This is a genomic window from Pseudomonas sp. C 49-2 (assembly GCF_003970195.1).
GTDB classification, from domain to species: Bacteria; Pseudomonadota; Gammaproteobacteria; order Pseudomonadales; family Pseudomonadaceae; genus Aquipseudomonas; species Aquipseudomonas canadensis.
The window spans coordinates 1-54,559 of the sequence record NZ_RXYG01000025.1; the positions used below are offsets into that span (position 1 = coordinate 1).

60 protein-coding genes, 3 tRNA genes and 1 pseudogene (1 of these 64 cut by a window edge) are annotated in these 54,559 nt (G+C 60.7%); 46 read left to right on the top strand and 18 right to left on the bottom strand.

Features of this window, described 5'->3' with window-relative positions:
* Position 1 precedes the first annotated feature (1 nt).
* Positions 2-78 (top strand) — tRNA-Asp (locus EJ576_RS28405).
* Between the two features lie 200 nt (positions 79-278).
* Here the strand turns inward: EJ576_RS28405 and EJ576_RS28410 are convergent.
* Positions 279-1,562, bottom strand: a complete 1,284-nt coding sequence (locus EJ576_RS28410; protein WP_122726013.1) for an FAD-binding oxidoreductase — start codon at positions 1,560-1,562, stop codon at positions 279-281.
* A gap of 184 nt (positions 1,563-1,746) precedes the next feature.
* Between EJ576_RS28410 and EJ576_RS28415 the strand changes: the two genes are divergently transcribed.
* A tRNA-Val gene (locus EJ576_RS28415) sits at positions 1,747-1,823 on the top strand.
* An 86-nt stretch (positions 1,824-1,909) separates the two neighbouring features.
* Here EJ576_RS28415 and EJ576_RS28420 read toward each other — a convergent pair.
* Together EJ576_RS28420 and EJ576_RS28425 are read right to left on the bottom strand one after the other, a co-directional pair.
* Positions 1,910-2,095: a hypothetical protein gene (locus EJ576_RS28420; RefSeq protein WP_068934138.1), complete on the bottom strand. Its 186-nt coding sequence runs from the start codon at positions 2,093-2,095 to the stop codon at positions 1,910-1,912.
* Between the two features lie 9 nt (positions 2,096-2,104).
* Positions 2,105-2,650, bottom strand: a complete 546-nt coding sequence (locus EJ576_RS28425) for a DUF4410 domain-containing protein (RefSeq protein WP_028617108.1) — start codon at positions 2,648-2,650, stop codon at positions 2,105-2,107.
* A 324-nt stretch (positions 2,651-2,974) separates the two neighbouring features.
* On the opposite strand from EJ576_RS28425, the gene EJ576_RS28430 reads away from it, so the two are divergent.
* The 3 genes from EJ576_RS28430 to pcp are packed head-to-tail and all read left to right on the top strand — an operon-like array spanning position 2,975 to position 5,287.
* Positions 2,975-3,691, top strand: coding sequence for a DUF969 domain-containing protein (locus tag EJ576_RS28430; protein ID WP_068934140.1), 717 nt, complete (start codon positions 2,975-2,977; stop codon positions 3,689-3,691).
* On the top strand, positions 3,688-4,638 hold the full coding sequence (locus tag EJ576_RS28435; protein ID WP_122726018.1) for a DUF979 domain-containing protein: 951 nt from the start codon (positions 3,688-3,690) through the stop codon (positions 4,636-4,638). Before EJ576_RS28430 ends, EJ576_RS28435 begins: the two co-directional genes overlap by 4 nt.
* Positions 4,639-4,645: 7 nt before the next feature.
* Positions 4,646-5,287 carry a pyroglutamyl-peptidase I gene (pcp, locus tag EJ576_RS28440; RefSeq protein WP_122726020.1) on the top strand — a complete coding sequence of 214 codons (642 nt, stop codon included), beginning with the start codon at positions 4,646-4,648 and terminating at the stop codon, positions 5,285-5,287.
* Positions 5,288-5,302: 15 nt separating this feature from the next.
* On the opposite strand, the gene EJ576_RS28445 is transcribed toward pcp, so the two are convergent.
* The 5 genes from EJ576_RS28445 to EJ576_RS28465 all read right to left on the bottom strand — a co-directional run bounded on the left by EJ576_RS28445 (position 5,303) and on the right by EJ576_RS28465 (position 8,892).
* On the bottom strand, positions 5,303-5,527 hold the full coding sequence (locus EJ576_RS28445) for a hypothetical protein (protein ID WP_028617104.1): 225 nt from the start codon (positions 5,525-5,527) through the stop codon (positions 5,303-5,305).
* 126 nt (positions 5,528-5,653) lie between these two features.
* The gene (locus EJ576_RS28450) at positions 5,654-7,054 is read right to left on the bottom strand and encodes a heavy metal sensor histidine kinase (RefSeq protein ID WP_126571664.1); all 1,401 of its coding nucleotides are present in this window, start codon (positions 7,052-7,054) and stop codon (positions 5,654-5,656) included.
* Positions 7,051-7,722, bottom strand: coding sequence for a heavy metal response regulator transcription factor (locus tag EJ576_RS28455; RefSeq protein ID WP_033901736.1), 672 nt, complete (start codon positions 7,720-7,722; stop codon positions 7,051-7,053). Before EJ576_RS28455 ends, EJ576_RS28450 begins: the two co-directional genes overlap by 4 nt.
* Before the next feature lie 42 nt (positions 7,723-7,764).
* On the bottom strand, positions 7,765-8,010 hold the full coding sequence (locus EJ576_RS28460) for a DUF2790 domain-containing protein (protein ID WP_028617101.1): 246 nt from the start codon (positions 8,008-8,010) through the stop codon (positions 7,765-7,767).
* Between the two features lie 111 nt (positions 8,011-8,121).
* On the bottom strand, positions 8,122-8,892 hold the full coding sequence (locus tag EJ576_RS28465; protein WP_126571665.1) for an alpha/beta fold hydrolase: 771 nt from the start codon (positions 8,890-8,892) through the stop codon (positions 8,122-8,124).
* A 206-nt stretch (positions 8,893-9,098) separates the two neighbouring features.
* Between EJ576_RS28465 and EJ576_RS28470 the strand changes: the two genes are divergently transcribed.
* A complete protein-coding gene (locus tag EJ576_RS28470) occupies positions 9,099-9,776 on the top strand; it encodes an HAD family hydrolase (RefSeq protein WP_123474319.1) in 678 nt (225 codons plus the stop codon).
* A gap of 280 nt (positions 9,777-10,056) precedes the next feature.
* Here EJ576_RS28470 and csrA read toward each other — a convergent pair whose 3' ends face one another.
* Positions 10,057-10,251 (bottom strand): carbon storage regulator CsrA, encoded by a 195-nt coding sequence (gene csrA, locus EJ576_RS28475; RefSeq protein ID WP_003192511.1) that lies wholly within the window; start codon positions 10,249-10,251, stop codon positions 10,057-10,059.
* 262 nt (positions 10,252-10,513) lie between these two features.
* Here csrA and EJ576_RS28480 point away from each other — a divergent pair, with 262 nt between their 5' ends.
* A complete protein-coding gene (locus tag EJ576_RS28480; RefSeq protein WP_032864195.1) occupies positions 10,514-10,879 on the top strand; it encodes an SPOR domain-containing protein in 366 nt (121 codons plus the stop codon).
* A gap of 31 nt (positions 10,880-10,910) precedes the next feature.
* On the opposite strand, the gene EJ576_RS28485 is transcribed toward EJ576_RS28480, so the two are convergent.
* The 3 genes from EJ576_RS28485 to EJ576_RS28495 all read right to left on the bottom strand — a co-directional run bounded on the left by EJ576_RS28485 (position 10,911) and on the right by EJ576_RS28495 (position 13,187).
* On the bottom strand, positions 10,911-11,600 hold the full coding sequence (locus EJ576_RS28485) for an endonuclease (protein WP_122726030.1): 690 nt from the start codon (positions 11,598-11,600) through the stop codon (positions 10,911-10,913).
* Positions 11,601-11,604: 4 nt separating this feature from the next.
* On the bottom strand, positions 11,605-11,856 hold the full coding sequence (locus tag EJ576_RS28490; protein ID WP_178083572.1) for a DUF1654 domain-containing protein: 252 nt from the start codon (positions 11,854-11,856) through the stop codon (positions 11,605-11,607).
* 242 nt (positions 11,857-12,098) lie between these two features.
* The gene (locus EJ576_RS28495) at positions 12,099-13,187 is read right to left on the bottom strand and encodes an asparaginase (protein WP_010209102.1); all 1,089 of its coding nucleotides are present in this window, start codon (positions 13,185-13,187) and stop codon (positions 12,099-12,101) included.
* Positions 13,188-13,740: 553 nt separating this feature from the next.
* Between EJ576_RS28495 and EJ576_RS28500 the strand changes: the two genes are divergently transcribed.
* Genes EJ576_RS28500 through EJ576_RS28530 form a run of 7 tightly spaced genes read left to right on the top strand, consistent with a single transcriptional unit; the run spans position 13,741 to position 20,704 of the window.
* Positions 13,741-14,697, top strand: coding sequence for a sugar ABC transporter substrate-binding protein (locus EJ576_RS28500; RefSeq protein WP_126571667.1), 957 nt, complete (start codon positions 13,741-13,743; stop codon positions 14,695-14,697).
* Between the two features lie 57 nt (positions 14,698-14,754).
* Positions 14,755-16,308 (top strand): sugar ABC transporter ATP-binding protein, encoded by a 1,554-nt coding sequence (locus EJ576_RS28505; protein ID WP_016978156.1) that lies wholly within the window; start codon positions 14,755-14,757, stop codon positions 16,306-16,308.
* Positions 16,305-17,282 carry an ABC transporter permease gene (locus EJ576_RS28510; RefSeq protein ID WP_010209107.1) on the top strand — a complete coding sequence of 326 codons (978 nt, stop codon included), beginning with the start codon at positions 16,305-16,307 and terminating at the stop codon, positions 17,280-17,282. The genes EJ576_RS28505 and EJ576_RS28510 overlap by 4 nt, the downstream gene beginning before the upstream one ends.
* 3 nt (positions 17,283-17,285) lie before the next feature.
* Entirely contained in the window at positions 17,286-18,308 is a 1,023-nt protein-coding gene (locus EJ576_RS28515; RefSeq protein ID WP_016978154.1) for a LacI family DNA-binding transcriptional regulator, read from the top strand.
* A gap of 23 nt (positions 18,309-18,331) precedes the next feature.
* Entirely contained in the window at positions 18,332-19,249 is a 918-nt protein-coding gene (rbsK, locus tag EJ576_RS28520) for a ribokinase (RefSeq protein ID WP_122726035.1), read from the top strand.
* Positions 19,246-19,650 carry a D-ribose pyranase gene (gene rbsD / locus EJ576_RS28525; RefSeq protein WP_068934151.1) on the top strand — a complete coding sequence of 135 codons (405 nt, stop codon included), beginning with the start codon at positions 19,246-19,248 and terminating at the stop codon, positions 19,648-19,650. The genes rbsK and rbsD overlap by 4 nt, the downstream gene beginning before the upstream one ends.
* A 25-nt stretch (positions 19,651-19,675) precedes the next feature.
* Positions 19,676-20,704, top strand: coding sequence for a nucleoside hydrolase (locus tag EJ576_RS28530; protein ID WP_126571668.1), 1,029 nt, complete (start codon positions 19,676-19,678; stop codon positions 20,702-20,704).
* Between the two features lie 33 nt (positions 20,705-20,737).
* Here EJ576_RS28530 and EJ576_RS28535 read toward each other — a convergent pair whose 3' ends face one another.
* Positions 20,738-20,950, bottom strand: a complete 213-nt coding sequence (locus EJ576_RS28535) for a hypothetical protein (RefSeq protein WP_010209115.1) — start codon at positions 20,948-20,950, stop codon at positions 20,738-20,740.
* Positions 20,951-21,120: 170 nt separating this feature from the next.
* On the opposite strand from EJ576_RS28535, the gene EJ576_RS28540 reads away from it, so the two are divergent.
* Both EJ576_RS28540 and EJ576_RS28545 read left to right on the top strand, forming a co-directional pair.
* Positions 21,121-21,429, top strand: a complete 309-nt coding sequence (locus EJ576_RS28540; protein WP_123474656.1) for a hypothetical protein — start codon at positions 21,121-21,123, stop codon at positions 21,427-21,429.
* 144 nt (positions 21,430-21,573) lie between these two features.
* Positions 21,574-21,894 (top strand): I78 family peptidase inhibitor, encoded by a 321-nt coding sequence (locus tag EJ576_RS28545; protein WP_025857833.1) that lies wholly within the window; start codon positions 21,574-21,576, stop codon positions 21,892-21,894.
* A gap of 73 nt (positions 21,895-21,967) precedes the next feature.
* On the opposite strand, the gene EJ576_RS28550 is transcribed toward EJ576_RS28545, so the two are convergent.
* Both EJ576_RS28550 and EJ576_RS28555 read right to left on the bottom strand, forming a co-directional pair.
* Positions 21,968-22,180 carry a cold-shock protein gene (locus EJ576_RS28550; protein ID WP_003234260.1) on the bottom strand — a complete coding sequence of 71 codons (213 nt, stop codon included), beginning with the start codon at positions 22,178-22,180 and terminating at the stop codon, positions 21,968-21,970.
* A 289-nt stretch (positions 22,181-22,469) separates the two neighbouring features.
* Positions 22,470-22,784 carry a hypothetical protein gene (locus EJ576_RS28555; RefSeq protein WP_016978147.1) on the bottom strand — a complete coding sequence of 105 codons (315 nt, stop codon included), beginning with the start codon at positions 22,782-22,784 and terminating at the stop codon, positions 22,470-22,472.
* Between the two features lie 367 nt (positions 22,785-23,151).
* Here EJ576_RS28555 and thrS point away from each other — a divergent pair, with 367 nt between their 5' ends.
* From thrS to fecE, 18 genes and pseudogenes are all read left to right on the top strand, one after another.
* Positions 23,152-25,074, top strand: a complete 1,923-nt coding sequence (gene thrS, locus EJ576_RS28560; protein ID WP_122726039.1) for a threonine--tRNA ligase — start codon at positions 23,152-23,154, stop codon at positions 25,072-25,074.
* Positions 25,074-25,625: a translation initiation factor IF-3 gene (infC, locus tag EJ576_RS28565; protein WP_169850653.1), complete on the top strand. Its 552-nt coding sequence runs from the start codon at positions 25,074-25,076 to the stop codon at positions 25,623-25,625. The genes thrS and infC overlap by 1 nt, the downstream gene beginning before the upstream one ends.
* A gap of 60 nt (positions 25,626-25,685) precedes the next feature.
* Positions 25,686-25,880, top strand: coding sequence for a 50S ribosomal protein L35 (gene rpmI, locus EJ576_RS28570; RefSeq protein ID WP_002553160.1), 195 nt, complete (start codon positions 25,686-25,688; stop codon positions 25,878-25,880).
* Positions 25,881-25,910: 30 nt separating this feature from the next.
* Positions 25,911-26,267, top strand: a complete 357-nt coding sequence (gene rplT, locus EJ576_RS28575) for a 50S ribosomal protein L20 (RefSeq protein WP_003174975.1) — start codon at positions 25,911-25,913, stop codon at positions 26,265-26,267.
* A gap of 109 nt (positions 26,268-26,376) precedes the next feature.
* Positions 26,377-27,393 carry a phenylalanine--tRNA ligase subunit alpha gene (gene pheS, locus EJ576_RS28580; protein WP_010209123.1) on the top strand — a complete coding sequence of 339 codons (1,017 nt, stop codon included), beginning with the start codon at positions 26,377-26,379 and terminating at the stop codon, positions 27,391-27,393.
* Between the two features lie 26 nt (positions 27,394-27,419).
* The gene (pheT, locus tag EJ576_RS28585) at positions 27,420-29,798 is read left to right on the top strand and encodes a phenylalanine--tRNA ligase subunit beta (RefSeq protein ID WP_126571669.1); all 2,379 of its coding nucleotides are present in this window, start codon (positions 27,420-27,422) and stop codon (positions 29,796-29,798) included.
* A 3-nt stretch (positions 29,799-29,801) separates the two neighbouring features.
* On the top strand, positions 29,802-30,104 hold the full coding sequence (gene ihfA / locus EJ576_RS28590) for an integration host factor subunit alpha (protein WP_002553164.1): 303 nt from the start codon (positions 29,802-29,804) through the stop codon (positions 30,102-30,104).
* Positions 30,085-30,441 (top strand): MerR family transcriptional regulator, encoded by a 357-nt coding sequence (locus EJ576_RS28595; protein ID WP_010209127.1) that lies wholly within the window; start codon positions 30,085-30,087, stop codon positions 30,439-30,441. The genes ihfA and EJ576_RS28595 overlap by 20 nt, the downstream gene beginning before the upstream one ends.
* A gap of 90 nt (positions 30,442-30,531) precedes the next feature.
* A tRNA-Pro gene (locus EJ576_RS28600) sits at positions 30,532-30,608 on the top strand.
* A 330-nt stretch (positions 30,609-30,938) separates the two neighbouring features.
* Entirely contained in the window at positions 30,939-31,370 is a 432-nt protein-coding gene (locus EJ576_RS30105) for a hypothetical protein (protein WP_126571670.1), read from the top strand.
* A 231-nt stretch (positions 31,371-31,601) separates the two neighbouring features.
* Positions 31,602-31,922 (top strand): annotated as a pseudogene (locus EJ576_RS28610) (amino acid ABC transporter permease); the annotation flags it as partial.
* 2 nt (positions 31,923-31,924) lie between these two features.
* Complete coding sequence (locus EJ576_RS28615; protein WP_126571671.1) at positions 31,925-32,704, top strand: amino acid ABC transporter ATP-binding protein; 780 nt, start codon at positions 31,925-31,927, stop codon at positions 32,702-32,704.
* 21 nt (positions 32,705-32,725) lie between these two features.
* Complete coding sequence (locus tag EJ576_RS28620) at positions 32,726-34,336, top strand: gamma-glutamyltransferase family protein (RefSeq protein ID WP_126571672.1); 1,611 nt, start codon at positions 32,726-32,728, stop codon at positions 34,334-34,336.
* An 83-nt stretch (positions 34,337-34,419) separates the two neighbouring features.
* Entirely contained in the window at positions 34,420-36,810 is a 2,391-nt protein-coding gene (locus EJ576_RS28625; RefSeq protein ID WP_126571673.1) for a TonB-dependent receptor, read from the top strand.
* A 170-nt stretch (positions 36,811-36,980) separates the two neighbouring features.
* The gene (locus EJ576_RS28630) at positions 36,981-37,895 is read left to right on the top strand and encodes a Fe(3+) dicitrate ABC transporter substrate-binding protein (RefSeq protein ID WP_371923961.1); all 915 of its coding nucleotides are present in this window, start codon (positions 36,981-36,983) and stop codon (positions 37,893-37,895) included.
* A 2-nt stretch (positions 37,896-37,897) separates the two neighbouring features.
* Positions 37,898-38,887, top strand: coding sequence for an iron-dicitrate ABC transporter permease FecC (fecC, locus tag EJ576_RS28635; protein ID WP_122726053.1), 990 nt, complete (start codon positions 37,898-37,900; stop codon positions 38,885-38,887).
* Entirely contained in the window at positions 38,884-39,852 is a 969-nt protein-coding gene (locus EJ576_RS28640; RefSeq protein ID WP_068937163.1) for an iron chelate uptake ABC transporter family permease subunit, read from the top strand. The genes fecC and EJ576_RS28640 overlap by 4 nt, the downstream gene beginning before the upstream one ends.
* A 4-nt stretch (positions 39,853-39,856) precedes the next feature.
* A complete protein-coding gene (gene fecE / locus EJ576_RS28645) occupies positions 39,857-40,648 on the top strand; it encodes a Fe(3+) dicitrate ABC transporter ATP-binding protein FecE (protein WP_126571674.1) in 792 nt (263 codons plus the stop codon).
* 48 nt (positions 40,649-40,696) lie between these two features.
* On the opposite strand, the gene EJ576_RS28650 is transcribed toward fecE, so the two are convergent.
* From EJ576_RS28650 to EJ576_RS28660, 3 genes are read right to left on the bottom strand one after another with little or no spacing between them, the layout of a single operon-like run.
* Positions 40,697-41,629: a sulfonate ABC transporter substrate-binding protein gene (locus EJ576_RS28650; RefSeq protein ID WP_126571675.1), complete on the bottom strand. Its 933-nt coding sequence runs from the start codon at positions 41,627-41,629 to the stop codon at positions 40,697-40,699.
* The gene (locus EJ576_RS28655) at positions 41,626-42,957 is read right to left on the bottom strand and encodes an LLM class flavin-dependent oxidoreductase (protein WP_123474308.1); all 1,332 of its coding nucleotides are present in this window, start codon (positions 42,955-42,957) and stop codon (positions 41,626-41,628) included. The genes EJ576_RS28650 and EJ576_RS28655 overlap by 4 nt, the downstream gene beginning before the upstream one ends.
* Positions 42,958-42,959: 2 nt before the next feature.
* Complete coding sequence (locus EJ576_RS28660; RefSeq protein WP_126571676.1) at positions 42,960-45,149, bottom strand: TonB-dependent receptor; 2,190 nt, start codon at positions 45,147-45,149, stop codon at positions 42,960-42,962.
* Positions 45,150-45,357: 208 nt separating this feature from the next.
* Between EJ576_RS28660 and EJ576_RS28665 the strand changes: the two genes are divergently transcribed.
* From EJ576_RS28665 to gspD, 12 genes are all read left to right on the top strand, one after another.
* Positions 45,358-46,398 carry a LacI family DNA-binding transcriptional regulator gene (locus EJ576_RS28665; RefSeq protein ID WP_126571677.1) on the top strand — a complete coding sequence of 347 codons (1,041 nt, stop codon included), beginning with the start codon at positions 45,358-45,360 and terminating at the stop codon, positions 46,396-46,398.
* Between the two features lie 251 nt (positions 46,399-46,649).
* Positions 46,650-48,311: a type II secretion system ATPase GspE gene (gene gspE / locus EJ576_RS28670; RefSeq protein WP_371923962.1), complete on the top strand. Its 1,662-nt coding sequence runs from the start codon at positions 46,650-46,652 to the stop codon at positions 48,309-48,311.
* Entirely contained in the window at positions 48,308-49,504 is a 1,197-nt protein-coding gene (gene gspF, locus EJ576_RS28675; protein WP_126571679.1) for a type II secretion system inner membrane protein GspF, read from the top strand. The genes gspE and gspF overlap by 4 nt, the downstream gene beginning before the upstream one ends.
* 13 nt (positions 49,505-49,517) lie before the next feature.
* Positions 49,518-49,907, top strand: a complete 390-nt coding sequence (locus EJ576_RS28680) for a type II secretion system protein GspG (protein ID WP_016978124.1) — start codon at positions 49,518-49,520, stop codon at positions 49,905-49,907.
* Between the two features lie 7 nt (positions 49,908-49,914).
* Entirely contained in the window at positions 49,915-50,340 is a 426-nt protein-coding gene (locus tag EJ576_RS28685; RefSeq protein ID WP_126571680.1) for a prepilin-type N-terminal cleavage/methylation domain-containing protein, read from the top strand.
* Complete coding sequence (locus tag EJ576_RS28690; RefSeq protein ID WP_122726069.1) at positions 50,337-50,669, top strand: type II secretion system protein; 333 nt, start codon at positions 50,337-50,339, stop codon at positions 50,667-50,669. The genes EJ576_RS28685 and EJ576_RS28690 overlap by 4 nt, the downstream gene beginning before the upstream one ends.
* Positions 50,666-51,235 (top strand): prepilin-type N-terminal cleavage/methylation domain-containing protein, encoded by a 570-nt coding sequence (locus EJ576_RS28695; RefSeq protein ID WP_126571681.1) that lies wholly within the window; start codon positions 50,666-50,668, stop codon positions 51,233-51,235. The genes EJ576_RS28690 and EJ576_RS28695 overlap by 4 nt, the downstream gene beginning before the upstream one ends.
* Positions 51,232-51,933 carry a general secretion pathway protein GspK gene (locus EJ576_RS28700; protein ID WP_126571682.1) on the top strand — a complete coding sequence of 234 codons (702 nt, stop codon included), beginning with the start codon at positions 51,232-51,234 and terminating at the stop codon, positions 51,931-51,933. Before EJ576_RS28695 ends, EJ576_RS28700 begins: the two co-directional genes overlap by 4 nt.
* Entirely contained in the window at positions 51,930-52,922 is a 993-nt protein-coding gene (locus EJ576_RS28705) for a PilN domain-containing protein (protein ID WP_126571683.1), read from the top strand. The genes EJ576_RS28700 and EJ576_RS28705 overlap by 4 nt, the downstream gene beginning before the upstream one ends.
* On the top strand, positions 52,897-53,499 hold the full coding sequence (gene gspM / locus EJ576_RS28710; RefSeq protein WP_122726077.1) for a type II secretion system protein GspM: 603 nt from the start codon (positions 52,897-52,899) through the stop codon (positions 53,497-53,499). The genes EJ576_RS28705 and gspM overlap by 26 nt, the downstream gene beginning before the upstream one ends.
* A complete protein-coding gene (locus tag EJ576_RS28715; protein ID WP_123474299.1) occupies positions 53,496-54,014 on the top strand; it encodes a general secretion pathway protein GspN in 519 nt (172 codons plus the stop codon). The genes gspM and EJ576_RS28715 overlap by 4 nt, the downstream gene beginning before the upstream one ends.
* 5 nt (positions 54,015-54,019) lie before the next feature.
* A protein-coding gene (gspD, locus tag EJ576_RS28720; RefSeq protein WP_126571684.1) for a type II secretion system secretin GspD crosses the window boundary here: on the top strand, positions 54,020-54,559 show its start. 1,572 nt of this gene lie beyond the right edge of the window; the window shows 540 of its 2,112 coding nt (coding positions 1-540); its start codon is at positions 54,020-54,022; its stop codon lies off the right edge, out of view.

The window sequence follows — 54,559 nt, forward strand, 5'->3', positions numbered from 1 at the left end:
CGCAGCGGTAGTTCAGTCGGTTAGAATACCGGCCTGTCACGCCGGGGGTCGCGGGTTCGAGTCCCGTCCGCTGCGCCATATCTGCCTCAAGGCCCACTGAACGCCTTGAAGCACAAAGCAAGCCTCTGGCTACTTTGATCCGATAGCAAAGACCCTGGTCGAAAGACCGGGGTTTTTTGTTTCTGCGATTTGATGCGCGCGACCTGTAGGAGCCCGCTTGCGGGCGATTGCGACTTCAGGACGCCATCGCCCGCAAGCGGGCTCCTACAGGTTTCGCGTCAGAATCCTAATTTGTCGCGTAGGCCGTAATACCAGGCGCCCAGCGCTGCAAACGGCGTACGCAACAGTTGCCCGCCCGGGAAAGGGTAGTGCGGCAGGTCGGCAAACGCGTCAAAACGCTCTGCCTGGCCTCTGAGCGCCTCCGCCAGTACCTTGCCGGCCAGGTGCGTGTACGTCACGCCATGGCCACTGCAGCCCTGCGAATAGTAAATGTTATCGCCCAGGCGTCCCACCTGCGGCAATCGCGACAGGGTCAGCAGGAAATTGCCGGTCCAGGCGTAATCGATCTTCACGTCCTTGAGTTGCGGGAAGGCCTTGAGCATCTTTGGACGGATGATCGCCTCGATATTTGCCGGGTCGCGCGCGCCATACACCACGCCACCGCCGAAGATCAGGCGCTTGTCGCGGGTGAGGCGGTAGTAGTCGAGCAAATAGTTGCAGTCTTCGACGCAATAATCCTGCGGCAGCAGCGTTTTTGCCAGTTCGTCACCGAGGGGCGCGGTAGTGATCACTTGCGTGCCGCACGGCATCGACTTGGCCGCCAACTCCGGCACCAGGTTGCCCAGGTAGGCATTGCCCGCGACGATAATGAACTTGGCCCTGACCTTGCCCTGCGCGGTATGCACCACCGGATTGGCGCCGCGCTCGATTCGTACGGCTGCCGATTGTTCGTAGATCGTGCCGCCCAGAGATTCCACGGCCGCCGCTTCGCCGAGTGCCAGGTTGAGCGGATGGATGTGGCCTCCGCTCATGTCTAGCAAGCCACCCACATAGTTGTCACAGGCCACCACTTCACGGATGCGGCGCTCGTCCAGCAGCTCCAGCTGTGTGTGGCCGTAGCGCTCCCACAGGCGCTTCTGCGACTCCAGGTGGCCCATGTGTTTGCTGTTGAGTGCGGCGAATACGCCGCCATCCTTCAGGTCGCACTGGATTTGGTACTTGGCCACGCGTTCGCGGATGATCTTGCCGCCTTCGAATGCCATCTGCCCCAGCAGTTGCGCCTGTTTGGGCCCAACGCTGCGCTCGATCACGTCGATATCGCGGCTGTAGCTATTGACGATCTGCCCGCCGTTGCGGCCCGAGGCGCCGAACCCCACCTTGGCGGCTTCGAGCACCGTCACGCGAAAACCGTTCTCCAGCAGAAACAGCGCACTGGAGAGGCCGGTGTAGCCGGCGCCAATCACGCACACATCGGTTTCGACCTCACCTTGCAGTGCCGGGCGAGGCGGAACGGCATTCGCGGATGCGGCGTAATACGACTGGGGGTAGGGGGTGTTCGCCATCCTGGAACCTCTGTTTTATATTTTTTACGAGTGCGTCGATCCTACCTGAGTTGAAAATTGCCTGCCAGCCACCCGAAATTCACGGGTGTGCTCCGCGCAAATAAAAAATTCGCATATTCATAGGGTTAGCTGCAAAAAAGATGTTGACACCCCTCCGGAATTCCGTAGAATGCCGCCTCACAGCAGGCACGTAGCTCAGTTGGTTAGAGCACCACCTTGACATGGTGGGGGTCGTTGGTTCGAGTCCAATCGCGCCTACCAAACAAAATCCGCTCTGCTGGGCGGTCTAGAAGGGCTCACCGAAAGGTGGGCCCTTTTTTGTTGTCTGCGATTTCTAAAACCCCGCCTCAGCCGGTCTCGCCAAGAAACATCTGCAACAACACCAGTTCAACCAGCGCCACCAACAGCAAAAACATCACGAACCCGAATGAGAACACGCGTTTTCGCCGTGGTGGTGTGTAATCGCTCGCGAACTCGAGCAGATTGAACAGCGTGCCGATGAGCCTCCAGATAAATTCTAGAAATTCGCTCACGGTGGCGATTTACTTGGCCTTGGCGCTTTTGATATCGCTGATCATCTGCTTGGCGATCGCCTGTACTTGCTTCTGCGTCATGGCCGAGGCAATGCCTTCCCAGGCGGACGACGAAGTGTCGTAGGTGCGCGAGCCAATCGGTGCGCCGGATTTCAGGTCGGAGTAATCGGCGCGAGAGAACACCCAGGCATTACCTACCAGCGCACCCGCGACGTAGCGCGAGCCCGGCTCGATGTACCGGAACTTGCTCACATTGATGTTGATGCCGACTCCGTCTTCGCCGCTGGGAGCCACTGCGGAGCTTTCAGTGACATTGAAGCCGGCTTGGCGGGCTTCGACCTGGAGCGCATTGTTCCAGTCGCGCTTGAGCAGGTTCCAGTCCGGGTTTTGCTCGACCTGGCCTTCGCCTTTGATGCTCACCACCAAGTTATGTTTGGCGGCGTCCGGGATCGCCAGGGCGGCGCTGCCACCACTTTTCACCTTGGCGGCGCAACCACCCAGCATGGACAGCGCAACGGCGCAGGAGATAGCGATCAGGATTTTTTGGGTTTTCATTGAATTTCCATATCCACAACGTTAACGGGAGGGCCGCAAAGGCCTGAGAAGCGGGCGGCGCTAAGATGCGCGAATCCCGTCAGGTCTGTCCACATCTTGTTACGTGTACCGCGTCCAATCACCCACAAAAATTATTGGTTCGCAGCAACAATTTTTCTTGTTGGACACCTCCCGTCCCCAGGCAGCAAAGTTGCCGCCACTGACGCTCGACCTTTCGGGTCAACAATAAAAAACCGAGCCGACTGCACGCCACTTCTTGCTGTGAACCCTTTGTTCACATCCTGCTGTAATGGCGCCGCAGCGCGCACTTAAGGACCTCACGCCATGCAAACTGTTGTGAACTTATGGCCGTTGATCGGCGTACTTGTGATCGTGGTTGGCTTTATCTTGCGCTTCAACCCGCTGTTGGTGGTCACCGCCGCCGCCATCGCCACCGGGCTTGCCGCCCATTTCCCACTGGAAAAAATCCTCGCGACCATGGGCGATGGCTTCCTTCAGACCCGTGCCCTGCAATTGATCCTGTTGTTGCCCCTTGCCGTTATCGGCCTGCTGGAGCGTCACGGGCTGCGCCTGCATGCGCAGAACTGGATCGCACGCTTCGAGCGCGCCACGGTGGGGCGCCTGCTGATCATCTATCTGTTTGTGCGTGAATCCACTGCTGCCATGGGCTTGACCAGCTTGGGCGGGCACCCGCAGATGGTGCGCCCGCTGCTGGCGCCGATGGCCGAAGGTGCAGCAGAAAAACGCTACGGCAAGTTGCCGGACAAGCTGCGTCACAAGGTGTTGGCCATGTGCGCCGCGACTGACAACGTCGGCCTGTTTTTTGGTGAAGATATTTTTGTCGCATTTGGCGCCATCGCATTGATGCACACCTTCCTGCTCGGCTCAGGGATTGATGTTGAGCCTCTGCACATTGCGGTGTGGGGTATCCCTACTGCGATCTGTGCCTTCATCATTCATGCGATCCGTCTGCATCGGTTTGATCGAAGGCTCACCCGTGAGATGACATCTGCCACTACGCCAGTGGAGGCCGCGCAATGATCATTTCCATTCAATACCTGTACTGGCTCGCTGGGGTTCTGCTGCTGATCACTGCGGGGATGATCTTGATGGACCGGAGCCATCCCAAGCGTTGGTCCAGTGCGTTGTTCTGGCTGTTGTTCGCTATTCCGTTCCTGATCGGCGAGCGCCTACCGTCGGTCGCCATCGGTGCTGGCGTCGTGGTGATGGCATTGATCGCCGGCATGGGCGGCGTCGGCCGTGGCAAGCATGCCGAGTTGCATGACAAGGCATCCCGCGCCAGTGCCGGTCGCCTGGGTCACAAACTCTTCATTCCTGCGTTGGCTATTCCGCTGACCACGGTGATCGGCTCGGTATTGCTCAAGCACACCGAGATCGGCGGCGTGCCGCTGCTGGATCCGAAAAACACCACCTTCGTTTCCCTTGGCATCGGCTGCTTGATCGCACTTGGCCTGGCCTGCTGGCTCACTCGTGATACGCCGGTGCAAGCCTTGCGCGAATCCCGCCGTCTCACCGAAGCCCTCGGCTGGGCGATGGTGCTTCCGCAAATGCTCGCGATGCTCGGCTTGCTGTTTAACGAAGCCGGGGTCGGTACGGCCGTTGCGCACGTCACCACGACCTACATCAACATGGATTTCAAGTTGGTGGCGGTGATGGTCTATGTGCTGGGCATGGCCTTGTTTACGGTGATCATGGGTAATGGATTCGCGGCTTTCCCTGTGATGACGGGCGGTGTTGGCGTGCCGGTATTGGTGGGTATCTACGGCGGTAACCCGGCCGTAATGGCAGCGATTGGCATGTTCTCCGGCTACTGCGGCACACTGATGACGCCGATGGCCGCCAACTTCAATATCGTGCCTGCTGCGTTGCTCGAACTGCCGGACAAGAACGCCGTGATCAAGGCTCAACTGCCCACGGCGCTGATGATGTTGGTGGTCAATATTGTGCTGCTTTACCTATTGATGTGAGGCGAAGATGCAAACCGTATTGCTGACGGGCTTTGAGCCCTTTGATAAAGACTTGGTTAATCCGTCCTGGGAGGCTGTGCGCCAACTGGACGGTGTGCAACTGGCGCCCGATGTGCAGATAGTTGCGCGTCGATTGCCTTGCGCATTTGCCACTGCGGGTGAGTGCCTGACCCGGTTGATCGATGAGTTGCGTCCGGCGATGGTGATCGCTACTGGTCTGGGACCGGGCCGTAGCACTCTCTCTATCGAGCGGGTGGCGATCAATGTCAACGATGCTCGTATTCCGGATAACCTGGGCGAGCAGCCTGTCGATACGGCGGTCATCGCTGATGGCCCGGCGGCCTACTTCACGACGCTGCCGATCAAGGCGATGGTCAAGGCCGTGCGTGAAGCGGGGATCGCTGCCTCGGTATCACAGACGGCGGGGACATTTGTGTGTAATCAGGTGTTTTATCTCTTGCAGCATGCGCTTGCAGGGTCGGGAGTGCGCAGTGGGTTTATCCACGTACCGTTTCTGCCAGAGCAGGTGGCGGGTTCGCAGCAGCCTTCAATGGCGCTGGGTATGATGGTTGCGGGACTGCAGGTAGCTTTACTGGCGGCGTGGCAAACGCTTGTGGATGTAAAGGAGGCGGGCGGGCAGGTCGGTTGACCGGCCCAGCGCCTCTCACATCGCAAATAATCGGGTAAGTCCGAAGGTGATGGCGCAAGCCAGGCCTGTCATTGCGAATGCAGTTGCCACGTACCACTTGATAAGGTTCAGCTCAGTGGTTGCCAGGTCTGCCTTGGAAGCGAAATGTTTATCCATGGCGTCTGCCTTGCTCGAAACGGTGATCAGCTTCTCGTTCATTTCAGCCAGCCCCTTTTCCAGTAGACCTAATCGTATTTCCATTCCCGAATCTCCATTGTTTTTACTGTTGCCGGCTCTGCCTTGAGCCCCTTGGGAAGCCAGAATAGTGTGGCTTTCGTCCAGCGATAAGGGACAAACCTTTGCAAAATAACACCGGGGGTCTGCCGCTCAGTGTTCCCGCTTCGGAAAGAACAAATCAAAACACGTCACCCCGGCCTCACTACTCACGCTGTATTGCCCGTTATGCAACTGCATGATGGTCGCCACAATCGACAAGCCCAACCCGTTGGATTGCGTTGACCGTTCCCGTGATTCATCCACACGGTAAAAACGTTCGAACAGTCGCGGCAGATGCTCGGCAGCGATGGTCTCACCGCGGTTGCTGACCTTCAGGTGAATGCCCTCGGCATCGGGAATCGCCCGTATCACCAACTCGGTGCTCGGCGCACCATATTTAATGGCGTTGGCACACAGGTTCGCCAGGGCCCTGCGCAGTAGCATCGGCTCCGCCCAGATCACCCCGTTACCTTCAGCGCGAATGCTGATATCCCTATCCGCCGCCAAGCCTTCGAAGTACTCGGCGATGCGTTCCACTTCATCTGCGGCATTGAGTTCCTGACGCTGGCGCAGGGCGCTGGCCGGGTCGGTGCGCGCCAGGAACAGCATGTTGTCGAGCATCCGCGCCAGGCGTTCAAGCTCTTCGACATTGGACGCCAGCAGTTGCTGATAGCTCTCGATGCTGCGGTTTTGTTGCAGGGCAACCTGGGTTTCGCCCAACAGGTTGTTGATGGGCGTGCGCAGTTCGTGGGCCATGTCGGTGGACACCTGGCCCAGTTGGACAAAACCCCTGGCTAGCCGCTCCAGCATGGTGTTAAACGAATCAATCATCGGCAACAATTCTTTCGGCGCGCCGTGGCTGTCGAGGCGTTCGGCGAGATTGCCGACGCCGATGCCTTGGGCGTGCCGGGCCAGGCGGCGCAACGGTACAAGTCCACGATGCACCAGTAGATAACCGGCCACCGCCAAAATGATTGCGGCGATGCTCGCCAGGATATAAACGCTCAAGCGATAGCTGGCGAGCATGGCGGTGCGCTCTGTCATCAGGCGCCCCGTGGTGACCTGCAGGCTGCCCAGGTCGCCGGAGTCGATGGACGCGGCCACGGTCGCGAACGGCACACCGTTAACGCTGGGGAAGTGGTGCACGTCAGCAAACGTCAACTCGTGGTTCTTGGGCACCGGGGGAACGGAAGGCAGGTCGATATTACCGGGATTGACCGTCAGCAAGGGTTTTTGCCCAGGCGCGGCGATGCTCAGTATCGATTCACGGTTGCCCAGCATGTTCTGGAACAGCTCCGGCTTGGTCTTGATCAGGTCCAGGGTATTGCTGTCGTTGAGCAGGTTGCGCAGTTGGTCGACGCGGGAAATCAATGCGGCATCGTCCCGCTTGATCAACTCTCGCTCCAGCTCGCGGTACAGCGCCACACCCAGGGTTGCCAGCAAGACGAAGGCGAGCAGGGCGAAGATAAGTGCCAGACGCAGCGTCAAGGAGTAATGGCGACGTTTGTTCATGGCTGGGTATCGAAGCGGTAGCCGATGCCGCGCACGCTGTGGATCAGCTTGAGCTGGAACGGGTCGTCGATTTTCAAGCGCAGGCGCCGCACGGCGACGTCTACCACGTTGGTGTCGCTGTCGAAGTTCATGTCCCACACCCGCGATGCGATCATCGAACGGGACAGCACCTGGTCCTGGTGAGTTGCGAACAGGTGCAGCAGGGCGAACTCTTTATTGGTTAGGGTAATGCGCGTGCCGGCGCGGGTAACGCGGCGCTTCAGTACGTCGATCTGCAGGTCAGCGATCTGCAGCTGTTCCTCGTCCCGGCTCGGGCCACGGCGGGTCAGTGTACGCAAGCGTGCTACCAGTTCGGCGAAGGAAAACGGTTTGATCAGGTAATCGTCGGCGCCCAGTTCCAGGCCCTTGATGCGGTCGGCAATGTCATCGCGGGCCGTCAGAAAAAGTACCGGTGTGTCGGCTTCCTTGCGCAGGCGGCGCAGCACTTCCCAGCCGTCCATTTTCGGCATCATCACATCCAGTACGATCACGTCGAACGGGGTTTCCAGGGCCTGGTGCAAACCGTCCACGCCGTCGCGGGCGAGACTGACGGAATAGCCCAGCTCCTGCAGGCCATTGAGCAAGTAGTTGCCGGCCTTGGGTTCGTCTTCGACTACGAGGATGTTCATGGGTAATGCCCTGTTTCAATGCGTGGCGCAAGTGTAGCCCGATCAATTGTCACTGGCGCAACCGATGCCCTGCACCTGGTAGTCCAACACGTGTTCGCGGCCTTGGCTGTCGAGGTAGTTGAGGCGGGCGGGGACGATGCCGCATTGGCCATAAGTGTCGGTGCTCGACAGCACTTTGGCCACGTCCAGGTGGACGAAGAAGCCGGTTTTGTCGTGGATGACAGGTTCGGCGGCAAGCACGGAACCGGTAGCGAGCAAAGCGGTAAAGCCGAGGATAAACAGTTTCATGGTGGTATTTCTCTTAAAGGGTTGGCTGCCAGGTCATGGCAGTGACTTCACAGTAACCAGGCGCCCCGAACAGCCAACCAACAGGATGATGACAAGTTTGTAATGCAAGGCTTAAGGCTGGCGGCCCGAGGCTTCGAGGATCAGGTCGGTGATTTCCTTCGCGTGGGACACCAGTGACAAATGGCTCGATGGCAGCTCGATGGTGGTGGCGTTCATACGCTTGGCGAGGAAGCGCTCAAGGTCAGGGTTGATGGTCTGGTCATTCGCCGACACCGCGTACCACGACGGCTTGGTGTGCCAGGCCGCATTGACAGTGCGGCCGCTGAACAGGGTCTTGGTAATGGGTTGCTGCACGGCATACAGCTCCATGGCCTTGGCGTGTGGCACATCGGCGGCGAAGTACTTGAGGAAGGCGTCCTGGCTCAGGGTGAGGTAGCCGTCGTGGTCTTCGACGCCAGCGCGAACAGGCATGGTCGGGTACTTGGCTGAGAGCGCGACGAAGTCTTCGTTGGCGTCTGGAGCCCGGGCGGCCACGTAGACCAGGGCGCTGACTTTCGGGTTGACCCCGGCGTCGCTGACCACGGTGCCTGCATAGGAATGGCCGACCAGCACGGTCGGGCCGTCTTGTTGATCCAGCACACGGTGGGTGGCGGCAACATCGTCGGCCACCGAGGTCAGCGGGTTTTGCACGGCAGTGACGTGCAGCCCCGCGGCCTGGAGGCGGGTAATCACCTCGGACCAGCTCGAACCGTCAGCCCAGGAGCCGTGCACCAGCACCACATTATTGGCTTTGACCGGTGCGACGGCGCCCGCCATGGCGCTGCCAGTGCCCAGCATCAGCAGGCTGGCGGCGATCAAGCAGAGTTTGCTTGCAGGTTTCATAGGTGGACCCTTTTCATCAGTAGGAAGTGGCGTCATCCGACGTGGGTGACTGACGACTTAACTGTATGAAGTGAGGGTGGTGGCAAGACTTACCGCTTGATTACAAAGCTGTAATGCAATCGCGTCGGTGGCGTTTACAACCGCCCAGGTGATCCGTAGATTGCAGTGGGCCCATTATTTGTCTCCGCCCATGAGGAAACTGCGCAGTGTCCATCCGAGGTTCAGCCGTATACAACCGCCGTTACCGTGCCTTTCTGTTCGATATGGACGGAACGTTGCTCAACTCCATTGCCGCCGCCGAGCGGGTGTGGAGCATCTGGGCCAAGAACCATGGTCTGGAAGTGGCGGCGTTTCTGGCCACCATTCACGGTGCCCGTGCGATCGATACCATCACCCGTCAGGCATTGCCGGGCGTCGATCCCGAGGTGGAGGCACAGTGGATTACCCAGGCTGAAATCAATGATGTCGAAGGTGTCGTGGCGATTCCCGGCGCCGTCACGTTTTTAAACAGTCTGCCGGATGATCAATGGGCGCTGGTTACCTCGGCGCCCAGGGAGCTGGCGCTACGTCGACTGCAAGCGGCGGGCATTGCGCCGCCGGCAATAATGGTCACCGCCGAAGATGTCGCGATCGGCAAACCGAACCCCGACTGTTACGTGCTGGGGGCGCAACGATTGGGCGTACCGGTGCAGGATTGCCTGGTGTTTGAAGATGCGACAGTAGGCATCCGGGCGGGAGAGGCTGCGGGGGCGGACGTGATGGTTGTGACGTCGACGCATCATGCGCCCATGCTCACCGAGCATTCTTCGATAGACGGGTACGAACAGCTAAGCGTGCTGCGTGACGCGGACGGTTTGCTGTACTTGCAGGACGGGGCCGCCTGACATGAAAAGGTCGAGTCCTAATGGGGCTTGGCTTTCGTTGGGCGTTGGCTGGATCCGTTCACATCCTCGTGGATGTGTTCCTGAATACACACGGATGGCAGGAGGGCAGGCAAGCGATTCGGCAGTGAGTGAAACGACCAGTTCCAGGCGTGAACACAGCTTCATCTTTCCATGAAGATGAACGCAGGGGGGACGTGATTCACGCAACAAAGACAGAGCCGTTCAAAGAAGTTTTCGCCAGCCGTTACAGTGAACGAAAGGGCTGGCTACTGGGAGGGCTTCAAGGCGTCTGGTTTTTGTCCGGAGCAGTCAGGCCAGCCTGAATGCGCTGGTAGATTTCCTCGCGATGTACGGCAACATCCTTGGGTGCGTTAATGCCGATTCGTACTTGCTGGCCGCTTACGCCCAGGATGGTGATCGTGATGTCATCACCGATGTTTATGCTTTCACCAACTTTGCGGGTGAGTATAAGCATGGACTTCTCCTTGATTACTTTTAAGGACACATGTTTCAGACAGGGCAGGTGTCGGATGTGTGTAGCTTACTGCTAAGCGCTTCCCTGTGACTGCCTCTTTTAGGACGCATAGAGGCGACATTAATTCCCATGGCGGCATCATACAGGTCTGCGGTACATGATTCGCATTGTTTAAGCCAACGTTTATGACGGCCAGAATAGACAGTGAATGATAAAGTCGCCTCTTTATCTTTGAAGGAGCAGGGCAGTGCGTAAAGTAGCGATGGCAATTGCGGTGTTGGCATTGGCCGGTTGCGGTGAAGGCAAAAGCGTCGATGCGCCCAAGGCCAAGCCTGCCGTGACTGAAAGCCAGCCTCAAACCGGCGCAATTGCCGCTCAGGAATGGGATATTCGGGTAGGCCCGCCCGACCACAAGCTGCAGGCAATCACCGACCTCACGGCCTGGTTGCTGGAACATGGTTTCAATTTTTATATCGTGAAGATGGACGGCAAGGATGAAGTCCTGCTGGGGCCGTTCGCATCCAAGGCGGAGGCTGAGGCCAAGCAGACGCTGCTTAACGAGAAGATGGCCCGCGCCAAGAAAACTGACACGGTGTCAGAGATCATTGAGCACAAGGCCGCCCAGTAATAGCCTGGCGGGGCGCAAGCCCCGCACACATTCAACCGCAAGCTTTAAGGTTCACCGGGCCGACAAACTCATTGCCGCGCCCCATCACACACGCCACGGTCTGGTTGCGCTGGCGTTCCCAGGCTTGCACTGGGTAGGTCTTGTTCCAGGCTTCGTACAACTGGCGATCCTGTTTTGACAGGCGCAAGCCGTACTGCTTGCTCATGTAGAAATACGTGCGGGCGATCATTCCCCGGATGGATGGGCGTGGCATCACCTTCTTGGCTTTGAAGTCCACCTGGGTCAGGCATGAGCCGTACTGCCCGCTTTGCACTGGCAGCCAACCAAAACTGAAGTTGTTACGGTCTCCATTGACCTCGCCGATGCTCGGTACCAGGTTGTGCAGGTCGGCCTCGGCGCGCTTGAACACGTCGTCGTGTCGCGTGCAGTTTTTGCGCCCGCCGTCCTGCCAGCACTGGCGCTGATGCCCGATTTGCCAAGCCGGAACGATATGCTCCCACTCAATGCGTGCGGCGCGGTTGGCGTTTTTGCGTGGGATGTAGCCGCAGGCTTTCAAATCCACCCGGTTGCCAGTGTACTTGCAGCCGCAATAGAACTCGGTGGATTGGGGGGCGTAGAGTTTCCAGGCGACCTTCTTGGCTTCGCTGAAGGTACGGGGCGCCTGGGCGTGGGCGGTGATGGCAAAAAAAAGGCAGCACACAGCGATAAAACGGACACTCATTGAATCAATCTTCCTTCGGCACAACCCAGAAAATCTGCACACCGCCGTCGTCGCGATAAGCGAGGGTGACGTTGTCGTTTTCCGCGATTTCCTCCAGCAAACGCGCCCACTCATCTTCAGGTTCGTCCGGCAAACGGAAGATCAAGGCCGCCTTGGCTTTCTGCGCGTTGGTCGAATTGATGATCTTTTGCACACGAATGGCCAGGCGTTCGTAGGCACCATGTGGGGTTGGCACTGCGGGAGAGGACTTTGCCACGGAGTATTCCTTAATAAGCTGTACGCACATACAGTATTTAACTGTAGGTGATTTCGCAACTACTTAAACTTCAAGAAGTCCGTCTGACAGCAATTCAGGCAATTTCGTGTAGGGCGGTAGAAGGGGTTTGTAGGAGCAAGCTTGCTTGCGAGAAGCTTGAGGGCGATGGGTTAATCCAGACAGACAGCGTCAGTGTTAACGACCTTCGCGAGCAAGCTCGCTCCTACAGAGGACGGCAGGAATCAGTATTCCCAGAACATCCGTTGCAACTCTTTGCTGTCCTGGGTCTTGGTCAGGGCGACCATCGCCAGGATGCGGGCTTTCTGTGGGTTGAGGTCGAGGGCCGCGACCCAATCGTATTTGTCGTCAGGCTGTTCGGCGTTACGCAGCACCATGCCGCCGGCATTCACATGGGAAGAACGAATGATCTGCACACCTTGCTTGCGCAGTTCTACCAGAGCCGGCACGACCTTGGAGGACACTGAGCCATTGCCGGTGCCAGCGTGGATGATCGCTTTGGCGCCAGCTTGAGCCAGAGCCTTGTAAGCGGTATCGCTCACGTTGCCATAGCCATAGGCAATCTCGACATCGGGCAGGCTCTTGATGTTTTTGATATCGAATTCAGAGTCCATGGTGTGGCGCTTGGCTGGCAAGCGGAACCAGTAGGATTTGCCTTCAACCACCATGCCCAGCGGGCCCCATGGGCTCTTGAATGCTTCGGTCTTGATATTGATCATCTTGCTGACGTCGCGACCCGACTGGATCTCGTCGTTCATGGTGACCAGCACGCCCTTGCCGCGTGCATCTTTGCTACCGGCCACGGCCACGGCGTTGTACAGGTTGAGCATGCCGTCTGCCGACATGGCGGTGCCTGGGCGCATGGAACCGACCACCACGATTGGCTTGTCGGTTTTTTCCACCAGGTTCAGGAAGTAGGCGGTTTCTTCCAGGGTGTCGGTACCGTGGGTGATCACGATGCCGTCCACGTCCTTGCTGTCAGCCAGTTCGGCGACGCGACGCCCCAGTTGCAGCAGGTTTTCATTGTTGATGCTTTCGGACGCAATTTGCATAACTTGTTCGCCGCGTACATTGGCGATCTGGCTAAGCTCAGGAACACCGGCGATCAATTGCTCGATGCCGACCTTGGCCGCCTGGTAGGTGGCACTGTTGGCCGCGCTGGCGCCGGCGCCGGCAATGGTGCCGCCGGTGGCAAGGATCACCACATTGGACAGTTTGGTCTTGGATTCAACTTCCTTTGCCTGGGCGGCAACGGGGAACAGCAGCAGGAGGGCTAAAGCGCCCGGAACAAAGTTTTTCAGTGCAGATTTCATTATTTTTCTCTCTGGTTTTTGATGAGTGCTGTAGCAGGTTCATCTAGAACACCCGGGCGGTTCTGAATGCCACGAGGCGATGGAGTAGAGCAGGATCTGTACCAGGCTGATTGTGTTTGTGGTTATAAAATAAGTATTTGATCTATAACGGTTTGTACTATTTTTCTGGTGACTGGGATGAAGTAGGTGTCCGGCTTTCCGAACATCGGACTGTATTGCGTTCGGTTGTCCGAAAATGTTGACCGCTTGGCTTTTGAGTTTGCATGAATGATGTCGCGTAGCCTGTCGTTTTAGAGAACGACCGGAAGCGTGCAATGTTTAACTTCACCCAGGGTCAGGCGTAAGGGAGGGCGTGGATGAAAGGCCGTTTTCAACCGTTGACAAATCTCGACAAGGTTCTCATAGTTTGAACAACGCAAACGTTTGCGGGATGTTTCACGGATTACTCCTGGAGTATCGTGACAGCTCGTATCAGCCACCCGGGTGGGAAGGCTGCCGAAGCGATCTTCGGTGCAAGCGTTGCTCACAATAATCATAAGATCGGAGTGAACCCATGAAGCTGCCATTCGCTGGACGTCTTCTTGCTGTCGCTGTGCTTGCTGCCGCATCCGCTGCCTTGCCTCTCTCCTCTGCATTTGCCGGTGACGCCGCCAAACCCAAGGTCGGCCTGGTCATGAAATCCCTCGCCAATGAATTCTTTGTCACCATGCAAGACGGTGCCAAGACGTATCAGAAAGAACACGCCGCCGATTTCGACATGATCACCAACGGGATCAAGAACGAAACCGACACCAGTGCGCAGATCGATATCGTCAACCAGATGATCCTCGCCAAGGTCAATGCCATCGTCATCGCGCCGGCTGACTCCAAGGCGCTGGTCACCGTGCTGAAGAAGGCTTCGGATGCCGGTATCAAGGTCGTCAACATCGACAACCGCCTGGACCCGGATGTGCTCAAAAGCAAAAAACTCGATATTCCGTTCGTAGGCCCGGACAACCGCAAAGGCTCCAAGCTGGTGGGCGACTACCTGGCCAAGCAACTGGCCTCGGGTGACAAGGTCGGCATCATCGAAGGCGTGCCGACGACCACCAACGCCCAGCAGCGTACTGCAGGCTACAAGGATGCGATGGATGCTGCCGGCATGAAGATCGTCTCCACCCAATCCGGCAACTGGGAAATCGACCAGGGCCAGAAAGTCGCGTCCGCCATGCTGAGTGAGTACCCGGACCTCAAGGCCCTGCTGGCCGGTAACGACAACATGGCGTTGGGCGCTGTCTCCGCCGTACGTGCGGCAGGCAAGGCCGGCAAAGTGCTGGTCGTGGGCTACGACAACATCGAAGCCATCAAGCCGATGTTGCAAGACGGTCGCGTACTCGCCACCGCTGACCAGGCCGCTGCCCAGCAAGCCGTGTTCGGTATCCAGAACGCGCTCAAGCTGGTCAAGGGTGAGAAAGTCGATTCCAAAGATGGCGTGATCGAAACCCCGGTCGAGCTCGTCCTCAAGAAGTAATCCTGGCAGTACCCAACAGCGCCCGCTCGCCCTGAGCGGGCGCCTGGAGATTTTCCTATGTCATCTTCCGCCCCGAACGCTGTCCTCTCGGTCAGCGGTATCGGCAAGACCTATGCCCAGCCGGTTCTGTCCGACATCACCCTGACGCTCAATCGCGGGGAAGTGCTGGCGTTGACCGGTGAGAACGGCGCAGGCAAAAGCACGTTGTCGAAGATCATCGGCGGGCTGGTCACGCCGACCACCGGGCACATGCAGTTCAATGGACAGGACTATCGCCCCGGCAGTCGCACCCAGGCCGAAGAACTGGGCGTGCGCATGGTCATGCAGGAACTCAACCTGCTGCCGACACTGACCGTCGCCGAAAACCTGTTCCTGGATAACCTGCCCAGCCACTGTGGTTGGATCAGCCGCAAACAACTGCGCAAGGCTGCGATCGAGGCCATGGCCCAAGTCGGCCTGGATGCTATCGACCCGGACACACTGGTCGGCAGCCTGGGTATTGGCCATCAGCAGATGGTCGAGATCGCCCGTAACCTGATTGGCGACTGCCACGTACTGATCCTCGACGAACCCACGGCGATGCTCACTGCCCGTGAAGTCGAGATGCTGTTTGAACAAATCACCCGCCTGCAGGCCCGGGGCGTGGCGATCATCTACATTTCACACCGGCTGGAAGAGCTGGCCCGTGTGGCCCAACGCATTGCGGTATTGCGCGACGGCAAGCTGGTCTGTGTCGAGCCGATGGCCAACTACAACAGCGAACAGCTGGTCACTTTGATGGTCGGTCGCGAGCTGGGCGAGCACATCGACCTGGGCCCGCGCACCATTGGTGGCCCGGCCCTGACGGTGAAAGGCCTGACCCGCTCGGACAAAGTCCGCGACGTGTCCTTCGAAGTGCGTGCGGGCGAGATTTACGGCATCTCCGGCCTGATCGGTGCCGGTCGTACTGAACTGTTGCGCCTGATCTTCGGCGCCGACCTGGCCGACAGCGGCACCGTGGCGCTCGGCTCGCCGGCCCAAGTGGTGAGCATCCGCTCGCCAGTGGACGCGGTGGGTCATGGCATTGCCCTGATCACCGAGGACCGCAAAGGCGAAGGCCTGCTGCTGACTCAATCCATCAGCGCCAACATTGCCCTGGGCAACATGCCGGAAATTTCCGGCGGTGGCGTCGTCAACAGTCGCAATGAAACCGCGCTGGCCAAGCGTCAGATCGATGCCATGCGCATCCGCAGTTCCAGTCCGGCGCAGTTGGTCTCCGAGCTGTCCGGTGGTAACCAGCAGAAAGTGGTGATTGGCCGCTGGCTGGAGCGTGATTGCTCGGTAATGCTGTTCGATGAGCCGACCCGTGGTATCGACGTCGGTGCCAAGTTCGATATTTATGCCTTGCTGGGCGAGTTGACCCGCCAGGGCAAAGCGCTGGTGGTGGTGTCCAGTGACCTGCGCGAACTCATGCTGATCTGCGACCGCATCGGTGTGTTGTCCGCCGGGCGCTTGATCGAGACCTTCGAGCGCGATAGCTGGACCCAGGACGAATTGCTCGCCGCCGCTTTCGCCGGCTATCAGAAACGTGATGCGCTGCTCAATGACGCAGTGCTTAGGGATACCCCATGAAAACCACAACTTCCCCCGGCAAGACTGGCGGCAATTTCTATGGCCTGGGTACTTACCTGGGCCTGGCGGGCGCCTTGCTGGCGATGATTGCGCTGTTCTCGGTACTGAGCGACCACTTCCTGTCCTATGACACCTTCAGCACCCTGGCCAACCAGATTCCAGACCTGATGGTGCTGGCGGTGGGCATGACCTTCATCCTGATCATCGGCGGCATCGACCTGTCGGTAGGTTCTGTACTGGCCCTGGCGGCGTCGGCCGTCAGCGTGGCGATTCTCGGCTGGGGTTGGAGCGTGTTGCCGGCTGCCGTGCTGGGCATGGGCTGTGCGGCATTGGCGGGCACCATTACCGGCTCGATCACCGTGGCCTGGCGCATTCCGTCGTTCATCGTGTCCCTCGGTGTGCTGGAAATGGCCCGTGGCGTGGCGTACCAAATGACCGGCTCGCGTACCGCTTACATCGGTGATTCGTTTGCCTGGCTGTCCAACCCGATTGCCTTTGGTATCTCGCCGTCATTCATCATCGCCTTGCTGGTGATCATCGCTGCGCAGCTTGTACTGACGCGTACCGTGTTTGGTCGTTACCTGATCGGTATCGGCACCAACGAAGAGGCCGTGCGTCTGGCGGGGATCAATCCCAAGCCCTACAAGATCCTGGTGTTCAGCCTCATGGGCCTGCTGGCCGGTGTGGCCGCGCTGTTCCAGATCTCGCGCCTGGAAGCGGCGGACCCGAATGCCGGCTCCGGCCTTGAGCTGCAAGTGATTGCGGCGGTGGTGATCGGCGGTACCAGCCTGATGGGCGGGCGCGGCTCAGTGATCAGTACCTTTTTTGGTGTGTTGATTATTTCGGTATTGGCCGCCGGCCTGGCGCAGATCGGTGCCACGGAGCCCACGAAGCGCATCATTACCGGCGCCGTGATCGTGATTGCCGTGGTCCTCGATACCTACCGCAGCCAGCGCGCCAGTCGGCGGGGCTGAACCATGGCAACGATCAAGGATGTGGCAGCGCTTGCGGGTATCTCCTACACCACGGTGTCCCATGTGGTGAACAAGACGCGCCCGGTCAGCGAGCCGGTACGTATCAAGGTCGAAGCGGCGATCAAGCAGCTCGACTACGTGCCCAGTGCCGTAGCGCGTTCACTCAAGGCCAAGACCACGGCCACCATCGGTTTGCTGGTGCCCAACAGCCTCAACCCGTATTTCGCGGAGTTGGCCCGGGGCATTGAGGATTACTGCGAGCGTAACGGCTACTGCGTGATCCTGTGCAACTCCGACGACAACGCTGAAAAGCAGCGCAACTATTTGCGCGTGTTACTGGAAAAACGCATCGACGGCTTGATCGTGACCTCGGTGGGCGGCGACGACAGCGGTCTTGCCGCCGGCTTGAGCGCGGTGCGTACGCCCATGGTGATCGTCGACCGGGCGCTGGATGGCATTGACGTGGACCTGGTGCGTATCGACCACGAGGAGGGCGCCTACCTGGCGACCCGACACTTGCTCGAACTGGGCCACCGAGATATCGCCTGCATCGGCGGTCCGGCCCATACCCGTGTCGCGCAGATGCGTCTGGCGGGGTATCACCGCGCGCTGCGAGAGGCGGGAGTCGACGTGGCAGCCAATCGCACCCAGGAGAGCGACTTCACCAGCACGGGCGGTTATGCCGCCGCCGTGCAGTTGTTGGCGCACAATCCGCCCAGCGCGATTTTTGCCAGTAACGACATGATCGGTTTCGGCGTGTTGCGCGCAGCAGCCGAGCGCAATATCCGCGTGCCGGGCGAGCTGTCAGTGATCGGTTTTGATGATATTCAAATGGGCCGTTACGTCTACCCGGCGTTGACGACGGTCGGGCAGTCGATCGTGCAACTGGGCGAGACGGCGGCCGAGTTGTTACTGCGAAGAATTGCGACACCCCACATGCCGATCGATCAACGCATCGTGACGCCGAGCATCGTATTGCGTGAGTCGACGGCGCCCGTCGCCGGAACATTCGCTCAATACCGCTGAACCGAATTGATGAGTACTGATGTATGCCAGCAAAAGTAGTGGTAGTAGGCAGCTTGAACATGGACCTGGTGACCCGCGCCAGCCGGCTGCCGCGTGCCGGTGAAACACTCATCGGGCAGACATTTTCCACCGTGCCTGGCGGAAAGGGCGCGAACCAGGCCGTCGCTTCGGCGCGACTGGGCGCCGATGTGTCGATGATCGGCTGCGTCGGCACCGATGCCTACGGCACTCAATTGCGTGACGCATTGCTGGTTGAGGGGATTGATTGCCAGGCCGTCAGTACCGTGGATGGCTCCAGTGGCGTGGCCTTGATCGTGGTGGATGACAGCAGCCAGAACGCGATTGTGATCGTGGCGGGCAGCAACGGCGAACTGACGCCGGCCTCGTTGCAGGCGTTCGACGCGGTACTGCAGGCGGCTGACGTGATCGTCTGCCAGCTGGAAGTGCCGATGAATACGGTGGGCTACACCCTCAAGCGCGGCCGTGAGCTGGGCAAGACGGTGATCCTCAACCCAGCCCCGGCCAGCGGCCCATTGCCGGCTGAGTGGTACGCGTCGATCGACTACCTCATTCCCAATGAAAGCGAAGCCGCCGCATTGAGCGGCGTGACGGTCGACTCGATTGACAGCGCCAAGGTGGCGGCGACCCAACTGATCCAGGCCGGAGCCGGTAAAGTGATCATCACCCTGGGGTCTCAGGGCGCGCTGTTTACCGACGGCCAGCGCTTTGAGCATCTGCAAGCGCCAAAGGTCAAGGCGGTCGACACCACGGCCGCGGGCGACACCTTCGTCGGCGGCTTTGCGGCGGCACTGGCCAACGGCAAGAGCGAGGCAGAGGCCATCCGTTTTGGCCAGGTCGCGGCGGCGTTGTCGGTCACCCGTGCCGGCGCACAACCCTCTATTCCAACGCTGCACGACGTACAAGGTTTTGTGCCCTCATGAAAAAGACACCTCTGCTCAATATTGCCCTGTCGCGTGTGATCGCCTCACTTGGGCACGGCGACATCCTGGTGATCGGTGATGCCGGCCTGCCGGTGCCACCTGGCGTCGAGCTGATTGACCTGGCGTTGACCCAGGGCATTCCGGATTTCATCAGCACCTTGCGTATCGTGCTCAGTGAAATGCAGGTGGAGTGCCATGTGTTGGCCGAAGAAATCCTGCTCAAACAACCGCCGGCGCTGGCTGAACTCAACACGCTCACAGAACAGGCTGCCCTCGGTGAACGACGCCTGGTCAGCCATGAAGAATTCAAGCAGCTCAGCCGCAAGGCGCGCGCCGTGGTGCGCACTGGCGAATGTCAGCCTTACTGCAATATCGCGCTGGTATCCGGCGTAACGTTCTAGCGTTCCCAACGACAAGGAGTGTTTTATGCAACGTGGTCTCCCAACCCTGAAAAACCTGTTCCGGAGTGTTTTGCTTTTGTCCGCACTCACTGCTGCAAGCGCCCAGGCGGCGGAAAAGATCGATCTGATCATCGATACCGACCCCGGTGCTGATGATGTAGTGGCCTTGCTGTTCGCCATGGCCTCCCCGGATGAGCTGAGTATCCGTGCGCTGACCACCGTCGCCGGCAACGTGCGCCTGGACAAGACCTCTCGCAACGCGCGCCTGGCCCGCGAGTGGGCAGGGCGCGAGGAAATCCCGGTGTACGCCGGTGCGCCAGCGCCGCTGCTGCGCAAGCCGATCTACGCCGAGAACATCCATGGCAAGGAGGGTATTTCCGGTGTCACCGTGCATGAACCCAAGAAGGGCCTGGCGGACGGCAATGCCGTTGACTACCTGATCAAGACCCTGAGCACCGCCAAGCCGCACAGCATCACCATCGCCATGCTCGGCCCGCAGACCAACCTGGCGCTGGCACTGACCCAGGCGCCGGAAATCACCCAAGGCATCAAGGAAGTGGTGGTGATGGGTGGTGCGCACTTCAATGGCGGCAATATCACTCCGGTGGCGGAATTCAACCTGTTCGCCGACCCGGTGGCGGCCGAGATTGTGCTCAAGAGCGGCGTCAAGCTGACCTACCTGCCGTTGGACGTGACCCACAAGGTGCTGACCAGCGAAGCACGCCTGAAAAAGATCGCCGACATCAAGAACAACGCAAGCAAGGTGGTGGGCGATATTCTTAACGAATACGTCAAGGGCGACATGGAGCACTACGGTATTCCAGGTGGCCCGGTGCATGACGCTACCGTCATTGCTTACCTGCTCAAGCCTTCGCTGTTCAGTGGTCGTCAGGCCAATATGGTGGTGGATAGCCGTGAGGGGCCGACCTTTGGCCAGACCATCGTCGATTGGTACGACGGCCTGAAGCAGGAAAAGAATGTGTTCTGGGTTGAGAACGGCGACGCCCAGGGCTTTTTCGATCTGCTGACCGAGCGCCTGGCGCGTCTGAAGTAATGGTTCTACCGGTCGGCGCTCGCCGGCCGGTTCTTATTCGCGCTCGGGGTCGTGTGCCCCCATGTGATCGGCCGGGTATTTCTCGAATATCTGGCCGATGAACGCTTGCGCCGCCTGCGTGCCCAGTTCCTTGACCAGCAGGTCGATACCGATGATTGCCAATTCCTCTGGGCTGCCGGGGCTGTATGAGCTTTGCCCTTGGGGCCACTTGGCTTTGATGTCGGCTTGGAGCGTTACGGTGGTCATGACTGTCTCGCGGGGCTGAAAGTACTGGGTAGTGCGCTGGAACGCGGTGCTTACCGGGCCAGTTAACCATTTTGTATCGCGTTTGGCACTGATACTTAGGCATGAGGCGATTCGGAATGACGGCAGCGCTGTGCGACACTGTCTGCCTGTTTAATTGCCGGGGACACCACGTGCAGATCGATTTGAACAACCCCGAGAACCTGACATTGGCGAATGTGCGCCAACTGCTCGCCAGTGCCAACGACGACGAACATACCCAGTTACGGGTGACCAAAGCCGGAATCGCCTACATCTCCTCTGGGAAGGTTGTAGGCGGTGTAGACATCGACGGGCTGCTGTTTCGCCTGGAGACCTGGGCAAAAGGCTCAGGATACGTCGGCAATGTGGCTGCCAGTGATGAAGTCTGGGTGACCCAGATTTTCAATGCGTTGAAGCAGAACTGGCCGACGCCGGAATTTGATTACATCGATATCTACTGATTTCGTTCATATCTGGTCACGATTGACCGGGCGAATGCCTGTCGAGAGTCAGGCAGACTTGCCCTGCGGCGGTTTACGTCTTGAAACCAATCCGCACAATCGCTGTCGCACGATCTCTGTCCATTTTTTATCATAGGAGGCTTCATGCCTTGGAAGCTCGCATCATTCGGTACTTTGTTGGCAGCACTCGCGTTGGCGGGTTGCAGCACCCCGGGTGCCTCTGAGCCAGCCAAAGACGCCGCCGTGGCCGATGCCGGTCATAGCCGCTGTGAGTCGAAGGCCGCCGAATTCACCATCGGCCAGAAAGCTTCGCCCCAGTTGCTGGAGCAGGCGCGTACCCGTGCCGGTGCGCAGAATGCGCGCATCCTCAAGCCGAACGACATGATCACCCTGGAGTACCGCTCCGATCGCTTGAACCTGAACACCGACGACAATCTGGTGATCACACGGGTCAATTGCGGATAAGTCGCTCCAGGCTTTTGCAGCGCCCATAAAAAACCCCGTCACATGGACGGGGTTTTTTTAGCTCAGCGGAGAATTACTCGCCGCGAACCTGTGCAGCTTGCATACCCTTTTGGCCTTTCTCAGCCACGAAGGAAACGGTTTGGCCTTCTTTCAGGCTTTTGAAACCGTCGCTTTCGATAGCTTTGAAGTGTACGAACAGGTCGTCACCGCCACCTTGAGGAGTGATGAAGCCGAAGCCTTTTTCATCGTTGAACCATTTAACGGTGCCGGTTTGGCGATTAGACATGGTGTATCTCCAAGAAACATATATTTTCAGTAGTGCTGTGCTGCTCAGGCCAACTGGGCACACCGGGCTATCATAGTCGAAATGTTCGGCTTGGGAGCCCCCCCAAGGCATTGTTTGCTAATCAATAGCGTTGCGTTTAGTGCCCTGATCGGCTGAAAGCCGCGATTTACGGGGCTTAAGCTCGAAATATCAGCTGGTAAAAAAAGCCGTAAAACCTGTGTAATTTGTGAGAAATGGCAGTTTTCGGGCCATTTTTCCGGCAAAACAGCTGTGTGATCAGTCGCAAATCTTACTTTTTCTTCACGACTTTGCAGGACGAGATAGCCGCGACAGCTTTGTTTTTAAGCTCCGGGCTAGCGTTCTGATTGGTCATCAGTTCTTTGATTTCGGCAGTGCTCAGTTCGGCGTTGATCTTGTCAGCGCCACATTCGCAATGGGCTTTGGCGGTTTTGACGTCTACGTTCTGGCTGGCGGCGGCGCTGCAGTCGCTGACGAAGCTGTCGCGGGCACCGGCTGGCCAGTTCGACGGGGCTGCCGCCTGTGCGCCGAGGGAAAGGAGGGTCAGGGAAGCGGCGAGAGCGAGGGTAGAGGTAAAACGCATCATGAGGATGCTCCTTTGGGTCGAGGACGAACGGCGATTCTCGGAGGGTTTGAGGGCTCGCGTACAGCCCAAGTTCACTTTTGCAGCTATAAAGGGTGGAATTTGTATTTACGCAAGATAGCAGCGCCGCGATGACCGTTCATCTGTGCTAGCATCTTGCGCTTGGCTATTTCCAGGCGTGCCAATTGCCGCCTTGCCAGGTTCTTTTTAGCTCACTCCAGTCACTCTGGTTCGATTATCGGTTGGCCGAAAGGCTCCTGCCGCTGTAAGGCAGGCGTTCATCATTGAACGGCCTGGTGTTGGATCTTGTACTGGCTCATCCCAACCCACGTGACCTTTGGTAGGGGTCACCACTAGGAGAGGAGGCGCCATGCCAACTATTACTCTTCCCGACGGCAGTCAACGTTCATTCGATCATTCGGTTTCCGTAGCCGAGGTCGCCGCATCCATTGGTGCTGGCCTGGCCAAGGCCACCGTGGCCGGCAAGGTCGACGGCAAGCTCGTCGATGCCAGCGACTTGATCACCGGCGATGCCAGCCTGCAAATCATCACGCCCAAGGATCAAGAGGGGCTGGAGATCATTCGCCACTCTTGCGCGCACTTGATTGGCCACGCGGTCAAGCAACTGTATCCAACCGCGAAAATGGTGATCGGCCCGGTCATCGACGAAGGCTTCTATTACGACATCGCCTATGAGCGTCCTTTTACTCCGGACGACCTGGCTGCGATCGAACAGCGCATGCACCAGCTGATCGAAAAAGATTACGACGTGATCAAGAAGGTCACGCCGCGCGCCGAAGTGATCGACGTGTTCACCGCCCGTGGCGAGGACTACAAGCTGCGCCTGGTGGAAGACATGCCGGAAGAGCAGGCCATGGGCCTGTACTACCACGAAGAATACGTCGACATGTGCCGTGGCCCACACGTGCCGAACACACGTTTCCTCAAGTCGTTCAAGCTGACCAAGCTGTCCGGCGCCTACTGGCGTGGCGACGCGAAGAACGAGCAACTGCAGCGGATCTACGGCACCGCCTGGGCTGACAAGAAGCAGCTGGCGGCCTACATCCAGCGCATCGAAGAAGCCGAGAAACGCGACCACCGCAAGATCGGTAAGCGCCTGAACCTGTTCCACCTCCAGGAAGAAGCGCCGGGCATGGTGTTCTGGCACCCGAACGGCTGGACCCTGTACCAGGTGCTTGAGCAGTACATGCGCAAAGTACAGCGCGACAACGGCTATCTGGAGATCAAGACGCCCCAGGTTGTTGACCGTAGCCTCTGGGAAAAATCCGGGCACTGGGCCAACTACGCCGACAACATGTTCACGACTCAGTCGGAAAACCGCGACTACGCTATCAAGCCAATGAACTGCCCGTGCCACGTGCAGGTGTTCAACCAAGGCCTGAAAAGCTACCGCGAGTTGCCGATGCGCCTGGCCGAGTTCGGTGCCTGCCACCGTAACGAGCCATCGGGTGCACTGCACGGCATCATGCGCGTGCGTGGTTTCACCCAGGACGACGCCCACATCTTCTGCACCGAAGAGCAGATGCAGGCCGAATCTGCCGCGTTTATCAAGCTGACCATGGACGTTTATCGCGATTTCGGCTTTACCGAAGTCGAGATGAAGCTGTCCACTCGTCCGGAAAAACGCGTTGGTTCCGATGAACTGTGGGATCGCGCCGAAGCTGCACTGGCCGCTGCGCTCGACAGCGCGGGCCTTGCGTATGATCTGCAGCCGGGCGAAGGCGCGTTCTACGGTCCGAAGATCGAGTTCTCGCTGAAAGATTGCCTTGGCCGCGTCTGGCAGTGTGGTACCCTGCAGCTCGATTTTAACCTGCCGATCCGTCTGGGCGCCGAATACGTGTCCGAAGACAACAGCCGTAAACACCCGGTTATGCTGCACCGGGCGATCCTCGGTTCGTTCGAACGGTTCGTCGGGATCCTGATCGAGCACTACGAGGGTGCATTCCCTGCGTGGCTGGCTCCGACCCAGGCAGTGATCATGAATATCACTGACAAACAGGCAGATTTTGCCGCCGAAGTTGAAAAAACTCTCAACGAAAGCGGGTTTCGTGCCAAGTCCGACTTGAGAAATGAAAAGATCGGCTTTAAAATCCGCGAGCATACTTTGCTCAAGGTTCCCTATCTTTTGGTTATCGGAGATCGGGAAGTCGAGATGCAGACTGTCGCTGTGCGTACTCGTGAAGGTGCTGACCTGGGCTCGATGCCCGTCGCCCAGTTCGCTGAGTTCCTCGCGCAAGCGGTTTCCCGGCGTGGTCGCCCAGATTCGGAGTAATTATTATTAAGCGTGAAATGAGACAAGATAAACGAGCTGCACCGAAAGCCCCGATCAACGAGAATATCTCGGCACGCGAGGTTCGGTTAATTGGCGCTGACGGCGAGCAGATTGGCATCGTCTCGATTGATGAAGCGCTTCGTATCGCTGAAGAGTCCAAATTGGACCTGGTGGAAATCTCCGCCGACGCAGTCCCGCCTGTTTGCCGGGTGATGGACTACGGCAAGTCGATCTTCGAAAAGAAGAAGCAGATTGCTGCGGCGAAGAAGAACCAGAAGCAGATTCAAGTAAAAGAAATCAAGTTTCGTCCAGGGACGGAGGAAGGGGATTACCAGGTAAAACTGCGCAACCTGGTACGTTTCCTGAGTGATGGGGACAGGGCCAAGGTATCCTTGCGATTCCGCGGCCGTGAGATGGCCCACCAGGAGCTGGGCATGGAACTCCTCAAGCGGGTTGAAGCTGACCTGTTGGAGTACGGTTCCGTTGAACAGCATCCTAAGATGGAAGGACGCCAGCTGATCATGGTCATCGCCCCGAAAAAGAAGAAGTAATCAACAGGGCACGGCAGGCCTTCTGATTATGTTTATCAACTGAATGCGGAGTATCCGAACATGCCAAAGATGAAGACTAAAAGTGGTGCTGCTAAGCGGTTTCTGAAAACTGCTAACGGTATCAAGCACAAGCACGCTTTCAAGAGCCACATCCTGACCAAAATGTCGACCAAGCGTAAGCGTCAACTGCGCGGTAGCAGCTTGCTGCATCCGTCTGACGTGGCAAAAGTCGAGCGCATGCTGCGCCTTCGTTAATTTTTGGATCAAGAATAGAGGAAGTAACTCATGGCTCGTGTAAAGCGTGGCGTCATTGCCCGTAAACGTCACAAAAAAATTCTGAAACTTGCTAAAGGCTACTACGGCGCGCGTTCACGCGTATTCCGTGTTGCCAAGCAAGCGGTAATCAAGGCAGGCCAATACGCCTACCGCGACCGTCGTCAGAAAAAACGTCAGTTCCGCGCTCTGTGGATCGCTCGTATCAACGCTGGTGCACGTGTTAACGGTCTGTCCTACAGCCGTTTCATCGCTGGCCTGAAAAAAGCTTCCATCGAGATCGACCGTAAGGTTCTGGCCGAACTGGCAGTGAACGAAAAAGCGGTGTTTGCTGCGATTGTCGAGAAAGCTAAAGCCACTCTGGCTTAAGTACCCCCGACAATCACCCTGGGTTACGTCTGTAGCCCAAGGTGGTAAACGTCTTAAATAGGGGAAGAGCCTTCAAGCTCTTCCCCTATTTTGTATCTGGAGTCTGTACATGGAAAACCTGGACGCGCTCGTCGCCCAAGCCCTTGAGGCTGTGCAAAGCGCTGAAGATGTAAATGCCCTGGAGCAAATCCGGGTTCACTACCTTGGCAAGAAAGGTGAATTGACTCAGGTGATGAAGACCCTGGGGAATTTGCCGGCTGAAGAGCGTCCGCAAGTCGGTGCGCTGATCAACGTCGCCAAGGAGCGTGTCACAGAGGTACTCAATGCGCGCAAGGCGACCATGGAGGAGGCCGATCTCGCGGCCAAACTCGCCGCCGAGTCCATTGATGTAACCTTGCCTGGTCGCGGCCAGGCCTCGGGCGGTCTGCACCCGATCACCCGGACTCTGGAACGTATCGAGCAGTTCTTCACCCACATTGGCTACGGCATTGCCGAAGGCCCCGAGGTCGAAGACGATTATCACAACTTCGAGGCGCTCAACATCCCAGGCCATCACCCGGCCCGGTCGATGCACGACACCTTCTATTTCAACGCGAACATGCTGTTGCGCACCCATACCTCTCCGGTACAGGTCCGCACCATGGAAGCGAACAAGCCGCCGATCCGCATTGTCTGCCCAGGCCGTGTGTACCGTAGCGACTCCGATATCACCCACTCGCCGATGTTCCACCAGGTCGAAGGCCTGCTGGTTGATCGCGACATCAACTTCGCCGACCTCAAAGGCACCATCGAAGAATTCCTGCGGGTATTCTTCGAGAAGGAGTTGGCGGTGCGGTTCCGCCCATCGTTCTTCCCGTTCACCGAGCCATCCGCTGAAGTCGACATGGAATGCGTGATGTGCAGCGGCAAAGGCTGTCGCGTCTGCAAGCAGACCGGCTGGCTGGAAGTGATGGGCTGCGGCATGGTTCACCCTAACGTGCTGCGTATGTCCGGCATCGATCCGGAAGAGTTCTCGGGCTTTGCCTTCGGCATGGGCGTTGAACGTCTGGCCATGCTGCGTTACGGCGTGAACGACTTGCGTCTGTTCTTCGACAACGACTTGCGGTTCCTCGCGCAATTTCGCTAGTCGTAACGAATCTTTAGGAGAGCAGGATGAAATTCAGTGAACAATGGCTGCGTGGCTGGGTAAGCCCGCAGGTAGATCGCGACGCGTTGGTTGCGCGTCTGTCGATGGCCGGTCTTGAGGTCGATAGCGTTACGCCGGCCGCCGGTGTTTTCAGCGGTGTGGTCGTGGGCGAGGTGCTAAGCACCGAACAACACCCCGATGCCGACAAATTGCGTGTGTGCCAGGTCAGCAATGGCGCGGAAACCTTCCAGGTCGTGTGCGGAGCGCCAAACGTGCGCCCGGGCCTGAAGATCCCGTTTGCCATGATCGGTGCCGAGTTGCCGGGCGACTTCAAGATCAAGAAGGCCAAGCTGCGTGGCGTTGAGTCCAACGGCATGCTGTGCTCCCAGGCCGAGCTGCAAGTCGGTGAGGGCAACGATGGCTTGATGGAGCTGCCGGCCGACGCGCCTGTGGGCCAGGACATCCGCGTTTACCTGGAACTGGAAGATGCCAGCATCGAGGTCGATCTCACCCCGAACCGTGGCGACTGCCTGTCGTTGGCTGGTTTGGCTCGTGAAGTCGGCGCGTTGTACAACGCTCCGGTCACCCGTCCTGTGGTTGCTGCCGTGCCTGCGGTACACGACGAAGTGCGCCCGATCGACGTGTTGGCGCCAAACGCCTGCCCGCGTTATCTGGGTCGTGTGATCCGCAACGTCGACCTGTCCAAGCCAACCCCGCTGTGGATGGTTGAGCGTCTGCGTCGCGCCGACGTGCGCAGCATCGACGCTGCCGTTGACATCACCAACTACGTGATGCTGGAGCTGGGTCAACCGCTGCACGCGTTCGACCTCGCCGAAATCAACGGCGGCATTCGTGTACGTATGGCCGAAGAAGGCGAGAAGCTGGTACTGCTCGACGGTCAGGAAGTCAGCCTGCGTGACGACACCCTGGTCATCGCCGACCACTCCCGCGCCCTGGCGATTGCCGGCGTGATGGGTGGCGAGCACAGCGGTGTGTCCGCTACTACCCGTGACGTGTTCCTTGAGAGTGCGTTCTTCGACCAGATCGCCATCGCCGGCAAGGCCCGTTCCTACGGCCTGCACACCGATGCTTCGCACCGCTACGAGCGTGGCGTGGACTGGAACCTCGCCCGTGAAGCCATGGAGCGCGCGACTGGCCTGCTGCTGGAAATCACCGGTGGCGAAGCCGGCCCGATCACCGAAACCGTCAACGAACAGTTCCTGCCGTCCGTTGCACCGATCACTCTGCGCGCCAAGAGTGTCGAGCAGATGCTTGGCCTGGTCATCGAGCCGGCTGAAATCGAGCAACTGTTGTCGGCCCTCGGTCTGGCTATTTCCTCGAGTGGGCAAGGGCAGTGGCACGTTGAAGTACCAAGCCATCGCTTCGATATCAGCCTGGAAGTCGACCTCATCGAAGAGCTGGCCCGCCTCTACGGCTACAACCGCCTGCCGGTCCGTTATCCGCAAGCGCGCCTGGCGCCACAACCAAAGGCCGAGGCGCGTGCGCACCTGCCTGAGCTGCGTCGCCTGCTGGTTGCCCGTGGTTATCAGGAAGCGGTGACCTACAGCTTCATCGATCCTAAGCAGTTCGAGCTGTTCAACCCAGGCGTCGAGCCACTGTTGCTGGCCAACCCGATCTCCAACGACATGGCAGCCATGCGTTCGTCGCTGTGGCCAGGCTTGGTGAAAGCCCTTTCCCATAACCTGAACCGTCAGCAAGATCGGGTGCGCATGTTCGAAAGTGGCCTGCGTTTCGTAGGACAGTTGGACGGCCTGAAACAAGAACCGATGTTGGCTGGCGTGGTCTGCGGTAGCCGTCTGCCGGAAGGCTGGGCGCAAGGCCGCGATGCCGTGGACTTCTTCGACGTCAAGGCTGACGTGGAAGCGGTGCTGGGTTTTGCCGGTGCGCTGGATGCATTCACCTTCCTGCCGGGCAGCCATCCAGCGTTGCACCCGGGCCAGACTGCGCGCGTCGAGCGTGAAGGCCGCCTGGTGGGCTTCGTCGGCGCCATTCACCCTGAACTGTCGAAAACCCTCGGTCTCGACCGTCCGGTCTTCGTATTTGAACTGGTTTTGGCTGAAGTGGCTTCGGGCAAAATGCCTAAATTCAGCGAGCTGTCGCGCTTCCCTGAAGTGCGCCGTGACCTGGCCTTGATTGCCGACCGTGAAGTGGCCGCCACTGCCGTTCTGGATGTAATCCGTGAAAATGCAGGGGAATGGCTGACAGACCTCAGGCTATTTGACGTCTATCAGGGTAAAGGTATTGATCCGCATAGAAAAAGCCTTGCAGTTGGCTTGACCTGGCAGCATCCATCGCGCACTCTTAATGACGATGAGGTGAATACCACGACACAAAATATCCTCACCTCGCTCGAACAAAGGTTGAACGCCACGTTAAGGAAGTGACGTATGGGGGCTTTGACGAAAGCTGAGATGGCGGAACGTCTGTACGAAGAGTTGGGTCTGAACAAGCGCGAGGCCAAGGAATTGGTCGAGCTGTTTTTTGAAGAGATCAGACACGCTCTGGAAGACAACGAACAGGTCAAATTGTCCGGTTTCGGCAATTTTGACCTGCGGGACAAACGCCAGCGGCCTGGCCGCAATCCAAAAACGGGAGAAGAAATCCCGATCACGGCTCGCCGTGTGGTCACCTTTCGTCCAGGGCAGAAGTTGAAGGCCCGAGTTGAGGCTTATGCTGGAACCAAGTCATAACGACGAGCTGCCCGTCATCCCAGGCAAACGCTACTTCACCATTGGTGAAGTCAGCGAGCTCTGTGCGGTAAAACCGCACGTGCTGCGCTATTGGGAACAGGAGTTTCCTCAACTCAACCCCGTCAAACGCACTGGGAACCGTCGGTATTATCAGCGCCAGGATGTGCTGATGATCCGACAGATCCGCGCGTTGCTGTACGACCAAGGGTTCACCATCAGCGGCGCGCGCCAGCGTATGTCCGGTGATGAAGCCAAAGACGACACCACCCAATACAAACAAATGATCCGCCAGATGATCGCAGAACTTGAAGATGTGCTGGTGGTGCTGAAGAAGTGATTCAAGCTTTTAAAATACTTCCACATTTCAAAAGCTTGCGGTATATTCCGGATCGCTTCGTCAAGAAGCAAACCCAGTAACACGCCTAGTCGGGGCGTAGCGCAGTCCGGTAGCGCACTAGCATGGGGTGCTAGGGGTCGAGTGTTCGAATCACTCCGTCCCGACCATATATTTCAATGACTTAGCCCAACCCGAAAAGGTTGGGCTTTTTCATGCCCGAAAAAAAACCACATTTACCCCTGCAGAGTTTTCGACCATTTCGTGATGCCGCCTCGTTGTAAGCGCGCGGGATATTTAGCACTGACAAGAATGCTTCTTGATAGCGAGTTTGGCAGGGCCTTTGGTGTTAAGCGTCTCCCTCGCACTATCACGGAATACCTTGTTACAACCATTCGCCCCTGGGCATAGTCGGTATAGAACTTCGGCCTTTTGTTCTCCTCCAAATTCCAGGCGTGTTTTAAACCGTGAGCGCCTGACAACCCACAGAGGTTCACACAATGAAAATGACACTACCCGCCCTGGTTTTGGGCGCCTTCATTTCGCAAGGAGCGATGGCCGCCGGAGATGGCACAGCCGCTCTTGGAGGCGGCGTTGGTGGTGCACTTGGCAACATCGTAGGGCAACAGCTCGGTGGCTCAACGGGCGCAGCGGTAGGCGCAGGCGTTGGTGGTGCCGCCGGCAGTGCTGTCGGCGCTCAACGAGGCAACAGAGCGGAAGCTGCGCTAGGTGGCGGTATTGGCTCAGCCGGCGGCTCGCTCATTGGTAATCGCCTCGGAGGCACAACTGGGTCGACTATCGGCGCCGGTGTAGGGGGTGCAGCAGGCGGAGCGCTGGGGAATAACCTGGCAGATGATGAGAGCAATCATCGATCAGATGGTAAGAAGCACAAAAGCAACAACAAGCATAAACACAAGAACAAGCATCGTTAGCCCCTGACGTTGTTACATTGAAGCCCGGCCCAGCGCCGGGCTTCTTTGTATCTGCCATTTGTAGAGCTATCAACATGGGGCCCCACTACGTCAATAGTGGGTGCTGTTTCTGGCTTTCGCAGCCTTATGCGAGCATGCCCTCAACATCGCCAGGGTGGCATGAGGAACAATACTGTCCAGAGTTCTCGAGGTGTCAGACAGGTTGTAAACCCTGTTGTCATCACCCATAACCTTATCGGACAGGCGTTTCGCGTGATCGTGCCGCCGCTGGGCAACGAGTTCAACGTGATGCTCAAGAACACCACCCTGGTCAGCGTAATCGGCGTGCAGGAATTACTGCTCAGCACGCAGATGGTCACCTCGGCCACGTTCCGCGTGTTCGAGCTGTACCTGGTGGTGGCGATCTACTTCCTGATGCTCACCATGCTCTGGGGCTTCTTCCAGCGCTGGCTGGAGGCGCGTTTCGGCCAGTCCGACCGGCCTTCCGCGCCGCCACCGGCGTCCAGCCGCATGTTCGGGCGTAGCACCTTGAAACTGCTGAGGGGACGATAACCATGGCGCACCACAGTGAAGAACTGATCATCGAAGCGCTGGATATCTACAAGTCGTTCGGTACGCTGCAGATCCTCAAGGGGATTTCCCTGCAAGTACGGCGCGGTGAAGTGGTGGTGCTGATCGGCGCCTCGGGTTCGGGCAAGACCACCTTTATCCGCTGCATCAACCTGCTGGAAGACATCCAGGGCGGGCGCATCCGCGTCAACGGCCGCGCCATGGGCTATCGCGAGCGCGGCGACGGCAGCCTGGTGCGCGACTCGGAGCGCAACATTGCCCGCCAGCGCCGCGACATCGGCATGGTGTTCCAGCGCTTCAACCTGTTCCCGCATATGACCGCGCTGGAAAACATCATCGAAGCGCCGATCCAGGTACTCGGCACGCCACGCGCCGGAGCCTTGGAACAGGCCCGTGGATTACTGGCGCGGGTCGGTCTGGCGGACAAAGCCAACCACTACCCATCGATGCTCTCTGGCGGCCAGCAGCAGCGGGTGGCCATCGCCCGTGCCCTGGCGATGAAACCCCAGGCCATGCTGTTCGACGAACCCACCAGTGCCCTCGACCCGGAAACCGTCGGCGAAGTGCTGCAGGTGATGAAGGAGCTGGCCGAGGAGGGCATGACCATGGTGGTGGTCACCCACGAAATGGGCTTCGCCCGTGAAGTGGCCGGCCGCGTGGTGGTGCTCGACCAGGGCGAACTCATCGAACAAGGGCCGCCGGAGCAGATTTTCAGCCGCCCCAGCCATCCCCGTACCCGAGCTTTTCTCAGCCGCGTGTTATGACCTTTTGGAAGAGCCTCTGCCATGTTTGAATTTTCTGCTCATGAGTACCCTTATCCCTCGCAGCGCCAGAGCGTGTTTGCCCAGCGTGGCATGGTCGCGGCGTCACAGCCCCTGGCCGCCCAGGCCGGTATCGAGGTCATGCAGAAGGGCGGTAACGCCATCGACGCTGCCATTGCCACAGCGGCCGCTTTGACGGTGGTGGAACCCACCGGCTGCGGCCTCGGCGGCGATGCGTTTGCCCTGGTCTGGTGCAAGGGCCAGTTGCACGGTTTGAATGGTAACGGCCATGCGCCGGCTGCCTTGAGTGTCGAGGCGGTCAAGGCCGCCGGGCATGACCAAATGCCGCTGTATGGCTGGACGCCGGTCACGGTGCCGGGTTGCCCGTCGGCTTGGGCCGAGCTGTCCCAGCGTTTCGGCAAATTGCCGTTTGCCCAGTTGCTGCAACCGGCCATCCGCCTGGCGCGCGACGGTTTCCCGCTGTCGCCAGTGGTTGCCCATCAATGGCAGCTCACCCTGGAAGAGTTCACGCCCCATCGCGACGTTGCGCTGGATGCTTGGTTCGACACCTTCCTGATCGACGGCCGCGCGCCACGGGCCGGGGAGATGTTTCGCAACCCGGCCCAGGCCCGTACCCTCGAAGAACTGGCGAACACCCGTTGCGAAAGCCTGTATCGCGGTGCCCTGGCCGAACGTTTGGACGCGCATTCCAAGGCCAGCGGCGGCTATCTGCGCGCCAGTGATCTCAAGGATTACCGCGCCGAGTGGGTGGAGCCGATCCACGTCAGCTACCGGGGCGTGGACGTGTGGGAAATCCCACCCAGCGGCCAGGGTTTGGTGGCGTTGATGGCGCTGAAAATCCTCGAAGGCTTCAGCTTCGATCACCGCGACAGCCAGCAGACCTGGCACCGCCAATTGGAGGCGATGAAACTCGCCTACAGCGACGGCCTGCACTACATCACCGACCCGCTGCACATGCGCGTAGCCGTCGCTGACCTGCTCAGCGATGACTACAGCCGCCGTCGCCGTGGACAAATCGGCGAGCAGGCCCAGGCGCCCAAACCCGGCGACCCTCACGCCAGCGGCACGGTGTACCTGGCCACGGCCGACGCCGAAGGCAATATGGTTTCGTTTATCCAGAGCAACTACCACGGTTTCGGCTCCGGCGTGGTGCTGCCCGACAGCGGCATCGCCCTGCAAAACCGTGGGCAGGAGTTCAGCCTTGACCCGACGCACGCCAACTGCCTGGCGCCGGGCAAGAAAACCTTCCACACCATCATCCCCGGCTTTCTCACCAAGGATGGCCAGGCCCTCGGCCCGTTCGGCGTGATGGGCGGCTACATGCAGCCCCAGGGTCACGTGCAGATGGTGATGAACCTGGTGGATTTCGGCCTCAACCCGCAAGCGGCGCTGGATGCGCCGCGCTGGCAATGGCTGGGTGACATGAAGGTCGGCATCGAACAGGGCGCGTCCCGCGACTTGGCCAACGCCTTGGCACGGCGCGGACATCAGGTGCAGATCGCCAGCGACCTCACTGAGTACGGGCGCGGGCAGATCATCCTGCGTGACCCGGTCAGTGGTGTATTGTGCGGCGGCACCGAGCCGAGGGCGGATTCAACGATCGCAGTGTGGTAAGCAAAAAAATTGGCGGAGCCTGTCCCTTTTTTTCATCTCGCCTGTCATTCCAGGCAAGTGAACACTATCGAGAGCTCCCGCCAATGCCCGTCGTCCGCCCCTTGCTGAAACTGAGCCTGCTGCTGAGCCTCAGCGCCAGCCCGTTCTTCGCCGCTGTCAGCTACGCCGAAGACACCGCCACCCGCCGCAGCTACCAGGTGCCCGCCGGCAGCCTGAGTGCGGCGCTCACCCGCTTCGCCGGGTTGGCGGGCGTCAACCTGTCGGTGGATCCGGCCTTGGTCAGCGGGCGCAGTAGCAGCGGCTTGTCCGGCGAATACGGGGTAGAGGAGGGCTTTGCGCGCTTGCTGCAAGGCTCTGGCTTGCAACTGCAGTCGATGGGCGCGCAGGCCTACATGTTGATACCGGCGCCGGACGGCAGCAGCCTTGAGTTGGCCCCGACTTCGATCCTCGGCACCACCGGCCTGTATGACGGCGACACCTACGCCGGCGGCCAGGTAGCGCGCCGCACGGCCCAGGGCATGCTCGGCACGCGGGACTTCATGGAAACCCCGTTCAGCATCACCACCTACACCGCTGACGCGGTAAAGAACCAACAGGCCCGCACCCTAGGCGACCTGATCGCCGCCGACCCCTCGGTGCGCGCCACAAACCCGGCGGGTGGGCGCTACGAGCAATTCACCATTCGCGGCTTCAGCCTGTTCAACAGTGACGTGGCCTACAACGGCCTGTATGGCGTGCTGCCGACCTACACCATCGACATGGAAATGGCCGACCGCGTCGACATCCTCAAGGGCCCGAGCCAGTTGATCAATGGCATCTCGCCGCGTGGCAGCGTGGGCGGCGGGATCAACGTGGTGCCCAAGCGCGCCACCGACAAGGACATCAACTCGTTTACCGGCAATTGGGCGTCCGACAGCCAGGCCGGCGGCGCGGTGGACATTGGCCGGCGCTTTGGCGAAGACAACCAGTTCGGCATCCGCTTCAACGGCGTGAAGCAGTCCGGTGACACCGAGTGGGATCACCAAAGCGTCGACCGCGAAATGGCCGTGCTGGGCCTGGATTTCCGTGGCGAACGCCTGCGCCTTTCCACCGACATCGGCCACACCGAGCGCGACACCGATGCACCGCAAGAGCGCGTACAGGTGGCGGCCGCAGCGCCGGTGCCCAGCGCCAATGACGTGCGCCGCAACTATGCGCAATCCTGGAGCAAGGCCCGCACCAACGACACGTTCGGCACGGTCAATGCCGAGTACGACCTCAGCGACAACGTGATGCTCTACGGCGGCGTGGGCGCGCGTAAAAGCAACCACGATTTCCTGCGTCACGCGGTATCCGTCAGCAATGCGGCCGGTGATTTCGCAGTGTCGCCTCGCGACTTCACACGCGATGAAAACGTGCGCACCTACACCGCTGGCGTGCGCAACTGGTTCCACACCGGGCCGGTAAGCCATGAGGTCAACCTGGCCGCCAGCTACTTCGACATGGACTTCACCAACGGCGGCGCACGTTATACGTCACCCTCGAGCAACCTCTACAATCCCGTGCAAACCCCGACGCCTTCACGGCCGACGCGGTTTGATCCCAAGGTCTATACCGAAAACAAATTTACCGGCGTCGCCTTGTCCGACACCTTGGGCTTTTTCGACGACCGTCTGATGCTCACCCTCGGTGCACGCTGGCAGCGCGTGAAGGTCGATGACTGGAGCGATGGTGTCAAAGGCGACACGGCCTACGACGAAGAAAAAGTCTCGCCGTCGGGCGGCATCCTGTTCAAGGCCACCGACAAACTGTCGCTGTACGCCAACTACATGGAAGGCCTGAGCCAGGGCAAGATCGCGCCGTCCACCTCGATCAACGAAGACCAGATCTTCCCGCCGTTCATCAGTCGCCAGGTGGAAGTGGGCGCCAAATACGACGCTGGCGCGTTCGCCGTGACCGCCGCGGTGTTCCGCATCAAGCAGCCAGCCTATGAAACCAACGCCACCACGCGTGTATTCGGGCCTAACGGCAAGCGCGAGAACTCAGGCGTAGAACTGAGCGTGTTCGGCGAACCGCTCAAGGGCTTCCGCCTGCTTGGCGGGGTGATGTACATCGACAGTGAGCTGAAAGACACCACCAACGGCACCTGGGACGGCAACCGCGCCCCGGCCACGCCCAAGTACAACGTCAACCTGGGCGCTGAATGGGATGTGCCGGGCCTCGAAGGCCTGACCCTGACCAGCCGTGGCATCTATTCCAGCTCGCAGTACCTGGACCAGTCCAACGTCAAGGAAATCGACGCCTGGAACCGCCTCGACGTGGGAGCGCGCTACGGGTTCAAGGTGGACGATAAACACATCACCTTGCGGGCGAATGTGGAGAACGTCGCCGATAAGCGCTACTGGAGTTCGGCGGGTGCGTCGGACGATAGCGAGCCGGGGCTGACCTTGTCGACGCCGCGTACCTACCTGCTGTCGGCCACCGTCGACTTCTAACGGCTGTACGCCGATCAAAATGTGGGAGCAGGCAAGCCAGCTCCCACACTGGATTTCCGGCGTTAATGAGAATGTTTTTTGATCACGCCGCCCCGATATGGAATAGTACCCGCCGTTTTCCCCAGCCTGTCTAGCTGGGGTGTTTTAACGCCGAGGTCCTTGTCATGCGAATGCTGCGCTCCATCCCCACCCTTGCCGCCTGCGTCCTGGCGTTGTCTTCAAGCCTGCTGAGCGCCGCCCCCATCGACCTCAACGACGGCCAGCACGCAGTGCATCTGCCCGATGCGCCCAAGCGTGTGGTGGTGCTGGAATTCTCCTTTCTCGACAGCCTGGCCGCCGTCGAGGTAACGCCCGTTGGCGCTGCCGATGATGGCGACGCCAATCGCGTGTTGCCCCGTGTGCGCCAGGCCATCGGCCAGTGGACGTCCGTGGGCCTGCGCTCGCAGCCGAGCATCGAGGAAATCGCCCGGCTCAAGCCCGACCTGATCGTCGCCGACCTCAACCGTCATCAGGCCTTGTACAGCGACCTGGCGAGCATCGCGCCGACCCTGTTGCTGCCGTCACGCGGCGAGGATTACCAGGGCAGCCTGAAATCCGCCGAGCTGATCGGCAAAGCGCTGGGCAAGAGCGCGCAGATGGAAGCGCGGATCCAGAAGAACCGCGAGAACCTCAAGGCCATCGCGCAACAGATCCCGGTAGGCGCCAGCGTGTTGTTTGGCGTCGCCCGTGAAGACAGTTTCTCCGTGCACGGCCCGGACTCCTACGCCGGCAGCGTGCTCGAAGCCATTGGCCTGAAAGTCCCCTCGGTACGCGCCAATGCGGCGCCCACCGAGTTTGTCAGCCTGGAGCAACTGCTCGCCCTCGACCCCGGTTGGTTGCTGGTCGGCCATTACCGTCGCCCCAGTATCGTCGACAACTGGAGCAAGCAGCCGCTGTGGCAGGTGTTGGGGGCGGTGCGTAATAAACAGGTTGCGGAAGTGGACGGCGACAGCTGGGCGCGCAACCGCGGCGTGCTGGCGTCGGAGCAGATCGCCGAGGATGCGCTGGCGATTCTCAAGGGCGGTAAAGCCGTACTGAGCCAATAAGCATGGGGCGAAGTTTCGCGGCTGCCGGCATTGTGCTGCTGGGTGCCGGGTTGTTCTGGCTGTCGCTGTACAGCTGGTCACCTTTCACGATCACGGCGGCTGATGCGTGGAATGGCCTGGTTCACCAAGGCAGCGTGGGCGGCAATATGGCCTACATCGTCGCCCAGTTGCGCGTGCCACGGGCGCTGTGTGCCGCGTTGGTCGGCGCTTGCCTGGGCCTGGCCGGTGCGTTGATGCAGGGCATTACCCGCAACCGCCTGGCCTCGCCGTCCTTGTTTGGTGTGACGGCGGGTGCGGCGTTGGGGCTGGCGTTGTTTTCCACTGGATTGGTCGCGCCGCCGTTTGCCGGCGGTGCCTTGTTGATGACCTGCCTGGGTGGCGCGCTGGCCTGGATCACGGTGTTCAGCCTCGGCGGCGCCTGGTCGCCGACCACCGCCCAGGGACGCCTGGTATTGGCCGGTGTGGCCGTGGCCGCGTTGTGCGCGGCATTGACCCGGCTCACCGTGATCCTGGTCGAGGCCCAGGCGCAAAGCGTGCTCAACTGGTTGGCCGGTTCCCTGGCCAATGTCGGCGCTGCCCAGGTGCAACTGCTGTGGCCGTGCACCTTGATCGGCGGCCTGTGGGCGCTGTGGTGCGCGCCGCGTTTGAACCTGATCAACCTCGGCGAAGACGCCGCACGCTCCCTGGGCGTGGGCATTGCCAGCCTGCGTTTGCAGGTATTCATCGCCAGCCTGTTGCTGGTGGGGGCGAGCGTCTGCGCGGTGGGGCCGATCGGGTTTGTCGGGTTGATCGCGCCGAATATCCTTCGCCAGTTCCTCGGTAATGACTACCGCTGGCTGATCCCGCTGAGCGCCGCGTTGGGTGCGGTGATCGTGCTGGGCGCCGACTTGCTCAGCCGCGCTGTGGCGTTTCCGGTGGAGACCCCGGCGGGTGTGGTCACCGCGCTGATTGGCGCGCCGTTCTTCCTTTTTCTTGCCAGGCGCGCCCTATGACCCGGCCTCCCTTGCGCTTATGGCTGCTGCTCGGCCTGTTGCTGCTGGCGACGTTGATCAGCCTCAGCGCCGGCACTGTGTGGCTCACCCCAGACACCGTGCTGGACCGCCTGCTGGCCCACGACGCCCTCGACTTCGAAGTCTGGAACCACCGCCTGCCCCGCAGCCTGATCGCGATTCTCGCAGGTGCAGCCTTCGGCCTGGCCGGGGCGATTGTGCAGGGCGTGATCCGCAACCCGCTGGCCTCACCGGAAATCCTCGGTGTGACCCAAGGCGCCGGGCTGGCGCTGACCGTGGCGATCATCAGTTGGCCGCATTTGCCGATTGTGTGGCTGCCGCTGGTGGCTTGTCTGGGCGGGGCCGGCGGCGCGTTGCTGCTGGCGCTGTACAACACCGGGGTGAGTTTTTCCGGGGTGCGTTTTGCCCTCTCCGGGGTGGCGATTGCGGTGACTTTGTCCAGTGTCACCGAGTTTCTGATCCTGTCCCATCCGCTGGATATCAACACCGCCTTGCTCGCCCTCACCGGCAGCCTATGGAGCCGCAATTGGCACCATGTGGCGCTGGTGTTGCCGTTCCTGGTGTTGATCCCGGTGGGGCTGTGCCTGGCTAAGCCGCTGAACCTGATCGCCCTCGGCGATGAAGCCGCCCATAGCCTTGGCACGCCACTCAGTCGCACACGCTGGCTGGCGATGGCCTGCGCGGTGCTGCTGACCAGCCTGGGCGTGGGGGTGATCGGGCCGATCGGTTTTATCGGCCTGGTCGCGCCGCACATGGCGCGGCGGTTGGTGGGCGGGCATCATCAGTACCTGCTGCCGGCGGCGATGCTAATCGGTGCGTTGCTGCTGGTGCTGGCCGACACGTTGGGGCGCACGTTGATCGCGCCCAGCGAAATCCCTGCCGGGGTGCTCACGGCGGTGATTGGCGCGCCGTATTTTCTTTGGTTGCTGGCACGGTTCAAGGGCTGATCACATGAGTATTCTTCACGCACGGCAGCTCGACATTGGCTACGGCACCACGCGCATCGTGCAAGGCCTGTCCTTTGCGCCGCCGACCGGGAAGGTCACCGCCTTGATCGGCCCCAATGGGTGCGGCAAGTCGACCTTGCTCAAGGCCTTCGCGCGCATCCTCAAGCCAACCCAGGGCGAGTTGACCCTGGATGGCCAGGCCTACGCCAGCCTGTCCGCCCGCGAGTTGGCGCGGCAGATCGCGTTCTTGCCGCAGGTGCTGCCGGTGCCGGAAGGTGTCAGCGTGCGCCAGTTGATCGCCTATGGCCGCAGCCCGCATAACTCGCTGTGGGGACGCTTGAGCGGCAGTGATCAATCCCACGTGACCCATGCCATGCAGCGCCTGGAACTGGACGTGTTGGCTGACCGCGCATTGGCCGATCTGTCCGGCGGCCAGCGCCAACGTGCTTGGCTGGCGATGGTGTTGGCGCAGAATGCGCCGGTGGTGTTGCTGGATGAACCCACCACCTACCTCGACATCAGCCATCAAGTCGAACTCATGGACTTGATGGGCGAATTGGCCGCTGAAGGCAAGACCGTGATCACGGTGTTGCACGACATCAACCAGGCTTGCCGCTACGCCGACCACCTGGCGGTGATGCACGGCGGCAAGTTGGTGGTTGATGGTGCGCCGGGGCAAGTGATCAATGCCGAGTTGATGCGCCAGGTGTTCGATGTGCAGGTGCAGATCATCAATGAGCCGGTGTCTGGCGCGCCGATGTGCGTAGTGGAAAAAAGCACCCGTTGTCACGTCTGACGCGATTCAAATGTGGGAGCAGGCAAGCCAGCTCCCACATTCTTGACCTCAGTTGCCTGCAGATCTCCATACGACTTTGCTGACGTCAATTGCCTTGGGCAACAACCGATTCTGATAAAACAAATCTGCCGTGGCTTGCTGTGCCTGGATGATCTTCTCGTTAATCGGCAAAATCGGCGAAGGCGGGCGGTTGTCCATGTACCGTGCGATCACCTCAGCGGGCAGGCCCATGAATTCGGTCAACACCTTGAGGCTGTCTTCACGCTGGCTGCGGGTGAGCGCTTCGGCAGCGCTGAGCTCATCTAGCAGGTCATGTACAAACACGCCATTGGCCTTCGCATAGTCGCGCCGCGCGGTATACACCGGCCCCGACAAACCCAGGCCTTCGCCATTGGCCAGCACATGGCTGGGGCTTTGGCTCAATGCCAAGGATGAATAGGGCTCCCAGATGGCCCAGGCATCCACGCTGCCTTGTTCGAACGCCGCGCGCGCGTCGGCAGGTGGCAGGTACACCGGCTGGATATCCTTGTAGCTCAGCCCGGCGTTGTTCAGGGCGCGCAGGATCAGGTTGTGGGAACTGGAACCCTTCTGGAAGGCGACTTTCTTGCCCTTCAGGTCCGCCACTGAATGCAGCGGGCTGTCGTTGCGCACCAGGATGGTTTCGGCGCTGGGCTTGGGCGGTTCGGCGCCTATGTAGACCAGGTCCGCGCCCGCCGCCTGGGCGAACAGCGGCGGGATGTCGCCGGTCGAGCCCACGTCCAGTGCGCCTACGTTCAGTGCTTCAAGCATCTGCGGGCCGGCGGGGAATTCGATCCACTTCACTTCGGTGTGCGGGAAGCGTTTTTCCAGCAGGCTATGTTCCTTGGCGAGCACCAGGGCGATGGAGCCTTTCTGGTAGCCGATGCGCAGGGTCGCGGGGTCGGCCGCCAGTGCGGTTTGAGTGACGGCCAGCAGGGCCAGTAACAGCGCCGGAATCTTCATGCATCGTCCTTTTTGAAGCGGTTTTCGGGGCGCGCCAACCCGAGGTTTTCACGCAAGGTAGTGCCGCTGTATTCGGTACGGAACAGACCGCGCCGTTGCAGCTCCGGCACGACCCCTTGGGCGAAATCCTCCAGCCCGCCCGGCAGGTGCGGCACCAGGATGTTGAAGCCATCGGCGGCGCCGTTTTCGAACCAGCGTTGCAGCTCATCGGCGATCTGCGCGGGCGTGCCGATCAGGCTGTAATGCCCGCGACCACCCGCGATCCGTCGGCCCAGCTGGCCGAGAGTCAGTTGTTCGCGGTGGGCCAGGTCACTCAGCAATTGTTGACGGCTGCGCTGCCCGCTGTCGGTCAACGGCAATTGCGGCAACGGCCCGTCCAACGGATAGCCGGACAAGTCGAAATTACCCAGCATGCGGCCCAACAGGGCGACGCCCACTTCGGGCTCGACCAGGTCCTGGAACGCTTCGAACTTAGCCTGGGCGTCGGCCTCGGTTTGCCCGACCACCACAAACACCCCCGGCATGATTTTCAGCGAATCCGGCTCACGCCCGTATGGCTCAAGCCGTCCTTTGAGATCCGCATAAAACGCCTGCGCATTTTCCAGCGAGGTTTGCGCGGTAAACACCACTTCTGCCGTTTGCGCCGCCAGTTCACGGCCGGTTTCCGATGAGCCCGCCTGCACGATCACCGGGTGGCCCTGCGGCGAGCGCGCCACGTTCAGCGGGCCCTTGACGCGGAAATGTTCACCGACATGGTCCAGCACATGCTGTTTCGCCGGGTCGTAGTAGTTGCCGCTGGCCTTGTCCCGCACGAAGGCATCGTCTTCCCAGCTGTCCCACAACCCGGTCACGACGTGATGAAACTCCCTGGCGCGGCTGTAGCGCTCGGCGTGGCCGAGGTGTTCATCGCGGCCGAAATTCTGCGCTTCGGCAGCGGCGTCCGAGGTGACCAGGTTCCAGCCTGCACGGCCTCCGGACAGGTGATCCAGCGAGGCGAATTTGCGCGCCACGTGGTAGGGCTCGTTATAGGTGGTGGTCGCCGTGGCGATCAGGCCGATGTGGTCCGTCACCGCACTCAACGCCGAAAGCAGAGTCAGCGGTTCGAAGTGATCCGAACGCGCCATATGGCTGGCGATTTCACCCGTGGCTGCCGCAATGCTATCCGCCACGAACAGCGCATCGAACTTGGCCGCTTCAGCCACCCGCGCCAGGTGCTTGTACTGGGCAAAATCCAGCCCGGCATTTGCCGGCACGTCCGGGTGGCGCCAGGCGGCGACGTGGTGCCCGGTGGCCATGAGGAAGGCGCCGAGTTTCAGTTGACGGCTCATGCTTAGAAATCCTTGCGCAGTTGCACGCCGAAGTAACGTTCGTCGTCACGGGGCACGGCGCGGTAGATGTAGTTGCCGCCGCTGGCCAGCAGCGGTGAGTAGGATTTGTCGGCGAGGTTCTTCGCCAGGAATGCGACGCGCCAGCCATTGCTGTAGTCGGCCAGGGCCACGCTGGCGTTCCAGATGCCGTAGGCACCTTGTTTGGTGTCAAGGTTCTGGCTGATGTCGTACTGCACTTCGCTCTGCCAGCTGTAGTCGGTGCCCAGTTCGATGTCCAGGCCATTATCCAGCGGGATGGTGTAGTCGGCGCGCACGTAGCTTTTCCAGTCCGGGCTGAAAGGCAGCGGCTTGCCATTCACGTTGCAGGTCGCGGCGGCACCGGCCGGGCAGGCGAATTCGTCGATGCGCGCGCGGGTGTAGGCCAGGGCCCCGGACAGCTTGAGTTGCTGGGTGGCCTGCAAGGCGTAATCCAGCTCGACGCCTTCGGTGCTGACGCTGCCGGCGTTGATCAGGCGCGTCACGACTTGCCCGGCGACGGTGTCGAAAAAGTTGGCCTGGTAGTTGTCGTAATCGCTGTGGAACACCGCCAGGTTGGTGGTCAGGCGGTTGTTCCAGGCGGTGGCCTTGATCCCGGCTTCCCAGGTGTTGGAGGTTTCCGGCTTGAGCGCGTCGGTGTCGCGCGGCTGCATATTGAAGAACACGTTGTAGGCCGGGCCTTTGTAGCCGCGCGAATAGGTCAGGTAGCTGGTGACGCTATCGCTGATGTCGTACTGCACGCCCAGGCGACCGGACCAACCGTCTTCGTCCACGGAACCGGAACTGGAGGTGGCCGGCTGAATCCCACTGACCGTGGTGGCCGAAGTGGAGGCGCGGCGGTGATCGTATTCCAGGTCATCGTGGGTGTAGCGCAGGCCGGCGATGCCACGAAACCGCGAGGTGAAGTTCAGCGTGGCCTCGCCGAACACCGCGTAGCTGTCGTTGGTGGTGCTGTAGTTGGCGATGCCGCGGTCGGTACGCGTGGTGGTGGTGAGGGTGCGCTGATAGGTTTCTTCATCCTTGCCGTGCATGTAGAACAGGCCGCCGACATATTCTAGGAATTCACCTTTAGGTGAGGCCAGGCGCAGTTCCTGGGAGTACTGGTTGAACTCAAGCTGGCCTTTGTCGGCGGTACCGGGAAACGCGGCGGTCACCGTGCCAAGGCGGTCGCCGTCTTGGTATTGGGTGTTGTCCCAACCGCGCCAGGCGGTGATCGACGTCAGGGTGTAGTCGCCGAGGTTCCAGTCCAACTGGGCGGACAGGCCTTTGTTGGTGTCTTCCACGTGGCTGCGGGTATCGGTGTTGATGTCGCGGTTGTCGCTGGAGGCCCGCACCGGGCTCAGCGCGTTGGCGAACGCCGGGGTCAGGGACTTGCTGACCACGCCGTTCGGCGCGTCGTCGTGGGACTGCATGTAGTCGGCGATCAGGGTCAGTTTCAGGTCGTCGTTGGGGGTGAATTCCAACTTGCCGCGAATGCCCTTGTGGTTGTAGCCGTTGACCTCCTGGCCATTGTGCTGGTTGTCGACATTACCGTCGTAGCTGCCGAACAGCGTACTGATCGAACCCTTGAGCACATCCGGCACCAGGCTGCCGCCGATGCCGAACCGGGTACGGCTTTCGTTGCCGCTGTAGTACGACTGGTCGATATAGCCATGAGTCTCGGCGGTGGGCGCCTTGCTGGTGATGTTCAACACACCGGCCGAGGCGTTCTTGCCGAACAGCGTGCCTTGGGGGCCGCGCAGCACCTCGATGCGTTCCAGGTCGAGCAGGTCAAGCGTGGCCTGGCCGGGGCGGGCGTAGACCACGCCGTCGATCACCGTGGCCACCGTCGGCTCGACGCCGGGGGAGGTGGAAATGGTGCCCACGCCGCGCACGAACAGCGAGGTGTCCTTGTTGGAGGCGCCGGTGCGGAAGTTCAGCGACGGCACCTGCTGCGCGATGCTCGCCACGCCGTTGCGGTTGTCGCGCTCCAGCTGTTCGCCATCGAGGACCGAGACGGCCACCGGGACTTTTTGCAGCGATTCTTCGCGGCGCGTGGCGGTGACGGTCACGGATTTGAGTGTCGGCTCCTGCGCATCGGCCGCAAAGGCACCGGGGGCGGGCAGGGCGGTCAACCCGGCCAGTATCAGAAAAGTGCTGCGTTGGAAGGTGTGCATGCTGTGCCCGCTCGAAAAGATTGCCCTGAACCGCTGCGGTTCTTGCGACCGTCAGCGCCTGTGAAATGTCTTTGGCATTCGCTCGAGCGAGTAGCAGACAACGCGCTTTGTTAGCGCTAACATCGGCATTATTGGTAGGTCATGTTTAGAACGTCAAATACTGAAAAATTAGTCCTATATTCTTTTTGGTTTTTAACAGGATTATCCCTTGAGCGAAGACAAACCGCGCAAACGCCGTGGCGCCGGGCGTGTCACCTTGAATACCGTGGCCCGCCAGGCCGGGGTGTCGGCGATTACCGTGTCGCGTTACTTCAACCAGCCGGAACAGGTGTCACCCGAACGCCGCGAGCGCATCGCCGAGGTGGTGGCCGAGTTGGGTTACGTGCCCAACCTGGTGGCCGGCGGGCTGGCGTCGGCGCGTGGGCGCATCGTGGCGATGGTGATCCCGAACATCTCGGGGCCGATCTTTGCCAATACCATCCAGGGCTTCAGCGACACCCTCAGCCGGCATGGCTATCAACTGTTGTTGGCGTCGAGTTACTTCAGCGCCGAGCAGGAAGAGAGCGCGGTGCGTGCGTTCCTTGGCTGGTCGCCGGCGGCGCTGGTACTGACCAGCCGCTTCCACAGCGCGGCGACTGAAAAGATGATCGCCGACGCGGATATTCCGGTGGTAGAAACCTGGGACTACGTGCCCGAGCGCGCGCCCTTGCAGATCGGGTTTTCCCACTACGAAGTGGGCGTCACCGCTGCGCGCTATCTGCATGGGCAGGGTTATCGGCGCCTTGCTTTCGTGCAGAACAGCGCAGCCGGGGACTTCAGCGCCATGGAGCGGGGTGAGGGCTTCGCCGCGACCTTGATCGCGTTGGGTGTGCAGCCCTGGGTCTTCGCTCCCGACGCGGATCGCGCGCCTTTCGACGCCGGCAAACAGGCGATGGAAGCGCTGATGAGTCACGCAACGCCGCCGGATGCGATATTTTTCGCCAATGACAACCTGGCGGCCGGTGGTCTGCTGGCTGGGCAGCGGGCGCGGCTGAAGATCCCCGAGAAGTGCGCAGTGCTCGGTTTCGGCGATTACCCGTTTGCCGAAATGCTGTTGCCGAGCCTGAGTACGATCAAACCGCCCGCAATGGAAATAGGTGTGTTGGCCGCTACGCGCGTCCTTGAAAGTTTGGGTGTGCTGCCTGTAGAAGATGAAGTAACGCGTTTGAATTTATTGGAATGCCGTTTGATTGTGCGTGAAAGCGCCTAAGTGGCTAATTGCAACTAGTGGGATGATGGCTATTAGCTGCTAAGGCTCTGGCGCAAGGGTCTTGGCAATTATGTTTATTTTATTCCCCTGTTTCAGGAACTAGGTCTATAACTTCCAGTCGATAACCCCGGCTTACTTTCCCTGGGTTATGGCTAACTAGTGGCATGTTTCCGTAGTTTCAAATAGCCATACTTTCTCGCAACACTAGATACCTGAACATTATGTCGTCAGCGCCTATCGATGCCTGCCAGATGCAGATCCCGCACACCGAGCAGGTGTGTGCGTGGCTGATGCAGCATGCCGGGCTGAAAACGGTGGACCTGGAGCGCGCCCGACGCCTGTCCACAGACGATCTGTTGAGTCTGCTGACACGCCTGGGCCTGGTCTCCGAAGTTGAATTGGCCCGTGCCTGGGCCGCGTTGCTCGACGCGCCGCTGTTGCTGGCCGACGCCGCGCCGCCGCTGCTCGATCCTTTGCCTGCGCTGACCGAACGCTTCATGCGTCACTACCAAGTGGTGCCCATGGGCTGGCACCAGAACGGCCTGCGGGTACTGGCGGCCAACCCTGCGCAACGTTATCCGTTCGAGGCCCTGGCCTATGCGTGCCAGGTGCCGGTGTGGCTGGCCATCGGCCCGCGCAATGAAGTCGACACGTTGATCGAGCGTTACTACGGCCAGGGCCGCTCGGCCATGGGCACCCTGATCGAGAACCTTGATGAGCAGGGCGGCGCCCAGGAAGATATCGAACACCTCAAGGACATGGCCTCCGAAGCGCCGGTGATCCGGCTGGTGAACTTGATCCTGCAACGCGCCGTGGAGCAGCGCGCCTCGGATATCCATATCGAACCCTTCGAAAACCACCTCAAGGTGCGCTATCGCATCGACGGCGTACTGCACGACGCTGAAGCGCCGCCGGTCAGTTCGTCGGCGGCGGTGATCTCGCGGGTGAAGATCATGGCGCGGCTGGACATCGCCGAACGTCGGCTACCCCAGGACGGGCGCATCATGCTGCGCATCCAGGGCAAGGAGCTCGACCTGCGGGTGTCCACGGTGCCCACCAGTTTCGGCGAGTCGGTGGTGCTGCGCCTGCTGGACCGGCAAACTGTGCAGTTCGACTTCCCGAGCCTGGGCTTCGACGGCCAGCGCCTGGCCAGCTTCCTCGACCTGTTGGAGCGGCCCCACGGCATCCTGCTGGTCACCGGGCCCACCGGTTCCGGCAAGACCACCACGCTCTACACGGCGCTGTCGCGGCTCAACACCGCCGAGCGCAAGATCATCACCGTGGAAGACCCGGTGGAGTACCAGCTCGAAGGCATCAACCAGATCCAGGTCAAGCCCGCCATCGGCCTGGACTTCGCCGGGGCACTGCGTTCCATCGTGCGCCAGGACCCGGACGTGATCATGATCGGCGAGATCCGCGACCTGGAAACCTGCCGCATCGCCATTCAATCGTCGCTGACCGGGCACCTCGTCCTTTCCACCCTGCACACCAACAGCGCCGCGGCAAGTATCACGCGGCTGCTGGACATGGGCGTGGAAAGCTACCTGATCGCCTCGACCGTCAGCGGCATTCTCGCCCAGCGCCTGGTGCGGCGCTTGGACCCGGCCAGCCGCGCGGCCTTTGAAGCGCCGCCGGAACTGATCGCCGAACATGGCCTGGATCGCCTGACCGAGCAGCGTCCGATCCTGCTCTATCGCGGGGACTATCACGGTCGCAGTGCGCTCACTGAGCTGCTGGTGATGAACGATGAGCTGCGCAGCCTGCTGATGCGTCACGCCGATGCCGCCACGCTGGAACAGGCCGCACGCCGCGCCGGTTTGCGCACCCTGTATGAAGAAGGGCTGCGTCAGGCCTTGGCCGGTATTACCTCGTTGGAAGAAGTGCTGCGCGTCACCCGTGGGGACGGCGCGTGAGCCTGTTCAAGTTCCGCGCCTTGGACAACCAGGGCGTGCCGCAGAACGGTACGCTGGAAGCCACGGATCAAGTTGCCGCCGTCGCCGCCTTGCACAAGCGCGGCCTGTTGCTGTTGCAGATTGAAGCAGCCGGCAGACCCTTGCTGCGCAACCCACGTGGGCAGTTGAAGGGCACGGCGTTGGTGAGTTTTACCCAGCAGTTGGCGACGCTGTTGGGGGCCGGCCAGCCTCTGGAACGCTCGTTGACCCTGTTGCTCAAGCAACCCGGCCCCGCTCAGGTGCGCGCGCTGATCGAGCGCATCCGCGATCACGTAAAGGCCGGCAAACCACTGTCCGCCGCGTTGGAACACGAGGGCGACAGCTTCTCACCGTTGTACCTGAGCATGGTGCGTGCCGGTGAGGCCGGTGGCGCGCTGGAAAGTACCCTGCGTCAGCTCAGCGATTACCTGGAACGCAGCGAGCGGCTGCGCGGCGAGGTGATCAATGCGCTGATCTATCCGGCCTTTCTGGTGGTGGGCGTGCTTGGTTCCCTGGCGTTGTTGCTGGCGTATGTGGTGCCGCAGTTCGTGCCGATCTTCCAGGACCTGGGCGTGCCGATTCCGTTGATTACCGAGGTGATTCTGGCCTTGGGTGAGTTCCTGGGCAGCTATGGCCTGGTGGTGTTGGCCGGGCTGATCGTCAGCGGTGGCTGCTGGGCCGTACGCCTGCGCAATCCGGCATTTCGAGAACAATACGATCGACGCCTGCTCGGCATGCGCGTGATCGGCCCGTTGTTGCAACGGGTCGAAGCGGCACGCCTGACGCGCACCCTCGGCACGCTGCTCAACAATGGCGTGGCGTTGCTGCAAGCCTTGGTGATTGCGCGGCACGTCTGCACCAACCGCGCGTTGCGGGCTCAAGTGGGCCATGCGACGGAATCGGTAAAAGGCGGCGGTACTCTCGCCAGCGCGTTCGGCAGCCAGCCGCTGTTGCCCGAGCTGGCGCTGCAAATGATTGAAGTCGGCGAACAGGCCGGCGAACTCGACAGCATGTTGCTCAAGGTCGCCGACATCTTCGACGTCGAAGCCAAGCGCGGCATCGACCGCCTGCTTGCCGCACTGGTGCCGTCCCTGACCGTGGTCATGGCGGTGCTGGTGGCGGTGATCATGTTGGCGATCATGCTGCCGCTGATGAGCCTGACCAGCAATATATGAAGGAGCTTGACCCATGAGAAAACCACGCCGCCAAAGCGGTTTCACCCTGTTGGAAATGCTCGCGGTGATCGTGTTGCTGGGTATTGTTGCCACCATTGTCGTGCGCCAGGTCGGCGGCAATGTGGATAAGGGCAAGTACGGTGCGGGCAAGGCGCAGCTGGCCAGCCTGAGCATGAAGATCGACAGCTACGCGCTCGACGTCGGCGCGCCGCCCACCAGCCTGCAACAGTTGGTGGACAGGCCCGGCGGTTATGCCAAACCGTCTGACCTCAAGGACCCGTTCGGGCATGCCTTCGGCTATCGTTTTCCCGGCGAGCACGGCGCCTTCGACCTGATCTTTTACGGTCAGGATGGCCAGCCGGGCGGCGAAGGTTATAGCGCCGACCTGGGCAATTGGGAGTAACGCGGCCATGGTCCAGCGCGGCTTTACCCTGCTGGAGATGCTGGTGGTGATCCTGTTGATCAGCCTCGCCGCCAGCTTGCTGGGGCTGGGCGTGCGCCAGGGCCTGCAGGCGGCAAAAGAGCGCCGCGCGGTGGGGCTGGTGGTGGAAGCGCTGCGCACCACGCGGGCGGGGGCGATAGTCAGCGGGCAGGCGGCACGGACTTCATTCGATATGCAAGACCGTACGTTCCAGGCGCCGGGACGTGCGCTGCAACGGTGGCCGTCCGAGCTGCAAGTGACACTGCACACCGCCGAGCAGGTGGGCCCCGCCGTCGAGTTCTATCCCGACGGTAGCTCCACGGGCGGCAATCTTCTATTGGCGAATGGCACCCGGCGTTGGCGCATCGATATCGGCTGGCTCACCGGCAGCGTGCAATCCAAGGCGCTGCCATGAAGCACCAGGCCGGGTTCACGCTGCTGGAAATGCTCGCCGCGCTGACGCTGATGGCGGTGTGCAGCACGGTGCTGCTGGTTGCGTTCGGCCAGAGCGCGCGCTCGTTGTCCCAAGTGGCCCACAGTGATCGGCTTACTCATGCGGCGCTGACGATTTTCGATCAGGAGGCAGCGGGACGATTGAGTAACGGCGTCAGCCAAGGCGAGCTCGACGGTATTCACTGGCAACTGATCAGCACCCGGCAACAGACGCATGTGTTTCGCCTCGACCTGACGCTCAGCGAAGGCCCGCACCAGGCTCGTTTCAGCACCTTGAAGGCGCGCCTGTGAAGCGCCGCGAGCAGGGCTTTACCTTGCTGGAAATCCTCGTAGTGCTCAGTTTGTTGGGCGTTTTGCTGGTGCTGGTTGGGGGCGCATTGCTGGGTGCCAATCGTGCCGTGTCCAAGGCCCAGGCGTATACCGTGAGTCTGGATGAAGTGCGCGCCGCTCAACAGTTTTTACGCACGGCGATCAGCGAGGCGTTGCCGCTGGCGGTGGGCGAGGGCGATGGTTTTTTTGTCGGCACGGCGCAGCGGCTGGAGTTTGTCTCGACCTTGCCCGGTGTGCTCGGTGGTGGGATCCACCGGTTCAGCCTGCAACCGGTCGAACAGGATTTGCGGGTCGGCTTTTCTCAGCGTGAACCGCAGGTGCTGCTGAGAAACATCGAAGGGTTGCAGTTCAGCTATCGCGGCGTGTCACCGCTGGGTCAACCCACCGGCTGGGTCAGTGAGTGGCCATGGCCCAAACGTCTGCCTGCTGCCGTGCGCATCGCCGCCAACGCCGACGGCCCGGTGCCCTGGGTCACCCAGGTGATTGCTTTGCGCTTGAACCTGTCCAGCGGGAGCGTGGAAGAGTGAGGCGCCAACGCGGTGCGGCCCTGCTGCTGGTGTTATGGGTGTTGGCCTTGCTCAGCGTGTTGCTCGGCGGCCTGGCCGGCTGGGTGCAGTTGGAAAGCCGACAGGCCCTGTGGCTGCGCCAGCACACACAAGCCGTGCTGGCCGCCGAAGCCGGTATCGCCCTGGTCATGGCTGACCGGCGCTGGGTGGCCGATGGGCGCGATATCCCGTTGGTGTTTGATGACGCCCAGTTGCACGTCAGCCTGCGCAGCGAGCGCGGCAAGCTTTACCTGATTAACGCCGAGGCACAGGATTTCACGCGCCTGGCCCTGGCCTGCGGCGCCACCCCGGCCCAGGCGACGCAACTGTCGAAGGCCCTTGAAGCGCGCCGCCAAAAGGGCCTGGCGCCGTTCCGGGTGCTGGAAGAAGTGCGCCAACTGCCCGGCATGACCCAACCCCTCTACAGCCAATTGCTGCCCGAGATCACCCTGTGGAGCGACCTGGATCGCCCCGATCCCGCCTTCGCCAGCCCGCTGATGCGCAAGGCGCTGAACCTGCCGCGCCAGAACGCCGAAGGTGCCGATCCGGGCGAAGTGCTGGTCGTCGACAGCCGCGCCGAGCGCCCTGGCGGTTATCAGGCGCGGCTGCAAGTCACCGTTTTATTGAGCCCATCGGAGGACAGCGCACAGCCCTACCGGGTGCTGCGTTGGCAAGAATGAATCGACTGGAACCCATCGCCCGACATTGGCGCGGCAGCCTGTTGCAACAGGGTTGGCGCTTGTGGCTCGCGGAGCTGCGCGCCTGTGTGCCGAGTTGGTTGGCACGGCCAGAACCGCCGGAGCAGATCCACCACTGGCCGTTAGCGGCGCCAGCCACGTCGGACAGTGCGCGCCAGGTGCTGATGCTTGGCGCGGATGCCGTGCTGCTGCAGCGCGTGCAACTGCCTTTGGCCGCCGGGCGCAATCTGAGCGCCGTGGTCGGGTATGAGCTGGACCGCTACACCCCGTTCGAGGCCGACCAACTCTACTTCGTCGCGCGCCAGGAACGGCGCACGTCCACCCACCTTGAGGTCACGCTGGTGGCGATCCTGCGCGAACGCCTGGACCAGATTCTCAGCGACTGCACCGCCCTAGGCCTGCATCCCCATCGCGTGGATGCGGCCAACCTCGGCATCGACCTGCTGCCCCCGCCGCTGCGCCCGCGCCAACGCCCGCCGGGCATGGGTTTGCAACGCAGCCTGCCGTGGTTGTGCGGGGCCTTGTTGATCGCAGCGATGCTGCTGTGGCTCAACGACCGCCAACGCGTCATCGACGCCATGCACGCCAGTGTGCAGCAACAGAAAGCCGAGGTCGCCGAGGTGCATGCCCTGCGCCAGCAACTGCTCAATACCCGGGGCGCGGCGCAGTACCTTACCCGGCGCAAACTGGCGCAACCGCCCCTGGCCGCGCTACTCAACGACCTGACCACTTGCCTGCCCGCCGACACCTGGCTGGATCAGTTGGACGTGAAGGACGGCGAGATTTCCCTCTCAGGTCAAAGCGCCAAGGCCAGCGCACTGATTACCCGCATCAAAGGCTGCCGCAGCCTGGAAAACGCCCAGTTCGAAGGGGTAATCCAACCCGATGCCCGTACCGGCAAGGACCAGTTTGCCTTGCGTGCCCACCTACGCCAGGAGGCCGCCGATGCGCCGACCCCTCACACCCCGTGAACGCCGTGGCGCTGCCTTGCTGGTGTTGGCGTTGGTCCTCGGCACGGCCTACTGGCTGCTGATCGACAGCTGGTTCGCCGGCCCCCTGCGCGACATGGGCGAACAGGCCGAACAGTTGCGCGAGCAACAGCAGCGCTATGCCGGCGTGTTGCGTCAACGTGATGCGCTGCGCCAACAGCTTGAGCAAGCCCGCCAGGACCCGGCCAGCAGCACCAGCCTGTTGCCGGGGGATGACCCCGACGTGGTGGCCGCCGACCTGATGCAGCGCCTTGCCGACCTGATCAACAGCCACACCAACCTCGGCGGCGGTTGCAGCCTGACCCAGCGCAAGCCCATCACGCCGGAGCAGGACGACGGCGAGCCGTATCGCCAGGTCAAGGTCAGCCTGACCCTCGATTGCGCCATCGAACCGCTGGAAGCGCTGCTGCATGAACTGGAGTACCAGCCGCCGTTCCTGTTTGTGGATGAACTGCGCATCCGCCGCAGCCAACAGGCGCCGGCCAGTGGCGGTGCGGGCAAGCTGGTGGTGCACCTGCTGGTGCGCGGTTACCTGCAACCGGCGCGGGTGACGCCATGATCAGCAGATTACGCCCCGTGGAGTGGGGCCTGCTCGGCTTGTCGGGTTTGCTGGGCCTGTTGATGGCGGTGATCCTCAGCAGCATCGGTGATGAACCGCAATGGCTGCCTGAAGCGCCCGCGCGCGCCCATCCCACCGCCCAGGTACAGGTCGCGCCGAGTGTCCCGCTGGAAAACCTGGCCGCCACTTGGCAAGCACCGCTGTTCAGCCCCGACCGCAGTCCGGATCGCGTCGTGGGCAAAGCCCAGGTCACCAGCCTGGCCAACCTGACCCTCAGCGGCATCATGATCACCGGCAACCTGCAAATGGCCATGCTTAAACAAAGCGACGGCCGCGCCCTGACCGTTCGCCTCGGTCAGGCCCTGCCCAACGGCTGGCGCCTGGACCACCTCAGCCCGCAATACGCCCGATTCAGCCTGGATGGCCGCACGCAAACCTTGAGCCTCTACGCCAAACGCCTGCCGCCGCCGTCCAACCGGCCCCCCATCACTTTGCCCCGCGAGCCCCTCCCTTGATCGACATGCGCACCTCAACGTTTTGCCTGGCGACCGCTTTTGCCCTGAGCGGCTGTGGAACCTTCCCCGACCGCCTGGATGCGGACGACGATCTGCTGCACGAAGCGATGCAAGGCACCGGCTCGCAACGCTTGCCGACCGAACAAGCCGCGCCGGAAAGTCCACCGCCTGCGGTTAAAACACCAACGCAGCGCCAACTGATCCGTGGCAACCAGCAGTTCGTGCGCGGGCCGGCAGCACAGCCGGTGGCGAAAGAGGAGAGCGGCGATATCGTCTTCAACTTCGCTGACCAGCCCATCGAAGCCGTGATCAACAGCGTGATGGGCGACCTGCTGCATGAAAACTACAGCATCGCCCAAGGCGTGAAGGGCAATGTGAGCTTTTCCACTTCCAAGCCGGTGGACAAACAACAGGCGCTGTCGATCCTCGAAACCCTGCTGTCCTGGACCGACAACGCCATGATCAAACAGGGTGATCGCTACGTGATCCTGCCCGCCAGCCAGGCGGTGGCGGGCAAGCTGGTGCCGCAGATGAGCGTGGCGCAA

What these genes read in the sequence shown, in the direction of transcription:
- pcp (WP_122726020.1), top strand. Translation starts at nt 4,646, where the DNA reads ATGCAAACCGTATTGCTGACGGGCTTTGAGCCCTTTGATAAAGACTTG.
- EJ576_RS28545 (WP_025857833.1), top strand. Translation starts at nt 21,574, where the DNA reads ATGCCTTGGAAGCTCGCATCATTCGGTACTTTGTTGGCAGCACTCGCG.
- rbsK (WP_122726035.1), top strand. Translation starts at nt 18,332, where the DNA reads ATGCCAGCAAAAGTAGTGGTAGTAGGCAGCTTGAACATGGACCTGGTG.
- EJ576_RS28485 (WP_122726030.1), bottom strand. Translation starts at nt 11,600, where the DNA reads ATGAGTGTCCGTTTTATCGCTGTGTGCTGCCTTTTTTTTGCCATCACC.
- EJ576_RS28625 (WP_126571673.1), top strand. Translation starts at nt 34,420, where the DNA reads ATGCCCGTCGTCCGCCCCTTGCTGAAACTGAGCCTGCTGCTGAGCCTC.
- EJ576_RS28535 (WP_010209115.1), bottom strand. Translation starts at nt 20,950, where the DNA reads ATGACCACCGTAACGCTCCAAGCCGACATCAAAGCCAAGTGGCCCCAA.
- EJ576_RS28655 (WP_123474308.1), bottom strand. Translation starts at nt 42,957, where the DNA reads ATGAGCCGTCAACTGAAACTCGGCGCCTTCCTCATGGCCACCGGGCAC.
- rbsD (WP_068934151.1), top strand. Translation starts at nt 19,246, where the DNA reads ATGAAAAAGACACCTCTGCTCAATATTGCCCTGTCGCGTGTGATCGCC.
- EJ576_RS28640 (WP_068937163.1), top strand. Translation starts at nt 38,884, where the DNA reads ATGACCCGGCCTCCCTTGCGCTTATGGCTGCTGCTCGGCCTGTTGCTG.
- EJ576_RS28650 (WP_126571675.1), bottom strand. Translation starts at nt 41,629, where the DNA reads ATGAAGATTCCGGCGCTGTTACTGGCCCTGCTGGCCGTCACTCAAACC.
- EJ576_RS28450 (WP_126571664.1), bottom strand. Translation starts at nt 7,054, where the DNA reads ATGAACAAACGTCGCCATTACTCCTTGACGCTGCGTCTGGCACTTATC.
- EJ576_RS28430 (WP_068934140.1), top strand. Translation starts at nt 2,975, where the DNA reads ATGCAAACTGTTGTGAACTTATGGCCGTTGATCGGCGTACTTGTGATC.
- rplT (WP_003174975.1), top strand. Translation starts at nt 25,911, where the DNA reads ATGGCTCGTGTAAAGCGTGGCGTCATTGCCCGTAAACGTCACAAAAAA.
- EJ576_RS28550 (WP_003234260.1), bottom strand. Translation starts at nt 22,180, where the DNA reads ATGTCTAATCGCCAAACCGGCACCGTTAAATGGTTCAACGATGAAAAA.
- ihfA (WP_002553164.1), top strand. Translation starts at nt 29,802, where the DNA reads ATGGGGGCTTTGACGAAAGCTGAGATGGCGGAACGTCTGTACGAAGAG.
- EJ576_RS28425 (WP_028617108.1), bottom strand. Translation starts at nt 2,650, where the DNA reads ATGAAAACCCAAAAAATCCTGATCGCTATCTCCTGCGCCGTTGCGCTG.
- EJ576_RS28705 (WP_126571683.1), top strand. Translation starts at nt 51,930, where the DNA reads ATGAATCGACTGGAACCCATCGCCCGACATTGGCGCGGCAGCCTGTTG.
- EJ576_RS28510 (WP_010209107.1), top strand. Translation starts at nt 16,305, where the DNA reads ATGAAAACCACAACTTCCCCCGGCAAGACTGGCGGCAATTTCTATGGC.
- EJ576_RS28515 (WP_016978154.1), top strand. Translation starts at nt 17,286, where the DNA reads ATGGCAACGATCAAGGATGTGGCAGCGCTTGCGGGTATCTCCTACACC.
- gspM (WP_122726077.1), top strand. Translation starts at nt 52,897, where the DNA reads ATGCGCCGACCCCTCACACCCCGTGAACGCCGTGGCGCTGCCTTGCTG.
- EJ576_RS28500 (WP_126571667.1), top strand. Translation starts at nt 13,741, where the DNA reads ATGAAGCTGCCATTCGCTGGACGTCTTCTTGCTGTCGCTGTGCTTGCT.
- pheS (WP_010209123.1), top strand. Translation starts at nt 26,377, where the DNA reads ATGGAAAACCTGGACGCGCTCGTCGCCCAAGCCCTTGAGGCTGTGCAA.
- EJ576_RS28480 (WP_032864195.1), top strand. Translation starts at nt 10,514, where the DNA reads ATGGCAATTGCGGTGTTGGCATTGGCCGGTTGCGGTGAAGGCAAAAGC.
- EJ576_RS28460 (WP_028617101.1), bottom strand. Translation starts at nt 8,010, where the DNA reads ATGAAACTGTTTATCCTCGGCTTTACCGCTTTGCTCGCTACCGGTTCC.
- EJ576_RS28715 (WP_123474299.1), top strand. Translation starts at nt 53,496, where the DNA reads ATGATCAGCAGATTACGCCCCGTGGAGTGGGGCCTGCTCGGCTTGTCG.
- EJ576_RS28530 (WP_126571668.1), top strand. Translation starts at nt 19,676, where the DNA reads ATGCAACGTGGTCTCCCAACCCTGAAAAACCTGTTCCGGAGTGTTTTG.
- EJ576_RS28690 (WP_122726069.1), top strand. Translation starts at nt 50,337, where the DNA reads ATGAAGCACCAGGCCGGGTTCACGCTGCTGGAAATGCTCGCCGCGCTG.
- rpmI (WP_002553160.1), top strand. Translation starts at nt 25,686, where the DNA reads ATGCCAAAGATGAAGACTAAAAGTGGTGCTGCTAAGCGGTTTCTGAAA.
- EJ576_RS28680 (WP_016978124.1), top strand. Translation starts at nt 49,518, where the DNA reads ATGAGAAAACCACGCCGCCAAAGCGGTTTCACCCTGTTGGAAATGCTC.
- EJ576_RS28455 (WP_033901736.1), bottom strand. Translation starts at nt 7,722, where the DNA reads ATGAACATCCTCGTAGTCGAAGACGAACCCAAGGCCGGCAACTACTTG.
- EJ576_RS28660 (WP_126571676.1), bottom strand. Translation starts at nt 45,149, where the DNA reads ATGCACACCTTCCAACGCAGCACTTTTCTGATACTGGCCGGGTTGACC.
- pheT (WP_126571669.1), top strand. Translation starts at nt 27,420, where the DNA reads ATGAAATTCAGTGAACAATGGCTGCGTGGCTGGGTAAGCCCGCAGGTA.
- thrS (WP_122726039.1), top strand. Translation starts at nt 23,152, where the DNA reads ATGCCAACTATTACTCTTCCCGACGGCAGTCAACGTTCATTCGATCAT.
- fecE (WP_126571674.1), top strand. Translation starts at nt 39,857, where the DNA reads ATGAGTATTCTTCACGCACGGCAGCTCGACATTGGCTACGGCACCACG.
- EJ576_RS28465 (WP_126571665.1), bottom strand. Translation starts at nt 8,892, where the DNA reads ATGAAACCTGCAAGCAAACTCTGCTTGATCGCCGCCAGCCTGCTGATG.
- EJ576_RS28505 (WP_016978156.1), top strand. Translation starts at nt 14,755, where the DNA reads ATGTCATCTTCCGCCCCGAACGCTGTCCTCTCGGTCAGCGGTATCGGC.
- EJ576_RS30105 (WP_126571670.1), top strand. Translation starts at nt 30,939, where the DNA reads ATGAAAATGACACTACCCGCCCTGGTTTTGGGCGCCTTCATTTCGCAA.
- EJ576_RS28445 (WP_028617104.1), bottom strand. Translation starts at nt 5,527, where the DNA reads ATGGAAATACGATTAGGTCTACTGGAAAAGGGGCTGGCTGAAATGAAC.
- EJ576_RS28410 (WP_122726013.1), bottom strand. Translation starts at nt 1,562, where the DNA reads ATGGCGAACACCCCCTACCCCCAGTCGTATTACGCCGCATCCGCGAAT.
- EJ576_RS28685 (WP_126571680.1), top strand. Translation starts at nt 49,915, where the DNA reads ATGGTCCAGCGCGGCTTTACCCTGCTGGAGATGCTGGTGGTGATCCTG.
- EJ576_RS28620 (WP_126571672.1), top strand. Translation starts at nt 32,726, where the DNA reads ATGTTTGAATTTTCTGCTCATGAGTACCCTTATCCCTCGCAGCGCCAG.
- gspE (WP_371923962.1), top strand. Translation starts at nt 46,650, where the DNA reads ATGCAGATCCCGCACACCGAGCAGGTGTGTGCGTGGCTGATGCAGCAT.
- csrA (WP_003192511.1), bottom strand. Translation starts at nt 10,251, where the DNA reads ATGCTTATACTCACCCGCAAAGTTGGTGAAAGCATAAACATCGGTGAT.
- fecC (WP_122726053.1), top strand. Translation starts at nt 37,898, where the DNA reads ATGGGGCGAAGTTTCGCGGCTGCCGGCATTGTGCTGCTGGGTGCCGGG.
- EJ576_RS28595 (WP_010209127.1), top strand. Translation starts at nt 30,085, where the DNA reads ATGCTGGAACCAAGTCATAACGACGAGCTGCCCGTCATCCCAGGCAAA.
- EJ576_RS28555 (WP_016978147.1), bottom strand. Translation starts at nt 22,784, where the DNA reads ATGATGCGTTTTACCTCTACCCTCGCTCTCGCCGCTTCCCTGACCCTC.
- EJ576_RS28630 (WP_371923961.1), top strand. Translation starts at nt 36,981, where the DNA reads ATGCTGCGCTCCATCCCCACCCTTGCCGCCTGCGTCCTGGCGTTGTCT.
- EJ576_RS28495 (WP_010209102.1), bottom strand. Translation starts at nt 13,187, where the DNA reads ATGAAATCTGCACTGAAAAACTTTGTTCCGGGCGCTTTAGCCCTCCTG.
- EJ576_RS28435 (WP_122726018.1), top strand. Translation starts at nt 3,688, where the DNA reads ATGATCATTTCCATTCAATACCTGTACTGGCTCGCTGGGGTTCTGCTG.
- EJ576_RS28615 (WP_126571671.1), top strand. Translation starts at nt 31,925, where the DNA reads ATGGCGCACCACAGTGAAGAACTGATCATCGAAGCGCTGGATATCTAC.